This window comes from Acinetobacter sp. ANC 4178, from assembly GCF_004331175.1.
Taxonomy (GTDB): domain Bacteria; phylum Pseudomonadota; class Gammaproteobacteria; order Pseudomonadales; family Moraxellaceae; genus Acinetobacter.
The window spans coordinates 115344-173014 of sequence record NZ_SJOD01000004.1 but is presented as its reverse complement, the minus strand read 5'-3'; the positions used below and the strand labels follow the sequence as shown (position 1 = coordinate 173014).

Here is a 57671-nt window from a genome sequence, read left to right as displayed (position 1 = left end):
GGATTACAAGCTGGTGAACGCATCGTCGTGAATGGTTTACAGCGCATTCGACCTGGGGATCCTGTTACACCGCATCAAGTCATCATGCCAAATAGTCAAGTTTCAACTGCGCAACAACCTCAGCCAACTGAAAACACAGCTAATTCGGCAGCGGGTTAATCTCATATGAACATCTCTAAATTTTTTATTGATCGGCCGATCTTTGCAGGTGTGTTATCAATCCTGATTGTATTGGCGGGGATATTGTCAGTTTTTAAACTGCCTATTTCTGAATATCCAGAAGTTGTTCCACCTTCTGTGGTTGTGCGTGCACAGTATCCAGGTGCAAACCCGAAAGTGATTGCTGAAACCGTGGCTTCTCCGCTTGAAGAATCAATCAACGGCGTTGAAGACATGTTGTATATGCAATCTCAAGCCAATAGTGATGGTAATTTAACCGTTACTGTGAACTTTAAACTTGGGGTTGATCCAGATAAAGCACAACAACTGGTACAAAATCGCGTATCACAGGCTTTGCCACGGTTACCCGAAGATGTACAGCGTTTAGGGGTCACTACCCTTAAAAGCTCTTCCAACTTAACCATGGTGGTGCATTTAACTTCGCCAGATAATCGTTACGACATGACCTACTTACGCAACTATGCGGTGCTGAATGTCAAAGACCGTTTAGCACGTTTACAAGGTGTGGGTGAAGTAGGTTTATTTGGTTCTGGTGATTATTCTATGCGGATCTGGCTCGATCCACAGAAAATCTCTGCGCGTAATTTAACGGCAAGTGAAATTGTCAGTGCCATTCGTGAGCAAAATATTCAGGTCGCCGCAGGAACTATTGGTGCATCTCCAAGTAATGCTCCGCTTCAGCTTTCGGTAAATGCACAAGGTCGTTTAAGTACAGAACAAGAATTCTCCGATATCATTTTAAAAACAGATCCAGACGGTGCGGTAACTCGTTTGGGCGATGTTGCCCGTGTAGAGCTTGCAGCATCACAATACGGTTTGCGTTCTTTACTTGACAATAAACAAGCGGTTGCCATTCCAATTTTCCAAGCACCAGGTGCGAATGCACTGCAAGTGTCTGAGCAAGTCCGTGACACCATGCAGGAATTGTCGAAAGATTTTCCTTCATCGGTGAAGTATGAAATTGTTTACGATCCAACTCAGTTCGTTCGCGCAAGTATTAAAGCGGTTGTCAGTACGCTGCTAGAAGCAATTGCACTGGTTGTCGTGGTGGTAATTTTATTCCTACAAACATGGCGTGCTTCGATTATTCCTCTGCTGGCAGTGCCCGTGTCTATTATTGGTACATTTGCATTGATGCTAGCTTTTGGCTATTCCATTAATGCACTTTCGCTGTTCGGGATGGTCCTTGCGATTGGTATTGTGGTCGATGATGCGATTGTGGTGGTGGAAAATGTCGAGCGGAATATTGAAGCTGGACTCAGTCCAAGGGATGCAACCTATCGTGCCATGCGTGAAGTCAGTGGACCGATTATTGCCATTGCATTAACACTGTGTGCAGTATTTGTCCCGCTGGCCTTTATGACAGGTTTAACAGGTCAATTTTATAAACAGTTTGCCATGACCATTGCGATTTCAACCGTCATTTCGGCATTTAACTCACTTACATTGTCCCCTGCTTTAGCTGCAATCTTGCTGAAAGGTCATGATGCCAAGCCTGATGCTTTAACACGTGGCATGAACCGAGTCTTTGGACGATTTTTTAAGGCATTTAACCGCCTATTCTCACGTGCGTCAGATCAATATGGTCGTGGTGTAAGTCGGGTGATTTCGCATAAAACCTCAGCGATGGGTGTCTATGCCATTCTACTGGGTTTAACCATTGGTATTTCCTATATTGTGCCCGGCGGATTCGTTCCTGCTCAGGACAAACAGTATCTGATTAGTTTTGCACAATTACCGAACGGTGCCTCTTTAGACCGTACTGAAGCCGTCATTCGAAAAATGAGTGATGCTGCGTTAAAACAACCTGGTGTCGAAAGTGCAATTGCCTTTCCCGGCTTATCGATCAATGGTTTTACCAACAGTTCCAGTGCAGGCATTGTTTTTGTCACACTAAAACCTTTTGAAGAGCGTAAAAGCAAAGATCTTTCAGCCAATGCGATTGCGGGTGCCTTAAACCAAAAATATTCCGCCATACAAGAAGCCTATATTGCTGTTTTTCCACCGCCACCAGTAATGGGACTGGGCACAGTGGGTGGTTTCAAAATGCAGCTTGAAGACCGCGGTGCATTGGGTTATTCCGCATTAAATGATGCTGCGCAGAACTTTATGAAAGCTGCACAAGCTGCACCTGAACTCGGTCCAATGTTTTCAAGTTATCAAATTAATGTACCGCAGTTAAACGTAGACCTCGATCGTGTTAAAGCCAAGCAACAAGGTGTTGCTGTTACAGATGTATTTAACACCATGCAAATTTATCTGGGCTCACAATATGTGAATGACTTTAACCGTTTTGGACGTGTTTATCAGGTGCGTGCACAAGCTGATGCACCATTTCGTGCAAATCCAGAGAATATTTTGCAATTAAAAACCCGCAACAGTGCTGGGCAGATGGTGCCTTTATCTTCTCTGGTGAATGTTACGCAAACTTATGGTCCAGAAATGGCCGTACGTTATAACGGATATACTGCTGCGGATATTAATGGTGGCCCTGCTGCTGGTTATTCATCTAGTCAGGCAGAAGCTGCCGCAGAACGGATTGCTGCACAAACCTTACCGCGTGGAATTAAATTCGAATGGACAGATTTAACCTACCAGAAAATTCTGGCAGGCAACGCTGGGCTATGGGTCTTCCCAATCAGTGTGCTGTTGGTATTTTTAGTTTTGGCGGCACAGTATGAAAGTTTAACTTTGCCATTGGCTGTGATTTTGATTGTACCAATGGGGATTTTAGCTGCGCTTACAGGGGTGTGGCTGACCAATGGCGATAACAATATCTTCACGCAAATCGGCTTAATGGTACTGGTGGGACTGGCCTGCAAAAACGCGATTTTGATTGTGGAATTTGCCCGAGAACTTGAAATGCAAGGCATGACCGCATTTAAAGCAGCAGTTGAAGCAAGCCGTTTACGTTTACGCCCAATTTTAATGACTTCAATTGCGTTCATTATGGGTGTTGTTCCTCTTGTGACTTCTACAGGTGCGGGTGCAGAAATGCGTCATGCAATGGGCGTTGCTGTATTCTCAGGCATGATCGGGGTTACTTTCTTTGGCTTGTTCCTGACCCCTGCCTTCTATGTACTCATTCGGACTTTAAACCGTGGACATAAGCTGCATTCAGCCAGTCCGCATGAAGCTCCAATCAATCCAAATCACTCATAAGGACGATATGATCATGCCTAAAAAACAGATCTGGTTATTGTCCTCGCTCATGGGAAGCCTGCTGCTTGCAGGCTGCTCACTGGCACCACAATATGAACCAGAAAGGGTTGTCATTCCATTGCAATTTAAAGAAGCCAACCCCCTGCAAGAAAATGAAAACTGGAAGATAGCACAACCGAGTGATGCAGCTTCCAGAGGTGAATGGTGGCTTATTTTTCAAGATGCTCAACTCAATGCACTTGAGCAACAAGCCATTTGGGAAAACCAAAACTTAAAAGCGATTGCCGCAAATGTTCAGGCATCACGTGCTTTGAAATCCGCGGCAAAGGCTGAACAATTGCCGAGTATAGGTGTGGGCTTTGGTCCAACCCGACAGAAACTCTCACCTGCGTCTCAGGGGCTTGATGCGAATGCGGATACCTCCGCCCAGACGTTATGGCGTGCCCAGACAAATGTGTCTTATGAGTTAGACCTATTTGGTCGTATTGCAAGTAGTGTCAATGCGGCAACAGCAGACGCACAGCAACAAGAAGCCTTATATCACTCTGCACTTTTAGCTTTACAAGCCGATGTCGCGCAAAATTATTTTCAGATCCGCCAGCTCGATACGGAACAAATCATTTATACGCGAATGATTAAATTGCTGACTGAATCACGCGATTTAATGCAAGCTCGTTTTAAAAATGGAGCCGTCAGTGAAATGGATGTATTTCGTGCACAAACGGAATTGTCTACAGCACAGACTGGTTTATTGAGTCTTATGCGTCAACGAGCAAATACAGAACATGCGCTTGCCGTGCTATTAGGCAAAACGCCTGCTGAGTTTAATTTGGCGCAGCAAAGCTTAACGATCAATACCATTCAAGTACCTGCAGGTTTACCTTCTAGTCTTCTTGAAAGACGTCCTGATGTTGCCGCTGCTGAACGTGCTATGGCGGCGGATAATGCTCGAATTGGTATTGCACGTGCTGCTTTTTTCCCGCGACTTAGTCTTACAGGAGCACTGGGCTATGAGTCTTCAACGCTTGGAGATTTAGCCCAATGGTCGAGTCGCACTTTCTTGCTGGGACCTATCGCAGGGACAATTTTATCCTTACCTTTGTTTGATGGTGGTCAACGTAAAGTAGGTGTAGCACAGGCCAGAGCTGCCTATGAAGAAAGCGTTGCCAATTATCGACAAACTGTACTGAATGCATTTCGTGAGGTTGAAAATGGGCTGACGGATCAGCGTATTCTGGATCAACAAATGAATACTCAAACTCAAGCCCTGATTGCTTCACGTAATGCCAATAAACTTTTACATCTGCGTTATCGTGAAGGTATGGTGAGTTATTTAGACGTTATAGATTCTGACCGCACTATTCTTCAGCAAGAGCAATTGGCTATACAACTCAAAGGTAGCAGAATGATTGCAAGTGTGGACTTAATTCGAGCATTAGGAGGCGGTTTGGCAACTCAGGATCAGACCTAAGTTTTACCGCAACCGATCAGACTTACGGGTATGAATGGGTAATATGCTCATTCATACCTAAGCTATTCAAATTGCACTAGCATAATTTTGATATATAAGCGCAAATCCATTTTATCGCACTGCTGCAAAACAAAATCTTGGTCTGGAACCGTGTTTAATATTTTTCTTAATAACCTTAATGGCAAGTTTAGATTATAAAAAAAAGTCTGTATCACTCTGAATTTTTGGAGAAATATGCTGCTCAACCCACGTTAACCATGCTCTTGTTTTAGCATCAATAAAATGACGCGATGGTATTAAGGTATAAACGCCAATATCAGGCGATCTCCAATCTGATAAAACACGGCGTAATCGTCCAGTACGGACAGCTTCAATTACAGTAAAAGTTGGAAGTAATGCGATCCCCATGTCTTGCTGTACCATGTCCAGTAACAGTTCTGGTGTATCTGCAATCAAAGGTCCCGTAATATCAATTTGATACGAGCAACTTTTTTCACTGATAAGATGCCATTGCGGTGTAATAGATGGATTTACCAATCTTAAACATGCATGTTTTTGTAAATCATCTAAGGATTTTGGCTCACCATATTTTTCTAAATAGGTTGGTGATGCACAAAGTAATGAAAATATTGTCCCAATTTGACGAGCAACAAAGCGTGAATCAGCCAAAGATTCCGCGAGATATAAACTAACGTCAATTCCTTTACCTAAAAGGTCTGGTACATTCTGTGAAGTACGATATTCCACGGTCAGTTCTGGATAGGTTTGACAGAACTCCGCCATCGTCGGAGATACATAATGATGCCCAAAACTGGCCATACTCAACACACGTAACCGTCCCTGTGGTTTAGTTGCCCTTCCCATTGCTTGAGTTTCGGCTTCTTCCACCATTGCGAGTACATGACGACATTGCTCTGCATAAGTTGCACCAATATCGGTCAACGCGTGCTGCCTCGTGGTTCGTTGTAGTAATTTTGTTCCTAAACGCCCTTCTAACTCGCTAATGAGTCGCGACACTTGCGCTGTTGTCAGTTCCATCTGCTCTGCGGCGGCAGTAAAGCTTCCACTATCAATGACTTTCAGGAAAGCTTGCATTGCATGGAGTAATCCACCATCAAGATTTTTGCGCATAACGTAAATATCTTTTGCTTAATTACGCATTGTTGCACCAGTCTGGATCAATCACAATGACATTAATGTACATACATTGAGCAGTTTTTCGTGTTTTGAATAAACTGTTCAATCTTTTTCTTAGTATGTCATTTACTCCAAATATTCAACGGGATGTTGAGAAAATAAAGTAGCTCGAACTACAAAATTCCAAGGAGAAATAAATGAATATAGCGACAAAATTTACTCCAAATAAGATTCCTACAAAGGATGTATCACTTGATGATAAATATCTAAGTGATGACGGTACTGCTTACATGACAGGTATTCAGGCAATGGTGCGTTTACCACTTGTGCAAACACGGCGGGATACTTTAAACGGTTATCATACTGCTGGTTTTATTTCAGGTTATCGTGGTTCCCCCGTCGGAAATTATGATAATTTTCTCTGGCAAATTGAAGGCATACTCAAAGACCATCATGTGGTTTTTCAACCTGGCGTAAATGAAGATCTCGCTGCTACTGCAATTTGGGGTACCCAACAAGCCAATCTCGCAGGTCAAGGTAAATACGATGGTGTGACTTCTTGGTGGTATGGTAAAGGTCCTGGTGTAGATCGTTCTGGAGATGTGCTCCGTCATGCTAATCTTGCAGGAACCTCGGCGTTAGGTGGCGTGGTTGCCTTCTTCGGTGATGACCACTCTTGTAAATCTTCGAGTATTCCACATCAGTCAGAACACGTCATGATCGGTTGTGGCATTCCAATTTTTTACCCGACTTCAATCCAACAAATTCTTGATTTAGGTGTACATGCGGTCGCCATGTCACGCTTCGCTGGGGTATGGACCTCGATGAAGTTGGTCAGTGAAATTGTCGAAACCTCGGCTTCTGTTCATGTGGATTTAGATCGCGTTACTCCCGTATTACCCCAAAATGTTCAAATGCCTGAAGATGGTGTCAACATTCGTTGGCCTGATCACGGCATTCCACAAGAAGAACGTCTTTATCAATATCGCTTACCCGCTGTATTGGCTTATGCACGTGAAAATGAGCTGAATCAGGTGACATGGCATTGTGCCGATGCGCGTATTGGTATTGCAGCAAGTGGTAAAGGTTATTTAGATACGATTGAAGCGTTGCGTATTCTCGGAATTGAAGGTGAAACAGCCGAGCAACTTGGCCTTCGAGTGTATCAAGTTGCTTTAATTTGGCCCTTAGAACCACAAGGTTTGCGTGAATTTGCCGAAGGTTTAGAAGAACTGATTGTTGTAGAGGAAAAACGCCCGATTCTGGAAGCACAAATTAAAGATGAACTCTATGCACTTCCAGATGGCAAACGCCCTCGTATTATCGGCAAAGCCTGTGATGGTAAAGGTGAATGGAGTACATCGATTGATGAAGCCCCTTTGATTGGTCACTATGAGTTCCAACCTGAACCTATTGCAAAAATGTTGGCCGCTCGGTTCTTAAAATTAGACATTCCAGAAAGTTTAAAAACGCAAATTCAGAGTAAACTTGAGCTGTTACAAAAAGCAGAGCAAGCATCCCAACATGCGCTTGATATCGCAGAACGCAAACCTTTCTTTTGTAGTGGCTGCCCTCACAACTCATCAACTAAGTTACCCGAAGGCAGTCGTGCACTGGGCGGGATCGGTTGTCATTATATTGCTGTGTTACAAAATCATGGCACAGAAACGTTCACACAAATGGGCGGCGAAGGTGTAAGTTGGGCTGGCGCTTCCCATTTCACCAATGAAAAGCATATTTTTGCCAATCTAGGCGATGGAACCTATTTCCATTCAGGTTATCTGGCCATCCGCCAAGCGATCGCTGCAAAACTCAATATAACCTACAAAATTCTGTATAACGACGCAGTTGCAATGACGGGTGGACAGCATGTCGATGGTCATCTGAGCGTGGCACAGTTAACACGACAATTGGATGCAGAAGGCATCACAAAACAAGTGATTGTCACGGATGAACCTGAGTTGATTCATGCTGAAGAAGGTATTGCGCCTCATGTCGAGATTTACCATAGAAATGAACTCGATGATGTTCAGCGCAAATTACGCGAAATTTCTGGTGTTACAGCATTAATTTATGTTCAAACCTGTGCCAGTGAAAAACGCCGTCGTCGTAAACGCAATGCTTATCCAGATGTTGCAGAGCGAGTTTTTATTAATAGTGAGATTTGTGAAGGTTGCGGTGACTGTTCTAAAAAATCGAACTGTTTATCAATTGAACCCGTTGAAACAGCGTTAGGAACTAAACGTCAAATCAATCAAAGCAGTTGTAACAAAGACTTCTCATGTGTCGAAGGTTTCTGTCCAAGTTTTGTGACCGTACATACCCGCGACATAAAACGCCCAGAAATATTTGAAGGTATAGACACTGGCTGGCCAGAAAAGCCTATTCTTCCTGAACTAGATCAACAACCCATCCGCATCATGGTGGGGGGTGTTGGCGGTACAGGTGTAGTGACAGCGGGCGCTTTACTTGGAATGGCTGCTCATTTGGAGGGTAAAGCTGCACGTATTATGGATATGGCGGGACTGGCTCAAAAAGGTGGTACAGTTTATTCCTACATACAACTTGCGACAGAAGATGATCAACTCTCTGCAACCAAAATCCCTGCGGGTCAATGTGATGTTTTAATTGGTGCAGATGCGATTGTTGCAGGCAGTAATGCAGCACTTTCACGTTTAAAAGCTGATGCTGTTGTCATCGTGAATGAAGATAGCTCCCCTACTTCTGCTTTCCTTGAGTCGCGTGACTGGTATGCACCAATTACGGGTTTAATTCAGCGACTTCGTGGTCGAACCACACAAGGCAAACTCATCTCTTTACCTGTAACACGCATTGCCACACAAGTACTGGGTGATGCGATCTTTGCAAATCAGATTTTACTTGGTATGGCTTGGCAAGCAGGTCAGATTCCGTTGAAACGTGAAAGTATCGAGAAAGCAATCCATCTGAATGGTACGGCTGCTGAAAAAAACCTTGAAGCTTTCCGTATCGGGTGTCATTTGATTAGCACTCCTGACTTAGCCAAACGCATTATTGCAACGATACCAACGACGCGTAAACCAACCACATTGGCCGAACTCATTGACGATCGTTCTGCGCGTCTGGTTGAATATTGGAATCAAGATTATGCAGCTCAGTATCGAACTCTTGTGGAAAAAGCTGCCAAAGTATTGCCTGAAGAACTCGCGGGAACCATTGCGACACAGCTCTATAGAGTCATGGCGTATAAAGATGAATATGAAGTTGCACGTTTACTCACAGGAAAAAGCTTTAAACAATCAATCGAAGCGCAGTTTGGTCAAGGGCTACGTTTAACCTATCACTTAGCCCCTCCTGCTTTGGGTGCTCATGGTGCCATACGCAAACGTGCTTTCGGCTATTGGATGCGTATTCCGATGATGATTCTTGGTCGACTACAATGGCTTAGAGAAACTTTCCTTGATCCATTTGCTTTACAGCAAGAACGTCAAAAAGAACATGCATGGCGTGATCGATATATCGCATTTGTCAAAGCCATCAGTTCTGCACCTGAAAATTATGACTTATCTATAGCTCAGCAAATCGCTCAATTACCCGCAGATGTACGAGGTTTTGGTCATGTCAAAATGCAAGCGATGGAAACCGCAATACAACATTGGGATGAGCTTAGCTTGAGTCTTGGTAAAGAACATGAATAAAGGGAAAAAGTTGATTTGAATAAGTAGCTGATACAGGGTCAAACTTAGCGTATATTCATACGAAGCTTATATTGATCAGGTTCAGCTACTTTATCTTTATGATCTAACTGCGAGCATAAATACAATGTAGAGAATCTCAAAATAATCACTATTTAGCTGTGAGTAAATTTTAGAAATCTTCTCAATTACATTCGTCAGGTTAATAAGCCATGACGATTTTAAACAAATAATTTACATGAATAAAGTATTGTAAATTATAGATAAATTTAAAAATTATTTATGAGCTAGCCCTTCAGTGAGCATAAGTTAAATACCCTAAATGAAGCTCTAGCTTACATAACTCAAATAAATATAAATGCGCTAAAGAAAAAAATTCCCCTAGTGACCTGTTGACCACTTTTATTATTATCTACATCTTTTCCATAGCGAACATTTGTATTTTTTGATCTGTATAAACATTGGCTATGGTTTTCGTATTCGCTGATGTACTAGTTCAGATGAAAACTCAGGGTTTGTCCATCATCAGGAATATAGACACGATCTTTTTCCCCAATTTCGGCAACAAGATTTTGAATATCAGCTCTCTTTACTGGGCAGTGATTTAACGCCTCAAAATGATTCGCAATCACATGCTTTGGGGAAAGTTGGATAAATGTTCTAACTTCACTTTCAGTCATTAAGATGGGTTTTCCAACATCCATTTGTGCTTCGCCTGCTGCCACAACGGTAATATCTGGATTAAACTGAAAAATCGCAGTTTGTACATCCTCAGTAAGCACGGTATCACCGCTGATATAAATTGATGGTTCATTCGGTAGATCCAGAAAAAAGCCACAACCATTCGCCATAAATTTACTGATCCAACCATGCCCATGCTTCGCAGGGACAGCAACGAGGCGACCACCCAAAAACTGGATTTCTTTCCAATGATCAATTCCTGCCTGAACATTTAGCCCCAGATTTTTCAGGTAAAGTGCATCATGACTAAACGTATATACAGGAATTTGTTTATCCGCTAAAAACTTCTCTCCAGTACGATCTAAATGATCGGTATGCTGGAATGCTCTGATATTGAAGGTTTGGCTGTGCGTAATAAAACAATGCGTGACTTTCTCTAAAAGTTCCGCTGCATTGTCGGGAAGTTCAACCAACGGATTTTTCTCAGCCTTAAATTTCAAATAGGAAAATGCAGGGAGAGAACCTTTTTTACCTAACATTGGGTCAATAAGAATGAAATTATTCCCAGTTTCAATGATAAAAGTCGCACTACGTAAATGATGAATGTTCATTGTAAAGTCTGTCAGTTTTATTGCTATAAAGTAGAGATATGACCTTACAATGAGTTTATCAAATGGTGCAATAACGCTTTTGGGTTATATTGAGTGAAATTAAATATAACCGACTTTGTCTATGTGAAGTGAACTCATGTCAAAGATGCTTATCCTGAAGAACGATCATTGTTGGAACATAAAATTAAAGTTAAAGCCTTTTTGATGGATCAGATAGAAGTGACTAATGCTCAATTTGCTACTTTTGTTGAAGCAACACATTAGTGACAGATGCTGAAAAACAAGGTGGTGGAGCTGTTTTTATTCAACCTCATCATCATGTGGAGATGATGCAATGGTAGTATTTTATTCAAGGTGCAAACTGGAAACAGCCTTGGGGTAACGGTTAACCGTGCAGCTTCTCGTCAACCTCAGGAAATAGATTTGGCTACAAGTCATGTTGGTTTTAGAACTGTAAAAAGACTCTCGCAGTAAAGTTAATTTTACGCTACTGATCAGCAGTCAAAGCGAGTTGAATACAGCCCATTTTAAATGGGCTTTTTCATATTGATGCTGAACGGTTAAATTCGCTGTGCACCATTGACATGATTACCCGAAATATTAAGATAGCCGTGACCATAGCCGCTATCACTTGTTCCCCCCTACACCATTAAATTTTTCAAAAGGTGTAGGTGCTGTTTTCCGAATTAAAAGTTGCAACGGTATACTATTACCATGCTATTTCATTGCCTTGAAAATCAACAAACTGCTGTGTACGTTTGCCAATAAAGTTTTCAATGACATGCACAATGCCTCTTGTACTTTCTTTTACACTGATGGGTGCATGACTTCCACCCATTTCAGTTTGCACCCAACCGGGGTGTAAATTTAATACACCAATTTGAGCAGGAATTGCCTCATTTATTGCAAAGCCACGCGTAATACTGTTGAGCGCGGCCTTACTTGCGCGATACAACTCCATACTCCCATCATCATTTAGAGCGATACTACCCATGCGAGAGCTCATAAATGCAATCACGCTTTTTTCTTTCATCAATGGAAGGAATTTTCTCGCAATCGTCACGGGTGCAATGCTATTTACCCAAAATAGATGAGCAATTTCATTGGGTGTACAGTGTTCAACTCGTTGGTGTTCTGGCCCTAATATACCTGCAGAAACCAACAACAGATCGATTGATTTTTCATGATATTGAGAGAGCAAACTGTCAGCCGTTTGCACATGGCTTAAATCTAATTCGGTCAATTCAAGTTGGTCTGGATACTCAGAAAGCAGTTGATTCAACCCAGTAGAGACTTGGTTTATATCTCGGATCGTCGCCATGACATGCCAATGCTGATGGAGTAATTCATGAACCAGACCTAAGCCAATTCCCCTTGAAGCACCAACCACGATGGCACGTTTATTCGCATCAAACATAAAATGTTCCTAGATCAAGATAATTCAGGATGTAAAAATAGATTGAGATCAAATACTCAAAGATCGCTTTTAATAATGACTTATGCCCTTAAAACGATGCTTGATAGTAGCAATAATCCGATGTCATAAAAGATTTTTTAATTTTAAAAGCAATGGTTTTAATAATAAAAAAAGAAACTATCTTCATAGAATTATTTAAATTTAAAAAAAATGCTACTTTTAGACCCTATTATTTTAGAGTTTAGCGTGGCCCTGCTTACTCAGGGAAAATTTCTAAAGCTCAATCCATCCTAATACAAAAAATGAATATGTAATCCAGTTAAAGTTATTTTTCATCATATAGCCGTAGGATTAGCATGGCTTTAAGGAAAATGTTTTACATGAAATATCGCCATGCGTTCAAAATCCAAACCTCTTATCATCACAGCAATTGTCGTTGTAGCAATTGCTGCATTTGTTTATTTCCAAAGTAAAAGTACTCGGGTAACTGAAACGACTCAAACTATTGAACAATCATCCAAAGCTGTTGTCATTGCATATCAAACGGGTGTTGACCCGACTAAAGTTGCACAAGCAGATGGTGATTATGAAAAAAATAGTCAACAGTCTATTAATTGGAAGAAATTTGATACAGGTGCAGATGTTGTCAATGCGCTTGCTTCTGGTGATGTCGACATTGGAAATATTGGTACGAGTCCTTTGGCAGCAGCAACAAGTCGTGACTTACCCATTGAAGTTTTCTTTGTGGCTGCAAAATTAGGTGGTTCTGAAGCACTTGTGGTGAGTAATAAATCAGGCATTAAAAAACCAGAAGATTTAAAGGGCAAAACCATTGCTGTACCCTTTGTTTCAACGGCGCATTACAGTTTACTTTCTGCTTTAAAGCATTGGAATATTTCTGATGCTGATGTGAAAATTGTGAATTTACGTCCGCCAGAAATCTCTGCGGCTTGGGAGCGTGGTGATATTGATGCGACTTATGTGTGGGAACCTGCTTTAAGTAAAGCCAGTGCTACAGGTAAGATTTTGACTGATTCAAAACAAGTTGGAGAATGGGGCGCGCCAACCTTCGATGTATGGGTCGTTCGTAAAGACTTTGCAGAAAAAAATCCAGAATTCTTAAAATCATTTGTTCAGACCTCTCTGAAGCAAATTAATGAATACAACAAAGATCCTAAAGCTTTTGAAAGTAATTCAGCAAATATCAGCAAAATTGCACAGTTAACAGGCTCGAATGCTCAAGATATTCCATTGTTATTGTCTGGGAACAATTATCTGAATCAGCAGCAACAACTTGAGCTTTTAAAAACAGATTTTGCCAAAAATATTTTTGATACAGCCACTTTTTTAAAGTCACAAGGCAAAGTCGATAAAGTGAAAGCTGATTATCAAGGCAACGTCACAGCTGCATTTATTCAGCCTTAAGGATGTCAATATGAGTGTTTTAAAAGCCGAAAATATTACTTTAACGTATCCTAATCAAAGCATTCCAGTGCTTGAAAATATCAGTTTGGATGTCCCTGAGTCATCGATCACTGTGGTTTTGGGTGAGTCTGGTTGCGGTAAAACAACGTTATTGAATATTTTGGCGGGCTTTCAGCACATTAGCTCTGGTGCCGTCAAAATTGATCACGAAATATTGCATCAACCAGATGCACGACGTGCAGTGGTTTTTCAAGAACATGCTTTATTACCTTGGCAAAATGTCGCTGAAAATGTCGCTTTTTCTCTGAAACTGAAAGGCTTAAAAGCTGCTGATATTCGCACTCAAGTCGCTTCTATTTTAGACACGGTGGGTTTGTCGCATGTCGCTGAGTCTAATATCTGGGAATTATCGGGTGGTATGAAACAGCGTGTCGGCATTGCCCGTGCTTTAATTAGCCATGCCCCATTTATTTTATTAGATGAGCCCTTTGCAGCCCTTGATGCTTTTACCCGTGAAAGTATGCAAGAGTTTGTGCTGAATTTGTGGATTAAAGAGCGAAAAGGTTTTTTCTTAATCACACATGATATTGAAGAAGCCTTATTACTGAGCAATCAATTGGTATTGATGACGGCCCGTCCTGGAACAATTGTAGAAACCTTACATTTAGATTTTGCGGAGCGCTATAAAGCTGGTGAGTCAATTCGTTCCATCAAATCGGATCCAAGGTTTATTCAACTACGAGAAAGATTGTTTGAACGTTTAAAAGATCAAAAATTGCATGCGCTGGAGTCCTAAGTGAATACACAAACTCAGAAATTGGAATCAGCAGCAGATACAAAGCTTGATTTCAATGTTTCACCAAGCAAGAAAAATACCTCATATATTTCGGCATTTATAAAAAGTCACGCTAGTTTGATCTTAAGTATTGGCAGTGTGCTGAGTCTTTTGATGCTCTGGTTTGTTGCTACAACCTTAAAGCTTGTTCCAGAACTTTTTTTGCCAAGCCCATCGGCAGTCGCGGAAAAGTTTGTAGAGGTAAGTCAGCATGGTTTTATGAAAGCAACGCTCTGGCAACACCTTGCAGAAAGTATAGGGCGTGTATTCGGCGCTTTGATTGCCGCTATTGTGATTGGTGTGCCTGTCGGTTTATGGATGGGATTAAACAAATGGGTTCGAGCAGTACTTGATCCTTTGGTTGAGTTATTGCGCCCCATTCCACCATTGGCTTATTTACCATTATTGGTGATTTGGTTTGGGATTGGCGAAACGACCAAAGTACTTTTGATTTTTTTCTCTATTCTAGCGCCCATTATTATCAGTAGTGCGCATGGTGTGCTTAGCCATCAAAAAAATCGTGAGCGTGCGGCATTGTCTTTAGGTGCAACGCGTTTACAAGTTTTGAAATATGTCATTTTACCGACAGCGTTACCGCATATTTTAACAGGAATACGCATTGGGCTTGGTGTGGGTTGGTCTACATTGGTTGCAGCAGAATTGGTTGCAGCAGATCGAGGCATTGGCTTTATGGTGCAGTCTGCCGCACAGTTTTTAATTACCGATGTCGTGATTCTCGGCATTATCGTTATTGCCATTGTGGCAGTAAGTTTTGAATTATTTTTACGGTGGTTACAAAAAGAGTTAGCCCCTTGGTATGGTCAACAGTTGTAAGTGGATAAAGTTATGTCATTACAAATTCAAGAAATCAATCCAAACATTGGTGCAATTATTGAGGGTTTAGATCTCAATTTAGCCGATGAACAACTCACGAATGAAATTAAAGATGCTTTGCACAAATACCAAGTCATCTTTTTTAGACAGCAACAGTTGGCAGCACCATCCCAAGTCAAATTAGCGAAAGCCTTTGGTTCTTTACATATTCACCCGATTTACCCTTCTTTAGAAGATGCACCAGAAGTGATTGTACTAGACAGCCATAAACAAGACTTACGCGACAATGACCTTTGGCATACAGATGTAACTTTTAGTCAAACGCCGCCTTTAGGTTGTGTATTGCAAGCGATTAAAATTCCCGAGTTTGGTGGCGATACCCTATGGTCAAGTGGCACAGCCGCATTTAATCAATTGTCTGAAGACTTAAGAAATAAACTACGAGGTCTGACTGCAACACATGATATTCGTAAATCTTTTCCTTTAGAACGATTTGGTGCTACATCTGAAGATCGGGAACGTTTGGAAAATACTTTCCGTAAAAATCCTCCTGTTGTTCATCCAGTGGTGAGAACTCATCCTGAAACGGGCAAAGAGGTGCTTTTTGTCAGCGAAGGTTTTACCACGCGTATTAATGAACTTTCAGAAACCGAAAGTGAAGAGTTACTCACTTTTTTATTCGCACATGCAGTGAAAGAAGAGTTTCATATTCGCTGGAAATGGCAAGAAGGTGATGTCGCAATTTGGGACAATCGTTGCACACAGCATAAAGCGCTGTTTGATTATGGAGATGCGCATCGAATAATGCATCGTGCAACTATTAATGGATCTGTGCCCTATTATGCTCAAGCAGTTTAATGCTTGAATAAGCTAGAATATTTTTCTGCTTTATCGTGTGTAGAGTCGAAGTAACCGTACTAAAGTCCAGTGATTTTAGTACGGTACAACAATTAAAAAGTCACTGTAAGAACAAGTAAAAATAAATAGTGATTATTGTATTTGTGCTAATCGTGTCATCACAGCTTGCCCCACTTCACGAGGAGATTGAGGATTTTGTCCCGTAATAATCCGATCATCAACAATTACAAATGAGGTAAACGGAATTAAACTTTGTTTGTATATTGCCCCTTTCGCTTTGAGTTCATGTTCAAGAAAAAAAGGCACTTGTTTTTTCATCCCCGATAAAGCTTCTTCTTCATTGGAAAATCCTGTAATTTTATGCTTTGCAATTAAAGGTTGCCCCTGTTCATCTTTTAAAGCCAATAATCCAGCAACACCATGGCACACGGCTGACACGACCCCACCTTGACGATAAATTTGCTCACTTAAGCTTACAAGCTCAGCATTATTGGGGAAATCCCACATGACGCCATGACCGCCAGTGAAATAAATGGCTTTATAATCAGATGCTTTAACCTCACTTGGTTTCATTGTATGGTTTAAACGCGTCATGAAATCTGGATCAGCCAAATGTGCACGGGCTTCTTTATCCATATAGCTAGATTTTTGGCTACGTTCATCTAGCGGTATGCTTCCACCTTTGGGGCTAATGAAGTCCATTTCATAACCTGCTGCTGTGGCAACATCATAAAAATGCGTTAACTCTGTAACCCAAAGCCCTGTTGTATCTTCACGAGAAGGATATTTAGCATGATTGGTCATGACAATTAAAATTTTACCTTTGGGCTTTATTTTTGTCGGTTCAGTGCTGCTGAATTCAGTAGCTTGAGCTTGCGTAAAGGTACTTGAAAATAAAAGTGTGGTGAACAATACAATGAAGGAGAGCCAAAAGAGTTTTGCCTTAGGCTTATTCAAACTGACGCGGATATTCTGAAATTCCATCATGATCATTTCCTCAAATAACGTTCATGATAGAGTGTAAGATTAAAGTTAAGTTGAAGGTCAAGGCCGTTTTTTATGCTTTTAGACGAATTTACATATTTTTATAATTTTATAAAAAATAAAGTCAATTTGCTGTTTTTTAAGCATTATTGGTCTTCAGGGGTGCTTCAGTTTCTGAGTAATAAATATCCATCAAACGTTTCGCATTATCTTCACAGCTCATGTCTTGTGGTTTATTCTGAATTGTTTCAATTAGTTGAATTAAGTTTTTTTTATTTTCCGATAGCATTTTCTGCATTTTGGTAATTTCCTTGACTTTTTCACTCAAGGTTTCAATCAATTTCCCATGATCCCAATTTGAAATATTGGCTGGAATTAAAGATTTAATTTCTTCAAGGGTGAAACCCACTTGCTGAGCTTGTTTAATCAGGTTGAGTTGTCTTAGGTCATCTTCAGAATATTTACGATAACCGTTTGCCAGTCGTTTTGCCTTTGGCAACAGCTTAATTTGCTCATAATATCGAATAGTCGGTGTATTCAATCCACTTAATTTAGATAATTCACTAATATTCATTTTAAAGTTCCGCTTGACCTTAAAGTTAACTTTAGACCTATCATACAGAAAACTCAAATACATTTTGCAATGCAACAGGTAGCATTGAAATGTTGAAAACAATTAAAAAAACAACTGGAGAATAAAATGACGAAGCGAATATTGCATGTCGTGACGAATGTTTCGAAATATGAAGGTATAGACCGCCCTACGGGTTTGTGGTTAGGCGAGCTCACACATGCGTATGATGAATTTGCAAAAAAAGGTTATGTGCAAGATATTGTGAGTCCAAACGGAGGTTTGTCTCCCTTAGAACCTAAATCATTGGGTAAATTTGTGGCAGATCCTTCCGTTCTTGCCCATAAAAACGACCCCGCTTTTATGCAACTGCTCGAACAGACATTGCAACCTTCTCAAGTGAATTGGCAAGATTATGACGCCATTTATTACACTGGTGGTCACGGCGTGATGTTTGATTTTCTAGATGATCCAGCGTTGCAACAAATCACCCGAAATATTTACGAAGATGGCGGGATTGTTTCGGCAGTGTGTCATGGTTACTGTGGTTTGCTCAACGTCAAACTGTCCAATGGAAAATACCTGATTGATGGTCGGAAAATGACAGGGTTCACTTGGACAGAGGAAATACTGGCAGGTGTTGCCAAAAAAGTTCCATACAATGCCGAACAACGAGCAAAACAGCATGGAGCAGATTTTTCTAAATGTCTAATTCCATTTGCCCCTCACGTGGTTGAAGACGGTACTTTAATTACAGGACAGAATCCATTTTCAGCCAAAAATACGGCACTCGCTGTAATAAAGGCCTTAGAGAATATGTAATAAATAAAGTGCAATAAAGATCATTTATTACTCTGAATTGAATGCTCTTAACCTAGATCATTTAAAAAATCAGTAAGATCAAATTATTAGATAAGTTAAATACCTTTTATGCTGTTGGAGGAAAATTTAAACCAAGAAAATGAATAAAAGGGATTGACCTTAAAGTTAACTTTAAACTTAGCATGAGATGAATGATGATACAGAGGCTAATCTCATGGCATACGATCCTAAATTTAAACACGCAATATCTACCCTAGTCTTAGGTTGCACACTAACGTCATCTGTCCTTGCACAGACAGAGGTGAGCGCAACATCCAATCTGGAGAATAAAACCGTGACGATTGTTAAAGCTGATCAACCGCAGACACAGTATCCATGGGCTAAAGAATTCACTAATGTTGAATTTGGGCCTTATAAAGTCCAAGTCCCTAAAGATGGTTACTATGACCGTTATAAAATGCATCCAGATTTAAATGAAGTTGCCAAAGATCCGAAAGTCGGCAATGTTGATTTCTTTAGAAAAATTCCAAAACAGCAAGTTGAAACGCGTGTAGGTAAAGTCTGGTCGCCAAATTATTATTATCGTACCAGCAATGTACAATTACTCATGCTGGCACCACTAGATAAGCTAAAAGCAAAGTTACCTGCTCAAATTGAACCGCTGCGTGTATTACCTGGTTATGGCTTAGTCTCTTTGACGTTCTTTGCTTATGATGTATGTGACAATGATCCTTATGATGAAGTCTCTGTTGCAGTGGTCGTACGTCGACCCGATGCAAAAGGCTCACAGTTAAAAGAATTGATCAATTCTATCCGTAACCGTGACTATTATGGTCATGTACTTGCCCTTCCTGTCGATACTGAAATTGCGCGAGTCCGTGGTGTATATGGTTATAGCTTACCAAAATGGTTAACCGCAATCGATTTGAAGATAGATGACCGTATTCAAGCCGACTTATATGATACACATGGGAACATAGATGTAAGTCTGCGTGCACCTACGCCAAAACTAAAAACTGTCAAAAATGAGTCTCATCTAGAGAAGAAAACTATGCTGAATCAAGTGGATGGTGTTTGGTATAGTTCTTATGTACAAGCGAATAATCTTACATTTAATCAAGACTTCTTCCCAAGTGATGTCGAGTTAACACGTGCTGGCGGGCCAGTAAGTCAATTGCTTGATCAGTTAGGAGCACATAAAATCTTACGTTTTGATGTGGTTAAAGATGCTCAATTAGCCTTGCATATGCCAAAACCTATAGATGCGTGGAATACACAAACTTCTGAATAGCTCAAACAACTCCTAAGCTTTTATAGGAAAAGCGTGATAGTTTCGATTATCACGCTTTTTTGTTGTCAAGTTCTACAGCACATAACAATAGATAAAAGTAAGTGGCTAAGAATAATAAATTGTTTGCAATATAATGATGTGATCTAACCGAATTATGATCTATCGTCATCCAGACTAGCTAATCCAGTATTTGTACCTATATCACTGCTATTGTGCTCACTCCAATATCCAATTTATACAGAAATTTCAACGCTATTGGTTGACTACTGAAAATCTTTCATCTGCTTAAACCTGACCTAAGTTGTGCAAATCTATCTTACTAAGAGATAAATAATGAATATTAAAATCTGTTCAAATGGGTTCTCTCTAAGTGTAATCATCGATTTGGATTTATAACTTTACTTGCTTTAAGAATCTGGGAGAAAAAAGTAACATCCATAGCCAATGACTAGGTTGGTGTACAGGATTTATTCTCGATAAGAGTAGAATTTTTGAATATTTTGAGATTTCCTACAAAACCAAATACGGGCATGGTTTTCATAATTAACGTTCAGCTTTCGTCGCACTCTAATCTTGACCAAGCAAAGCTATTGATAGAGTTGGATAGATTATTTTTGAATACTTAGAGGCATAAAAAAAGTGCTGATTAGGCACTCTTTTTAACATCAACCAGTTTTAATAAAGTCTTACATTTCGTATGTCTGTCTATGCCGCTTTAGATCTGCGCTGCATACGATTTCGGTATAATTTGGTCCGCTTTGCCATCGCAAGTTGTTGTAACACCAAAGCAAAAAATGGAGAGACTTTAGGGTTAGTAGGTTTGCCTTGACTTAACTTACGTAATTGGTATTTGACGGTCGACATATTTGCGACAGAAGCGAGTGCTTTGTTGTCCCATTGAATGGGTTTTAGCTCAGGTGCAACAAGTTGACCTGCTTTCCACGCATTCGGTAAATTTGGTTCAATTGCAAGTGCTGTTGCAATACCTACCATGTCCACGCCACTTTGCACAACCTGTTCAGCTACTGGCTGACGGCGAATTCCTCCTGTCACCATAATGGGCATTTTGGCGATTTTACGAATTTCTGTTGCAAACTCTAAGAAATAAGCCTCTCGTGCTAGTGTTTTACCATCACGAGCCTGACCTTGCATTGCAGGTGCTTCATAGCTCCCACCTGATAGTTCAACCAAATCTACAGGCAGTTCATTGAGCATTTCTACCACTTGTTTGGCATCTTCAGCACTAAATCCGCCACGTTGAAAGTCTGCCGAATTTAGTTTTACCGCTACGGTGAAGTTGTCAGATACTAAAGCACGAACAGCTGTCACAATTTCAATTAAAATGCGTGCACGATTTTCGAGTGACCCACCCCATTGATCTTTTCGTTGATTGCTTAGTGGGGATAAAAACTGGCTAAGTAAGTAACCATGTGCAGCATGTATTTCGACACCAGTAAATCCTGCAAGTTCGGCAAGTTTAGCTGTGTGCGCAAAACGATGAATGACTTCTTCAATCATCGTCTGCGTCATTTCAATCGGTGTTGCAAATTTATCTGACATTTTACCCAGATCTAACGCAACCGCAGAAGGTGCCCAAGTCTCTTGTCCCATATTCGATTGCATCTGACGACCTGGATGGTTGATCTGTAACCAGAACTGTGCCCCATTTGCACGCCCAATTTTCGCCCATTGTTTAAATAATTCAAGGTGTTCATCATCTTCAAGCACTACACCACCAGGCCCTGTCATTGCCCGACTATCGACCATGACATTGCCCGAAATAATTAGCCCTACTCCACCTTTAGACCAAGACTGATAAAGATTGAATAAATCTGTTGACGGTGCTTGCTCACAATCCGCCATATTTTCTTCCATAGCGGCTTTGGCAAGACGGTTTGGAATAGTGGTGCCATTGGGTAATGTTAATGTTTCGAAAATATTCATTTTGATCACCTCTTTTGATCTTAGGTCTACTTTAAGATTAAAGTAAACTTTAAGGTCAAGTGATTTTTAATTATACAATCAAAAAAAGACAGAAAAAATTAAGCCACTTATGATAAGCGGCTTAATGAGGTCATTAATGAATACATATTTACTTATTAACTCTGAATAAAAGCCAATAAATCTGGATTAAGGATGTCAGCATTGACTGTGAGCATACCATGTGAAAAACCAGGATAAACTTTTAAAGTCCCATTAGGTAACAGTTCAGCTGATAATTTCCCTGAAATTTCAATCGGTACGACTTGGTCATCATCACCATGCATCACCAAGACAGGCACAGTAATTTTTTTCAAATCTTGAGTAAAGTCGGTTTGTGAAAATGCCACAATGCCATCGTAATGTGCTTTGGCACCACCCATCATACCCTGACGCCACCAATTTTGAATAACAGCTTCTGATACTTTGGCATTGGGTCGATTAAACCCATAGAACGGCCCTTCTGGAATGGCACGATAAAATTCAGCACGGTTATTGAATAGTTGATTTTGAAAATCGTCAAAAAGTTCTTTGGGTAGTCCATTAGGATTATTCTCAGTTTTTACCATCAATGGTGGTACAGCACCAACCAATACAGCTTTGGCTACATGTGTTTGACCATGTCGTGCAATATAGTGAGCGACTTCGCCACCACCCGTTGAATGACCGATATGAACAGCTTTACTAATACCTAGATGTTTAACCACAGCAGCAACATCATCGGCATAATGATCCATGTCATGTCCATCCCAAACTTGGCTAGAACGCCCATGTCCACGGCGGTCATGTGCGACTACACGATAGCCTTTATTTAAGAAATACAATAACTGTGCGTCCCAATCATCTGAACTGAGTGGCCAGCCATGATGGAAAAAAAGGACTTCGGCATCGCGTGGCCCCCAATCTTTATAAAATATTTCTACACCATCGGTTGTTGTAACGTAGCCCATTTTTATAACTCCATGATTAATTTTATTATATGAATCAAATTCAATTTAGGCTTAGAACAAAGCATAAATTACTTGTTCATGAATTCATCCTATCGTTAAAGGGCACATGAACGTCAACCCAGTCATGAAATGATAATGTTGGTTTTTGTAAGGAAACGCTGCAATGTGTTGAAGTGTAAATTTAAGAAAAATAGGTTCTAGTTTTCATCATACTCAGGCAAATTGACTCAATATATATAACAACTTGACATTAAAGCTTACTTTAATCTTATAGTGTCGATATCCATCATGTGTTCTACAGACTAGAAGCATCATAAACAAAAGGAAAAAAGAATGGGCGGTACAGAAAACAGAAAGTTCGATTTGATAGTATTCGGTGCAACAAGCTTTGTTGGACAAATTTTAACGACATATCTTGCCAATTATTTGAGTGAACAAGCGTCATCAAATGAACAAATTCAATGGGCGATTGCAGGTCGGTCGCAAAGTAAATTAGATGCACTTAAACAGACTTTAGGAGATAAATTTCAGGATTTAGCCACTATTGTTGCCGATGTGAATGATGCCAATACTATCAAAGCACTGTGTGAACAGACTCAGGTCGTTGTATCTACAGTGGGCCCCTATGCTCTTTATGGTGAACCGATGATTAAAGCCTGCGTCGAAACAGGCACAGATTATTGCGATCTTACTGGAGAAACCCAGTGGATTAAAAAAATGATCGATCAATATCAAAGTCAGGCAGAACAAACAGGCGCACGCATTGTACATTGTTGTGGCTTTGATTCTGTACCTTCGGATATGGGCGTGTATTTTTTACAGCAACAAGCCCAACAGTTGTGGAATGCACCAGCGACCCAAGTCAAAATGCGCGTTAAAGTACTGAAAGGTGGTGCATCAGGTGGTACGGTTGCCAGTTTAATCAATATTCTTCAAGAAGCTGCGGCAGATCCTGTGCTACGGAAACAGCTCATCAATCCGTATTTACTTGCACCACAAAACCATCAACTGAAAGTTAAACAACATTACGTTAAATCAGCCGAGTTTGATCAAGATTTTAATGCTTGGATTGCCCCATTTGTGATGTCAGCAATTAATGAGCGTGTGGTTCATCGCTCGAATGCACTCGCCAACTACGCGTATGGTGAAAATTTCACCTATAATGAAGCGATGTTAACGGGGCAAGGTTGGCGTGGTCGTGTCAAGGCATATACATTGGTGGCTGGTTTAAGCGCATTCATGCTTGGTGCAGTCAGTAAACCCATAAGCCAAGTAATGGAGCGCTATATGCTTCCAAAACCAGGTGAAGGACCAACACCCGAACAACAGCATTCAGGATTCTTTGATATTCGTTTTATAGGGCAATCAAAAACTGGGCAAGTTATTCAGGTTAAAGTGACAGGTGATCGTGATCCGGGTTATGGCTCAACAGGAAAAATGTTGGGTCAGGCGGCGTTGAGTTTAGTGTTAGACCATCATCAACAGGGTCTCAAAACTGGACGTGTGGGTGGTTTTTGGACACCAGCCACTATGTTTGATCAGCGTTTTATTAAGCGGTTACAACAATATTCAGGTATTAGATTTGAGGTGATTTAAATGGCGGCGGGTTTGCTTCTATACAGGATAGATCAGCCATGCCATCACAAACCGATAACACCATGAGAGTCTGTCTTGCTTCAGTTAAACCTTTTTGAAAAAGCAGTACTCTCATAGCAATTGTCTTATATCCCTTAAGCGTGATGCATAGTCCCCCTAGCCCTATTAGTTTTATAGGTTTCAAGCAGGGCTGGCGGGGCAATACATTAAAACGATTGTATTTTTTCTTGGTGGTGTTGATTGTTCGATTTTGGTGCTCTTGCTTATATTCAGTTATATCGGCGAAGTATTTATTCCGCATGAGGTTCTGCAATATATGACTTTAATTGGATTACGAATAATCCAATTAAGATTCGACAACTTAGACATTGAGATGTCTGCGGATTATCAGCATAAATATTTGATTCAATATATGGTAGTACATTGAGCAAAATCAAATATTTATTTCTTAGAGAGATGCTTTGTTGCTATATACCTGAACGTCGCATTGGCTGCATAAGTTAAGCTATTCTATTTAGGCTCGAGACATCCTTTTGCAAGCAAGTCTGGATGTATTCTGCATAAACCGATAGCTTTTCATAGATATGTTCTGCATAAAACATGTCTTCAATCAGTCGAGCCGCCTGTTCCAAACTATAACTTCCATTTGCACAAAGTAATTGCGCATTTAATTTTGAAAATTTTTCACATATTTCAATATAAGTTTGATCTTTATGTTTAAACAATAATTTACGCATATCGAGTTCAGCACAATGTGTGATCTGGTCGGATGGGTCAGTTTGAATAATATGAATCTGAATTTTTAAAAATTTCTCAAGTTCCTCTATTTTTTGTCTATTCAGTTTTAAGTCAGTAATGAGATAAATATGCGAAACATCTGTTCTTGAGAAGGCTTTAAGTAAAGAATAATAAAAGAAATCGACAGCATTCAATTCTAGGTGACTCAAATCTAAATACAGATTGAGTGCCTCAAGCGCAGCATCCACTTTAAAATTTTGGCTTTTCCCTGCCTGATAATATGGATTTAAAATATCCAAAACAGCATCAGTTGCTGGACTGTGATAGATGACCTTTTGGTTCAGGTTTGCAAGAATAAAGGGAGAAAATAAATACGCCACATTGTACTGATGTGCTTGAATTGCAGATTGAACAATATATTGAACTTTAGATTTTGAGAGCTCGCGTAAAACTTTAGCCCGAAGTAATGTTGCCTCTAAATTAACATAGTGTTGGGAAAGATTTTTTTGCAGCGCTTCGGAAAAATTTTCATTTTCAACAATTTCAGGAATACTGTTTAAACTCTGGGTGATAAACATTTCATTAACGACCAAATTTATTCATATTGATCTATTCTTATCTCATTTCATCCTTATAAATAGCTACAAGAATATATAAATAAAAATATAACAGAAATTTAAAAGATACTCGGTTCTGTTATATTTTTATTATTGGCATTTTGTACCTACAGCTTGAGTTTATTGTCCTGCAAAATCTGAGGAATTATTCAAAGTAGGTAGTTTTTATGAAACGATCTATAGTTTGTCATTACACGGCACTACGCTGTGTTTCTCTCCACCATCTTCGCTATCATGTGCAGTGGAGGTTCTTATGAGCCTTGGGTTTACTGCACTAGAACTGGCTAGAATTCAATTTGCTTTCACAGTTTCTTTTCACATTATATTCCCCGCCACCTCGATTGGTTTAGCCTGCTTTCTAGCCCTGCTTGAATGGAAATGGTTACGTACTCAAAATCCGATTTATAAAGATCTCTTCAAGTATTGGATCAAGATTTTTGCTGTGGCTTTTGCCATGGGTGTTGTTTCAGGCATCGTCATGGCGTATCAATTTGGTACCAACTGGAGTGAGTTTTCACGAATCGCTGGTTCGGTCACTGGTCCTTTACTCACCTATGAAGTTCTCAGTGCATTTTTTCTTGAAGCCGGTTTTTTAGGCATCATGTTGTTCGGCTGGGGACGTGTGCGTCCTAAAGCGCATTTCTTCGCCACTTTAATGGTCGCCATTGGAACTTGTATTTCCATGTTTTGGATTTTGTCATCCAATAGTTGGATGCAGACACCACAAGGCTTTGCCATAGAAAATGGCATTATTGTGCCCATGGACTGGTGGGCAATTGTGTTTAACCCCTCTTTTCCGTATCGATTTGCACATATGGCAACCGCGGCGTTCCTTGTGTCCTCATTATTGGTGGTGGGCACTGCTGCATGGCATTTACTCAAAGGGCGCCGTGATGAATTGGTGAAAAAATCCTTTTCGATGGGACTATGGATGGTTCTGGTAACTTCCTGCCTACAAGTGGTTATTGGAGATCAACACGGTCTCAATACTTTAGAACACCAACCGACTAAATTGGCTGCCATAGAAGGTCATTGGGAAACCAACCATGATCATGGTATGCCTTTACTGTTATTTGCTGTACCTGATATGGAAAATGAACGAAATACGATGGAAATCGGTGTACCGAATTTAGGTAGTCTAATTCTCACCCATTCTGTAGATGGCAAAGTGACAGGTTTAAAAGATTTCGCCCCTGAAGATCGACCGAATGTTCCAATTGTGTTCTGGAGTTTTCGAGTCATGGTTGGATTAGGCATGCTCATGGTTCTAATGTCGCTCACCGCATTATGGCTACGTAAAACTGGTCGCTTATATGAAAGCAGTTGGTTCCATCGTTTTGCCACGATTATGGGACCAACGGGTTATATCGCCTTACTTGCGGGTTGGGTCACAACTGAAGTTGGGCGTCAGCCTTGGGTGGTCTACGGTGTTTTGCGCACCAAAGATGGTTTGTCTATGACGGTCACGGCTAATCAAGTGGGTATCAGTCTGATCATTTTTGTATTGGTCTATACCGTTGTATTTGGTGCAGGAATTTACTACATGTTGCGTTTGATCAAAGCTGGGCCAACAGCGATAGATAGTCTTGAAAATTTAACTGCGGGTGTGGGGCATTTTAAAACACCAATGCGACCTTTAAGTGCGGTTGATGAAGCTATTGATACAACGCAAGCTTCATTAAACGAGAATAACCTTGATCACAAGGAGAATCGCCATGATTGATTTTGCTTTAGTTTGGGTCGGTATTATTGGGTTGGGTGTATTGATTTATGTGGTCATGGATGGCTTTGACCTTGGCATAGGTATTCTTTTCCCCTTCATTCAAGGGCAACCAGAACGCGATGTCATGATGAATACGGTTGCCCCAGTGTGGGATGGCAATGAAACTTGGATGGTTTTAGGTGGAGCAGGATTATTTGCAGCCTTCCCTTTGGTTTATTCAACTGTATTATCTGCGCTGTATATGCCGATTATTCTGATGGTCGTGGCTTTGATTTTTAGAGGCGTAGCTTTTGAGTTTCGTTTCAAAGCACATCGCACCAAACACTTGTGGGATTTGGCTTTTATAGGAGGTTCTTTTTTCTCAAGTTTTTTTCAAGGCATTATTTTGGGTGCTTATATTCAAGGAATTGAAACACAGAATGGCATTTATAGTGGCGGTACACTCGATTGGTTAACGCCGTTCTCTCTGTTTGTCGGGTTTGGCGTTGTCATTATGTATGCGGCCTTAGGTTGTGCATGGTTAATTATGAAAACTGAGGCAGATCTGCAACATAAAATGTATAGTTTGATGCCCAAGTTGATTATGGTTTTATTAATTGTCTTTGGTGCTGTAAGTATCTATACGCCGCTGAATCATCCTGAAATTGCACAACGCTGGTTTACATTACCCAATCTTGTCTATTTTAGTCCTGTTCCAGTGTTTGTTCTGATTTTATCGGGATTAATTTTTAAAGCATGTACTCAACAAAAAGACGTTCAACCGTTTGTTTTTACACTAGGTTTAGTCTTCCTCGCATTTACAGGCTTTGTCATTAGTTTATGGCCAAACATTATTCCTCCCTCTGTTTCCATCTGGCAGGCGGCTGCACCAGAATCGAGTATGAAGTTTGCATTGGTGGGCGCGGTCATTCTAATTCCAATTATTTTGATCTACACCTTTTTATCTTATTGGGTGTTTCGCGACAAAGTTCGAATTGGTGATGAAGGCTATCATTAATGGAGATAACGACGATGCAAAATCCGATGCAAAAATGGCAAAATCGATTGAGCCCAACTGCTTGGTTCATTTTGTTATGGTGTTTAGGTTTCTTATCCCTTAGCTTAATTGCTGGATTCTTTAGACTTTTGTTAAGCTTTGCATATTAATAATAAACCTCCTACTTTAAACTGTGGATAGCTGTGTGAATGCAGTTATCCATTTCTTATATGAGCATGACGCCTTATGTATAAATCAGAACAACTTGCACTAAGTCTAAAACATCTGATTGAAACAGGGACTTGGAAAGCGCATGAAAAGCTTCCCTCTTTACGCCAACAAGCGGAAGCATCAGGATTTAGTCTGATTACTGTTATGAACGCATATCAAGAACTTGAAGCACAAGGGCTTATCTACTCAAAAGAAAAATTAGGCTATTTTGTTGCTGAAAATCCATTGCAAGTCGCATTAGCAAAAAAAGTTGTTGTGAATGAAAAAATAGAAATTAACTCTTTGGTTTTTAGATATTTAAAATCGATTCAATCTGAAAAAATTGTACCTTTAGGGAGTGCATTCCCGAATAGTCAATTACTCTATTCCCCTAAGCTGATGCAAACATTGGCACAACAGGCGAAGCACCGTATTAGTTATGAGCAAACGCCGAGCCTACCACCTGGTAACTATGAATTAAGAAAACAGATTGCTCAACGCTATTGCATGCAAGGTATTCCTACAGATCCTTCAGACATTGTCATTACTTCTGGCGGCTTAGATGCTTTAAATCTTTCCCTCAAAGCCATGACTCAAGCAGGCGATTATATTCTTTTGCAAGAAACAATTTTTTATGGTGCATGGCAAGCTGCAGAAAATTTGGGTTTAAAAGTTATTACCATTCCAGAGCACCCAGAACATGGCTTAGATTTGGAAGCCTTTAAAAAAGCAATTACAACCTACCCGATTAAAGTCTGTTTACTTATGCTCAATAGCCATAATCCAATTGGGTTTACGGTCAATGAAGACATAAAATTTGAGCTGGCAAAACTCTTACATGAACATGAAATTTATTTAATTGAAGATGATGTGTATGAGGAACTTTATTACGATCAGAAAAAACCACTTTCAATGAAATATTATGATCAACAAAATTTAGTGCTGCATTGCTCTTCTTTTTCTAAAACTTTGGGTGCAGGTTTTCGTGTAGGTTGGGTCTATGCGGGAAAATTTTCCGAACATATACAGCATGTGCAACTCATGAGCACCATTTCAGTGAACTCTTTTATTCAAAATGCGCTGGCAGATTATTTGACCCATCGCCATTATGAAAAACATTTAAAAAGTTTGCGAAATACGCTTAAAAGATTAAAAAATCAATATTATCAATATCTAATAAAAGCTTTGCCCGAAGATTGTCAGGTCAGTTATTATCCATCGGGCTATTTCCTCTGGATTACCCTACCAGAACAAATCGATAGCAGTCGTATCTATGAAAAAATGATTCTGAATGATATTGGTGTTGCACCCAGTATCCTTTTCTATCGAAAAAATAAAAAGCAAAACCATATCCGCATCAACTGTTCTTTCGAGATAAATGATGAAATGATCAAAAAATTAGATCTTTTGATTGCTCAGATTTCAGAACGATAGCAAATTTTTTATCAAATACATCAATATTTACTTCACTCGCTTCGAGCAAAATAAATATTTAAAGTGTTGATCTATTTAGATCGTGCGCCCTACCTAGCAAGCAAAAGGCAGTTTTAGTTTAAAAAATATTCCCAGATAACAAAGCCGATGAAAAAACCGAGAAATGAATATAAGGTAATGATAAAGAATACAAACCATGCTTTATTTTTTTTAAGTAAAAAATTCATTGTGAATACCCTGCTGTCTTAACGCTGTTGTTATTTTACTATCCATAAAATTTAACAGTAGGTACAATTCACGCCGAAAACTATATAACAGATAAGGCATGTATATCATTCAAAACATTAGTTTTTAGTTTGTTGTTCAATCGAGAAAAGCGTCTACAGAATGCTTGATATTTCTTGAACAGAAATATCAGTGATTTGATCAGAATCTTGATAATGGGATTTCAAAAGGAGCACTAAATCTTTCGCTCTTTTTTCCGTGTAGTGGCAGTCACCATCACTTAAGCTAGCCAACCACTCGGGAAGCGAACCCAATATGGTTTGCTTTGCATGGCGAGTGCCGTAATACACTTCTATACCTGCTTGCTTAGCAATAATGATAAAATTCGACATAAGGAATATCCTAAGTCACGGAATACATTTTGAGGGATTATTTTGTATAACATCCTGAGTTTTTTGTCTTCATCACGTGGAATTATTCATGGTTAATTTTATTGACGTGGTTCTCTCTTTTTAAATAATTGTGTGATAGGACCGACTATATTAATTTAGCAATTTTACGCACATAAAAGAAGCCTATGTTGAATGTTAATCCTGCTTAAGCGTGTTACGAGCACGGCGTGCTTTTGAATAGATGATGATGATTAAGTTTTAATACTGCAAAAAAAGCTTTGTAGTCATAGGAATAAGAGTACAGTTGTAATTACGCTAATTTTGGTAATTTCAAATTAAACAGAAAAAATTCTTATGTAACATAAGATTTACTTTATAAATTGCGAATAGATTGATACAAATTTAAGAAAGTAACCCTCAATTACGCAGAAGAATTGACCACTATCGGACATAAGGGCCCGTGTTATACATGTTGTATAGCAATTTGGCAGACAGTCTTTTTTTTATTTTAATTAAATTAATAGCTTATGGGTATGATGGAGATAAAAAGTGAAAATTAAATTAACTGACAATAATCAACCTGCGATAATGTGTCCCAACCAAACATGTAATCAAAAATTTCGTGTGTCTCTACAAGATTTTTTATATAAGAAATCTATTCAATGCCCTTACTGTTTATTAGAGTTGACTTTAGACAGAGATCAATCTTGCGAAAGCATTAAGGCTACACAGCAAATAAACACTGATAAGACTTAAAACTGAATTCTTAAAACAAAAGCGGTCTAAGTCTTTAAGCCTATGTTAAAATTAGAGTAAATCTATGCCAAATAGGTCAAGCTATGGAAACAATTATTATTACATTCATCATGGCTATCATTCTGGTACTGCTTATCTTTTTCTATAATAAGAAAAAGTGAAACTTGAGTATGAACCCTTTGTTCTTATGCTAAAGCATTGTTTTTATCAAAATAAAAATGAAAAAACACCGCCTGAGCGATGTATTTTCCATTATACGGTTATCTTTAATCAGTTAGGATAACTTCTGCTCATTTGGAATGAGTGGTTGTACCAAAATGGTTTCGCTTTCTTCAACCTTATTGCCTTCAGTTTTAGCAATTACGGCAGTTGCAACACTGTTACCAATAATGTTGGTTGCAGTACGTCCCATATCTAAGAAGTGGTCAACTGCAAGAATAAGCAAAATACCCGCTTCTGGTAGTTTAAACATTGCCAATGTCGCAGCAATAACCACCAATGATGCACGAGATACACCAGCAATACCTTTACTGGTAATCATCAAGGTTAAAAGCATTAAGATTTGCTGAGATAGGCTGAGTTCAATGTTATAGGCTTGCGCAATGAATAACACTGCAAAAGACATGTAAATCATTGAGCCATCTAAATTAAATGAATAACCTAATGGTAGTACAAAACTGGTAATACGCTTAGGTACACCAAATTTTTCTAAAGCAACCATAAGCTTTGGATAAGCTGATTCGCTACTTGCAGTGGCAAAACCTAAAACGGCTGGTTCACGTACTGTTTTAAGTAAACGGAAAACATCCTTTTTAAGAAAGATATAGCCTACACCAATAATAATTGCCCAAAGAATGAATAAACTTGCATAAAACTCGCCAATAAAAACACTATAGTCGAGAATAATTTTTGGACCTTTTAAGGTAATTGCTGATGCAATTGCTGCAAATACAGCGATTGGTGAAAACGTCATGACATAATCCGTAATACGGAACATAACACGGCACAATTCATCAATAATTTTTGCAATCACTGTGCCTTCATCTTGCTGATGATGGACGTATGCTAATGCAGAACCAAAGAAAATAGAGAATACCAGAATCTGTAGAATCTCATTATTTGCCATGGCTTCAGCGAAGCTTTTTGGGAAAATATGGGTAATGAAACCTTGTAAGCTTAGATTTGTTGCTGTTACACCTACATCAACTGGCGCAGTCGGTATTGGGAGATTCATACCTGCACCAGGTTGGAATAAATTGGCTAAACCCATACCTAAAAGTAGGGAAATAAGAGAAGCGCCAATAAACCAACTCATTGCTTTAAGTGTAATTGAACCTAAAGATGATGACTTACCCATTGAAATGAGACCAGAGACGATCGTCGCAAATACCAATGGTGCAATAATCATTTTAATTAATCTTAAGAATACATCTGTAAGAATCTTAAAATATGAAGCGATGTTTTCAGCCTGAGTAATACTCAAATTACTATGAAAAAGCCAACCAATTAATATTCCAGAGACCATGGCAACTAGAATAAACTTTAATAGTTTCTTCTGATTCATATAAAATTTCCTTTTAATACCCTAAAATCGATAAAAACATCCTATTGTTTTATAAGATGTTATGATTTCCTTCCTACTATGCCAAATATCCATTTGGCATAGGGGTGCTTGGCAGAATCTAAACAATATCAATTCAAATTAACAATGCAAAAAAGTATTTTACTATGCAAAAAATGCATAGAGATTGTTAAGTATTTATACAAAATGCCAATGACTGTTTGAATTAAACGAACTTAAATATGGAGAATGTTTGATGAATTAAACATTACATTTAGTGGACTTGAAAGAACTAGGATTTGGTTAATGATAAGTAAAACTCTCCAATCATGCGGCTTGGCACTCACCCTTCTTGCGTCATCTATGTCGCTTTATGCAAAAAACAATGTTGTTGTTGTTGCGACTGGTGGCACTATTGCTGGCGCAGGTGCAAGTTCAACGAACAGTGCGACTTATAGCGCGGCAAAAGTTCCTGTTGATGCTTTAATTAAAGCCGTTCCGCAAGTAAATGATTTGGCAAATGTCACGGGCATTCAGGCACTTCAAGTCGCATCTGAAAGTATTACAGACAAGGAATTGTTGGCTTTAGCCCGTCAAGTGAATGATCTAGTCAAGAAACCATCAGTGAATGGCGTAGTGATTACTCATGGTACGGATACTATGGAAGAAACTGCTTTCTTCCTTAACTTAGTTATTCATACTGACAAGCCAATCGTATTAGTCGGTTCTATGCGTCCATCTACTGCTCTATCGGCAGATGGTCCTTTAAATCTGTATAGTGCAGTCGCGCTTGCTTCATCTAATGAAGCAAAAAACAAAGGCGTAATGGTGCTAATGAATGATTCGATTTTTGCTGCGCGTGATGTCACAAAAGGAATCAACATTCATACCAATGCTTTTGTAAGCCAATGGGGAGCTTTAGGAACTTTGGTTGAAGGTAAGCCTTACTGGTTCAGAAGTTCTGTAAAAAAACATACCAATAATTCTGAATTTAATATCGAAAAAATTCAGGGTGATGCATTACCAAGCGTACAGATTGTATATGGTTCGGACAATATGTTGCCTGATGCATACCAAGCTTTTGCTAAAGCTGGCGTGAAAGCGATTATTCATGCAGGTACAGGTAATGGTTCAATGGCGAATTATCTAGTTCCTGAAGTAAGAAAATTACATGATGAACAAGGTATTCAAATTGTACGTTCGTCACGTGTTGCTCAAGGCTTTGTGCTTCGTAATGCCGAACAACCTGATGATAAATATGGTTGGATTGCAGCACACGATTTGAATCCACAAAAAGCACGTCTTTTAATGGCTTTAGCGTTAACTAAAACCAACGATGCAAAAGAAATTCAAAACATGTTCTGGAACTACTAAGCGTTAAATTAACCTTATTGATCTAAAACATCAAAGGCAGATTCAGCAAGAAATAGATGAATCTGCCTTTTGTTTTTTAATTATCATACTTTCAATCAATTTACTCTTTTCTAAAAAATCTTTTTTGTGATGCTTTTTTGTTATTTTCTTGATCCTTTTTAGTGGCTAAAAAATACATTTAAAAAAAGTTTGGAACATTTTGCCAATCATAATTCTGCATAAAGTAATTTAAATATGAACCATACATCCTGTATTTAGGTTAAAAATCCAACTCTCACGTTACTGTAGTTTTATGGAAATCACTGACAATCAGAAGAATTGACCCTATTAACGGCATTAATACGTCCATTGTATGAGACTGTGGCTATACAACTATAGTTACTGGCATTCCACCAATAATTGGTCTTAGAACTATAATCTGCCGAACGACTGCTTAACAGATAGTTGTATCTGCGAAAGACAGAGTTTGCCGCATTGGCTTTTGTTTCTTCTAAGTTTTTTATTTCGGGGGGCATTTGCATGCTTTCATTTTTTTTATTACTGGCGCGTTCATACTGAGCTAAAGCAGAAAAGGATGCGATGGATAAGGCTGCATTCGAAAATGTGGCGGTGTCTGTTGCATACTGATCTATTGATGGGTTCGATTCATTTTCTCCAGAGCTAGCAGTAATACTTGCCAAATCAGAATGTTCAGATAGGGTTTCTGCTTGAGCTATAGAAAAAAATGGACCAATGAAACATAAAGCATAAATTATTTTTTGGGTATTATTCATTTTATGACTCCCATCCGTGTGAGGATTATTGTTATAAGAGATACTCTAAGCTTTTTTTTAAAAAAAAAGAAGAGCTGAAATAATTTTAAATAAAACAAACCTTATTGAATTTTATCCTTTTTTAGATGACTCTATTCATATCAGCATCTTATCTAAATTTTTGCGTTCATTCATTTAAAAAAAATAGCCAGAGCATCTTGCTCTAGCTATTTATTCAAATTGATTTCACAGCGGTGTTTTAAACGTAGTCCACTTTACTTTGATCTAATAGGTTAAGTTTTAATATCTTTTTCTTTTTATAGCGGTAACCAATAAAGAGACCCACAAACCAGATTGGAGAAAGTACAAGAGCAATTAAAGTATCATGATCGAATGCTAAAATGACAATCGTGAAAACCAAGAACAACATGGTAAACCATGCCATAAAGAGTCCACCTGGCATTTTGAAATTCGATTGAAGGTGTAATTCAGGGTCTTTTTTACGGTATGCAATATAAGAAAGTACAATCAACATAAATGTAAAAATACATAAAATTGAAGTTAATGCAGAAATAATCGTAAATGCAGTCATGACATTCGGAACGATAAATAGAATTGAAGTTCCGAGTGTTACGCACAGCATAGAGAAAACTAAGCCACGAATTGGAACCTTGCTTTTTGATAACTTACTGAAGCTTTTCGGCGCATCATTTTCTAAAGATAAACCGTATAACATACGACTGGTCGCAAAAATACCGCTGTTTGCAGAAGAAAGTGCTGATGTTGCAACAACAAAGTTAATTAAGCCTGCCGCAATAGGTAAGCCAACATGGGTAAACATTTCTACATATGGGCTTTTTTCTGGTGAAACTTGTGACCAAGATGTCACTGCAATAATACAAACCAATGAACCCACATAAAACAACAAAATTCGTAAGGGAATAGAGTTAATGGCTTTAGGTAAAGATTTGTGCGGGTCTTTGGTTTCAGCAGCAGTGGTTCCGACCAATTCAATACCGACAAAGGCAAAAATAGCAATTTGGAAACCTGCCAAGAAACCAGTTAAACCATATGGGAACATTGAGCCACTTTCAAGTAAATGCGAGAAAGATGCTGTGACACCATTAGGAGAAACATAGTGAGTACTAATTAAATACAGCCCAGCGACAATAAATAAGATAATCGCAACAATTTTAATCAGGGAGAACCAAAATTCTAATTCACCAAACATCCTCACTGCAACAAAATTTAATATCGTTAAAATAGCGAGTGAAGCAAAGGCAGGTATCCATACGGGCATATCTGGATACCAAAATTGCATATACCCCCCTATTACAATAACATCAGCAATCGCGGTAATAATCCAGTTACACCAATACGACCAACCTAGAAAAAAACCTGCCCATGGACCTAAATATGCAGTTGCAAAATCGGCAAAGGTTTTAAAATTTGTATTGGCCAGCAATAGTTCTCCCATTGCACGCATAACAAAGAAAAAGAAAAAGCCAATAATTAAATAAGTTAGAATAATCGAGGTTCCTGAAATACTCAGTGTTTTACCAGAACCCATAAATAATCCTGTACCGATGGCGCCACCAATGGCAATCATCTGGATATGACGATTTGTCAATGAGCGTTGCAATTTTTCTTCATCTTGTTCAGTCATGTGCTGACTTCCAAGAAGATCTCCTTCTAGAAATTGCTTTCCCTTGTTCTTACTCATGTAATGTTTACTCCAATTTATAACAACCGTTACAAATCCTTTAATAACGACCTAACTCGAATAATAGATAACCTTATTTATTTAAATTCAACATGAAATTAATTTAAATAATTGAGAATAAAATCCATTTATTCTAATTTCTTAAGCCTTACTGGATCGCTTATAATTAAATGGATTACTTAAATATGTTTTATTTAGAACCCAATAATCGCTCCACAAATTTAAAATAAATATTTAACCCATAATGAGGCTAGTTTAGTTCGGTATTTAACCTAATAAAATTTCTGGTGGATCATACAGCACACTTTAGACTTTTTTGTTTAGTTACTCTTTATTTTTGCTTAATTTAAAACCACTTGTTTAGTTTAAAATGTACGTTTAGTTGAAAAATATGCGAGTAAATAGTTGCAATTATCCATTAGTCTAGTGCACTTTAATTTAAGAATTGATGGTTTAAAATAAAAACCATCAATTCAATTATGGATTTTCTGAGTATTTAAAAACACTGATATTTATAAGCAAATACCAGGTGAAAGTTTCTCGGGTAAAATAACTTTGTCACTTTCTAATGAAGCCATAGGCCACGCGCAATAATCAGCCGCATAAAATGCACTGGCACGATGATTTCCTGAAGCCCCTACACCTCCAAATGGTGCAGCACTGGATGCGCCTGTTAATGGTTTATTCCAGTTTACGATTCCTGCTCGTGCTTCAATAATTAAGTGATCGAACAAGTCCCGATTTGGTGAAACTAAACCTACAGACAACCCAAAGCGGGTTTTGTTTGCAAGACTTAAGGCTTCATCAAAGTCTTTATAGCGACAGATGGTGGTTAAAGGCCCGAAGTATTCTTCGTCTGGGACTTCAACCTTTGTCACCTCAAGAATCCCCGCTGTAAGTAATGAACTTTCAGCATTAGGACGAGTCATCTCTAGCAGTGCAGTCGCGCCTAGAGCTAATAATTGTTGCTGTGCTTTCAGCATCAGATCAGCAGCTTGAGATGAAATCACCCCTCCCATAAATGGCTGTGGTTGTTGATTCCAGTGACCTACTACTAATTTCTGTGTAGCCTCAACAAAGCGCTGAACAAAGGCATCGCCATTGGCACCTTCTTTCACCAAAATACGACGTGCACAAGTACAGCGTTGTCCCGCTGAAACAAAAGCAGACTGAATTGCCAAATGAACCACAGCATCTACATCAACAGCTTCATCAATAATGAGCGCGTTATTGCCACCCATTTCTAAAGCGAGAATTTTCTCTGGACTGCCAGCCATTTGCTTGTGTAAGTGATAACCTGTATTGGCACTGCCCGTAAAAAGTAAACCATCTATCTGTGTTGAAGCTGCTAAAGCTTCACCTGTTTGGCGTCCACCTTGTATCAGATTTAAAACACCATCAGGCAAACCAGCTTGTTGCCAGAGTTTTACCGTTTCTTCAGCAGTCCACGGCGTGAGTTCGCTGGGTTTGAATACAATGGTATTTCCTGCAATTAAAGCGGGAACAATATGTCCATTGGGCAAATGACCTGGAAAATTGTAAGGTCCAAATACAGCCAATACTCCATGCGGACGATGACGCAATGATGCAACACCATCTGCCATGACAGTTTCACTAGAGCCCGTTCTCTCATGGTAAGCACGTACAGAAATGACCATTTTAGCAATCATGGACTGAACTTCGGTCAGTGTTTCCCAAAGGGGTTTACTAGTTTCCTGACTAATGACTTCCGCTAGGCGATTTTGATTCTGCTCCAATAATGCTGCAAAACGTTCAATGATCTCGATACGTTGTTCTAATGAGTATTTCGCCCATGTAGAAAAGGCTTTACGTGCAGCAAGGGTAGCTTTTTCAACATCTTCTTGATTGGCTGCTTGAGCAGCCCAAAGAGCTTGATTGCTGACTGGATTTGTTTTAATCCATTCTGCACCATGCCCATTCAGCCACTGCCCTTGTATAAATTGTTTGCCCTGAATCATGCTTTGTGTTCCTTCGGATTTAAGGACAGCACACGAACCACATCACCCTGAGCTACTTGAAGTTGCTCAGCCTGCGCTTGAGTTAACTGTATAGTTTTTTGTTCAGGATCATGCTGAACTAAAATGCCACGGTAGTCTTGGTAATGGTCATTTGAAATTAAGTAAGGTTCTGCTTCATTCAACGTTGTTGTTTCAATAATTTCAACTTGAAGAACTGTACTTTCTTTAATTGAACGTAAGTTCTCTACATCCGCTTCTAAAGTCGCACCACCATCGAAAATATCGACATAACCTTGGAAACGTAGACCTTCACCCAACAGTAACTTATATGCCGGCAAAGTATTTGGATGCACTTTACCAATCACTTCTTGAGCCGCCGCAGGCAACATATCGACATATAAAGGATAGCGTGGCATCAGTTCTGCAATAAAAGATTTCTGCCCTGTACCACTGAGATAATCTGCCTTTCTAAATTCCATATCGAAGAACTTATGTCCGACTGCATCCCAGAACGGAGAGTTCCCGACTTCGTCTGAATATCCGCGCATTTCTGCAACGATGCGTTTTTCAAAAATATTTCTGAATGCTGCAATAAACAAGAAACGGATTTTTGAAAGAAATTTTCCGTTCATTTCTTTACGATAATCAGGATCGAGGAACAACGTACATAATTCACTGCACGTAGTGTGGTCATTGCTTAAAAACAAGGTTTGATGTGACTTATACACATTCAGTGTTTTTGAAGAATGTACTTGAGTGCCAACATGGAAGTTGTACCAAGGTTCACTTAAGCCCAGCGCAACTTCAATCCCACAGAGTCCAACCACCTTGTTAATGCTGGTATCTTCTAAAACAAAGAAATAACCTTGATCTGCTTTGCTCAGTTTGCCGCGCACAGTGTCGCAAGCACGTTTCAGTTTTGCCGCCAAAATTTCCAAGTTAGGCTGTAATGAAGTAAGCCCATAGCCTGCTTTTTCAGCAAGTTGATAGATGTCATTGATATCATCTTCTCGGATATAACGAATAATCATCATTTATGCACACTCCTTCAATTCGTGGGAAAATTTTTCTAAAGCTTGCTCAAAACGGCTAAGCCCTTCGTCGATATCTTCAAATGGGATAATGAGTGAAGGTGTAAAACGAACAACATTTGGACCTGCAACCAGCGCCAGTAAGCCTTGCTCAGCTGCCAAATTGACGATATTTTTCGCTTGACCCGCATGTTCTGCTTTTAGGGCACATCCGATGAGTAAACCCTGACCACGAATTTGCTCAAAAACATTGAATTTCGCATTAATCTTATTTAGACCAGTGACAAAATAATCAAATCGTTGCTGAACGCCCTCTAAAACTTCTGGCGTGTTGATAAATTCGAATACCGCATTTGCCACTGCACAAGCCAATGGGTTGCCACCATAAGTTGTGCCATGATCGCCTACTGCATACATATTTGCGTATTCATTTGTGGTAATCATCGCACCGATTGGGAAGCCACCACCCAAAGCTTTGGCAGTGGTTAGAATGTCAGGAGTAACACCTGTATTCATATAAGCATAGAGTGAGCCAGTACGCCCAACACCTGTTTGAACTTCATCAAAAATCAGGACAGCACCATGTTCATCACAGAGTTGGCGCAAGCCTTGTAAAAACTCAAGATCAGCAGGAAGTACGCCGCCTTCGCCTTGAATAGGTTCAACAATAACGGCACAAGTATTTTCATTGATAACGGCTTTTGCCTGCTCTAAATCATTAAATGCAGTATGTTGAATACCTTCTGGTAGTGGTGCGAAATCTTGAGAATATTTCGGTTGACCACCTGCGGTTACAGTAAATAATGTGCGACCGTGAAATGCATTCTTAAATGCAACGATTTGATTTTTATTTGCATGACCACTGAGCAAACCGACTTTACGAGCAAGTTTTAAAGCGGCTTCATTTGCTTCTGCACCCGAATTACAGAAAAATACTTTGTCTGCAAAGGTATTTTCGACGAGCTGTTTTGCTAAACGAAGAACAGGCTCATTGGTATAACCATTGCCAATATGCCAAAGTTGAGTCGCTTGTTCCGTCAAGGCCTGAACTGCCACTGGATGTGCATGACCTAAAGCATTTACTGCAATACCACCTGCAAAATCAATATATTGCTTGTCATCTTGATCCCAAACCTGAGAACCCTGACCACGCACTAAGATGAAATTTGCTGGAGCAAAAACTGGAACCATCCAATCATTAAAGTTTTTACGCGTCACCGCCAAGTTATTCATTCTGCTACCTCTCCAATATCTTCTAAATTCATTTTTTGGTTATTCACCAAAATCGCTCAAGCTGCTTCCTCATGTTCCTGTGCGATGGACTTAAATTTTGTGTAGCTTTTCGTTATAGAAAACAAAAACTGACAAAGATGGTTTTAGACCATGTGAAATCAAGGATTGAGGAAAAGTGCCTGCAATCGCCTTACGAGTATGATTTTCTAAGTTTGTAGTCATCTATTTTTCCTTAACGACTGAAGCTTCCATCTGCGCTTAAAAACCCTTGGAGATACATGTTGATCAACACGATGTTGATTCGATCTCGAGCTGAATTTAAGTTTGAAATGAAACTGAATCTTCAGCAGGCTTAGCGCATTTGTATATTATTCAAAATCAAAATGACTTAAAAAATTTGTACTTTTTTCTAAAATGAATTATTTTTTTCCAAATTGACAATTGCAGGATGCAAAATGAGCGAAGTAGATCAAATAATTCTCGGTTTGCTAAAAGAAAATGCCCGAATGTCTGTCACAGATTTAGCGGAAAAAACGGGGGTATCTCGTCCGACTATTAGGAGTCGAATCGACTACATGGAAACTTCTGGCATGATTACGGGATATACCGTGCGCTACCGCCCAGATGTAGAAAAAAATATTATTCGTGCCTGGATGAGCATTATGGTGGAAGGCACTAAAGCCCGATCGGTTATTAGCGAATTACGTTTGGATTCGGCTGTTGAACGCTTACATAAAACCAATGGAAAATGGGACATTTTGGTTGAAATTCGAGCAGATTCGCTAGAAAACTTTGATAAAGTACTGGAAAGGATTCGGTGTATTGCTGGTATTTATAATAGTGAAACCAGTATTTTACTCTCAACTTTTAAAACCTAATCTTAATAAAAATTCAACTTAGGTATTATCTTATCGTGGTGAAAATGCTTAAGAACCTTTGATATAGATGAATTTTAGGTCTTCACTCATTTTGGAGCACTAAAATTCCTCCACTTTCAGGGTTTTTAAAGTATTTTAATCAATAAAAGGATGTTATTCATTGCAGCTTATTCATCATTAAACAATGTGATGTATTTAATGATTCATATGTCATTTAAACTACTGTAAAAATGAATTTTATAGGATCTAAATTTAAGACTCTGCATGTATAACATTAAGCGCGAAAAAATATGAAAATTAATGTTAGGATGTAAGCGAAATAATATTACAAATTATAGGGAAATATATACATGACAATATCACAATTAGAATTCTATCAAGCCAAGTTAAATTATGAAATGGACTCTTGGGACTTGTTTGAGGCCTTAAGTCAGGGGCAAAAAATTATTGTGGTTGATGGACGTAATGCTATTGCCTATCAGCATGAGCACATTCCCCATGCAATAAATATCCCGCATCGCAGTATTACACAGCAAACTTTAGCCCATTTGGATCAAACTGTTTTGTATGTCACTTATTGTGATGGTATTGGCTGTAATGCCTCGACCAAAACGGCGCTCAAAATGTCGACTTTAGGCTTTCAGGTGAAAGAACTGATTGGCGGTCTAGATTGGTGGAAACGGGATGGCTACCAAACAATGGGTGACAATGCTCGAGCAGGAACCAGTATTGATTGTGGTTGTGCAGGTTAGGACATTGAGAAGAAACTGTTCTAATGTCAAGCATCCAGTTTCTTTCATTTTTCTAGTAGTTATTGGATTCAATTGCCTGTTTTTCCAAGATTAAATATCGACAGTATCAATATCTATCATAGGTAGTTTAATGGCGGTACTGATATGCTTTATGAAGAAAATTAAATTTTAAAATAAAAAAATACCTATAAAATGAATAAGGCAATAGAAGTTTTATTTACATAAAACAGAATTGTATTGCTCTAAAAAAATTATTTATACGCACAAGCTAAGGATAGCGAGTATGGATTTTAAGTCGCACGGTAAACCCCATCACTTCTTTTCTTCACATGCAATTCTCATTATCACTTTTGCTCAGCTTTTTGGTACATCGTTATGGTTTAGTGCAAATAGTGCAGCAGCCAATTTAATTCAAGAATGGCACATTACTGTTGCGGATATTGGTTGGCTAACCAATGCTGTACAGGCAGGTTTTATTCTTGGAACCTTCTTTATTGCCTTTACGGGTTTTGCAGATCGTTTTAAAGCGAGTTCTATTTTTACTGGTGCAGCACTGTTGGGTGCATTGTTTAATTTATGTTTTGCATGGTTAGCGCAGGGTTTAATCGATGGCATGATCTACCGCTTTTGCGTGGGTATTTGCTTGGCTGGCATCTACCCGATTGGGATGAAGTTGGTTGTGCAATGGGCCCCTCATCGAGCTGGAGCAGTTTTATCAATTTTGGTTGCCATGCTCACATTAGGTACAGCATTGCCCCATGCCCTGAATGGTCTATCAGCCAATTTAAACTGGCATTATGTCATTACGTTTTCATCCATTTTGGCATCAGTTGCCGCGTTGCTTATTTTTATGTTGGGTGATGATCAATCTGCACAGCTCACCAAAAAAAGAATAGCCACTGGAAATGCATTTCAGGTCTTTAAAATTAGAAAATTTAAAGCTTCCGCACTTGGATATTTTGGTCATATGTGGGAGTTATATGCCTTTTGGACCATCTTGCCTCTTTTTATTGCTCATTCAGGTGTTTTAAAAGCCTTCGGCTTATCGAATGTGCCATTGGCTACATTTTTAATTATGGCATGTGGTGCTGTTGGCTGTCTTTTAGGTGGATATTGGTCAAAGACATATGGCAGTGATCGCGTTGCTATGGGGGCTTTATTCCTTTCTGGTCTATGTTGTCTGATTTTTGCATTGGCTTGGCGTTATTTACCTGCGTGGTCACTACTGATCGTTCTTGTAGTATGGAGTGCATCTGTCATTGCAGATTCACCACAATTTTCCGCACTCGCCTCTGCTGCATGTCCACCAGAAAAACTGGGTGCAGCGCTCTCTATTCAGAATTCTATTGGCTTTGCGATAACAATTGTCTCCATTGCATCTACAACCTATGCCTTTGATCATATAGGTTTAGATTCTGCTTGGATTCTTTTGCTTGGTCCTGTTTTGGGTATCTTGGGTTTTTATAGGACAATGTCAAAAACCGAATGAAGTTTTATTCTCAGCAAATTGGGTTTGGACTGATTTAGCGATTTCTAAAAAGTTAATTTATAACTTTAATTGGTGTGTGATAGCTTATTCATATTCAAAATAAATAAGCTATCTTCTTAAAAGACTAGAAGAAAATCGTATTAAAATTTAAAGCTATAATCCACATTAATACGTGTTTCATTTGCTGAATGGAAGGTCATATTGGTTGGCATATCATTGCGATAATGAGAAAAACGCGTTCTAAGCCCTAGACCTTTTAAATTCCCTTCAGGTATACGATAGCCGAGCTCAAACTCTAAAGACTCTTCTTCAAAACGTCGGTCGCCGTATGTTAATAAATCAATGTCATCACCTTTGGCATAGCGCGTCATAAAGCGTAAACCATTGAGTGAAGTTTCACCTAGGCGGACATTTTTAAAATCATAGTCATAACGCAAAGAAATCACTTTTTCATCTTTGTTTGAGTAATCCGAACTCATAAAATCAAGCACAACTGGGCTTTCAGCACCCGATAAAAATGGCAGACCTGTATCACCAAAAGATTGCATATAGCCAATCGAGAGCGTATGCCCCTGTGTATTTAAGCCAAACAATCCGCCTAAGTGACGATTATCCATAGCACCTATTTTTTCACTTCCCGTATGATTGCTGTTAAAAAAGCGAATATCCGTTAAGAAATTGTACTGATCTGAAATGGGTTGTTTACCAATAATACCCAGAAATTGTTGCTGATAAATATCCTGTAATTCAGCATGATACATACGAATACGATAAGCATCACTGAGTTGGTAAACTCCCCCAAGCGTATAAAAATGATCCGTGGTTGCAGCCCGATCAAAGCGATGGTTGATATTATCAATGCCGACGTCAGTGTAGTGAATAGAATCTCTTTGACGGACTTTATCGACATAAAACCCTTCCAATTGCAGCTTAGGAATTTCTGTAGAAACCAATCTTACACCACGATAAGTTTGCGGAAATAATCTTGCTGGTGAAGAAAAAATTGTCGGAAGTTGCGGAACCAGATCTCCCACAAAAAGTTCATTTTTACTCAATCGTACTTTGCCAGTTACGCCAATTTTTCCATAGTAATCATCTCTTGAATTGTCCGAATTGACAGCCAATAAACCCGTCCGTGCGTAATCATCTGCTTGACTTCCTAATAAATTAAAACTAGCCATTGCAAGAACATCTACACCAAATCCTACAGTTCCATCGGTATAACCCGATTGTCCCTTAAAGATAAGACCCTGTGCCCAATCTCGAGCAGCGGTATAAGGATAAGGATCTTTTTTATAATCCCGATCAAAATAGAAATTTCGCAATGTAATTTCAGCCTGACTATCTGCAATGAACTGCGCATGTGCCATGTTGGCAAAAAATGGGCACAAGCAGATCCCCATCCATAAAGATGTCTTTTTCATTTTTATCTCAACTTTTAATTTTTAAACAGATAATTAGATCGATGTATTGAGTGAATAATTTTGAGTTTTTTGATGTCGATGCACCGCTTTACCCAAAATTAAAATCAAGAAAATGGCTAAGATAAATACAATGCCGTAGTAAGCATAAAGATGCTGTGGTGCCATGCCTTGATCTAAAAATAGACCCGCTATGGTTGGAGATAAAATGGCACCAATACGCCCAAATCCAATTGCATACCCCACACCGCGGCTTCGAATATCTGCTTCATAAATAGTTGGTGAAATTGAATACAGTCCTGCAACACAGCCGTTAATGAGTGTGCCTAGTAATAAACCGACCGATAGTGCAATGCTGACTTGTGATGAAACTGCAACAAATAAGAAAATACAGAGTGCTGTTGAGCCTAAAAATAAGCTAAGTGCATAGAAAATTTTAATACGTGAAGCTAAAAGCCCAATAATCGCTGCACCAAAAATCCCCCAATACTGATTAGAATTCCAGTACTAACGCCTTGATCTCTCGACATACCCATTGCAATTAAAATTTTAGGTGTCCAGCTCATCACGAAGTAGAAACCAAACATCACCAAGAAAAATGCAAACCATAAACACAAGGTTTGAAACCCTTGCTGACCACGAAATAGTTTCGCAACATCGCTGCCCTTTTGTTGTTCAGCTTGCACAGACTCTGGCAGCATTTGTAAAGGCGTCAACTGCATACGTTGCAGAATCATATTGGTATTTTCCAATGCACGTACAGGCTTTTTTGCCAACAAATAATCAAGTGATTCAGGTAACAACCACACAGCAAAGGCAAACATGATCAGCGTTGTGATACCGCCCGCTAAAAAGACTGAACGCCAGCCCAAATGTTCAATTAAAACAAAGGTAAGTACACCTCCTAAAGTTGCGCCAATACCATATCCTGTAGACATCAAACTTACTGCTAGGCTTCTCCAGCGTGCATTTGCGTATTCACTTGCCAGTACGTTACTACTCGCCAAGATCCCACCAACGCCAACACCAGTGATGAACCGTAATGCAGCCAACATGCTATGATTTTGCACAAGCCCACATGCAGACATGCTCAATCCTGCAATAATCAAACAAATTAAAATTAAGAAACGTCGACCAATTTTATCTGCTAACGGTGCCAAGAAAATGGAACCTGCCGCCATGCCAAATAAACCTGCGCTAAGGAGTATCCCGATTTGTGCACCAGACAAAGCCCATTCTGCAGATACTGAAGGTGCTGTAAATGCCATCACCATGACATCAAAGCCATCAATCACATTTAGAAATAGACAAATCAGGATCACGAACCATTGATAACGGCTCATTTTAGTATTGTTAATTTCGTCTAAAACATTTCTTTGCATTGTGTAACTCCCAATTAGGAACGGAAATACACACGACCATGTGGGAACACAACATTGGGTGATTATGCATATCCATATCCATAATTGCCTAGAAGGGATAATTAAGAATGAGAGTGATCCTATATACATAGAGATCATTTTTACGAAGCATCCTGCTCTTTTTCTATACTGTATAATTGGATCCATAAAATCAACCAATTTATTTGATTTTTTATCTCATTGTTAAAAAATGATATAAATCAAATTGATAAATTGGAGTAATTATTAACATAAAGGCGAAAATGATTTTAAAATTTTCAGAATTACGATATATGGATCCATTTATCAGAAATCAAGAATCCAAATTTAACAGAAAAATGGATCCATAAAATGAACTTCATAAAATATTAAATTTGCTAAAATCAATAAAATACAAACTAAAAATCATATAAAATGCCAGATTACATTTGACAAGACCATTAAATAGACATAAATTGGATCCAATAATTGACAAGGAGTCATCATAATGTTCATCAAAAATGCATGGTATGTCGCATGCCGCCCTGAAGATCTTCAAAATAAGCCATTAGGTCGTACTATTTGCGGTGAAAAAATTGTTTTCTATCGTGGCAAAGAAAACAAAGTTGCTGCTGTCGAAGACTTCTGCCCACATCGTGGCGCACCACTTTCTCTCGGCTATGTTGAAGATGGAAATTTAGTTTGTGGCTATCATGGATTGGTTATGGGCTGCGACGGTAAAACAATTGCTATGCCAGCACAACGTGTACAGGGATTTCCTTGTAATAAAGCTTATGCAGTGGTCGAAAAATTTGGTTTTGTCTGGGTGTGGCCGGGTGATAAAGATCAAGCAGATGAATCCAAACTTCCTGAACTAAGATGGGCCGATCATCATGAATGGAGTTATGGCGGAGGCTTATTCCATATTCAATGCGATTATCGCCTGATGATTGATAACCTCATGGACTTAACCCATGAAACCTATGTGCATTCTAGTAGTATTGGTCAAAAAGAGATTGATGAATCACTGCCAATCACAAAAGTTGAGGGTGATCATGTCATCACCGAACGCTATATGGACAATGTGATTGCTCCTCCTTTTTGGCAAATGGCGCTTCGAGGTAATCATCTCGCAGATGATGTACCAGTAGACCGCTGGCAGCGTTGTCATTTCTTCGCCCCAAGTAATGTACATATTGAAGTGGGGGTTGCACATGCAGGTCATGGTGGCTATGACGCACCAAAGGACAAGAAAGTATCTTCGATCGTGGTGGATTTTATTACGCCTGAAACAGAGACTTAGCATTGGTATTTTTGGGGAATGGCACGCAACTTCCAGCCTGAAAATACAGAACTCACCGATCAAATTCGTGAAGGACAAGGTAAAATCTTTACTGAAGATTTGGAAATGTTAGAGCAACAACAACAAAACATTCTCAATAATCCGCAGCGCAAACTACTGATGTTGAACATTGATGCTGGCGGAGTTCAATCACGCAAAATTATTGACCGCTTATTGAATGAAGAAAGACAGGCTGCAGTAAAACCTGAAGTGGCTAAATTTCCAAATATTCATGTGATTTAAGGATAAAAAATGGACGTTATTATTGATAAGATTCATCAGCTTACGCCCTCTATTCGCGCCTTTGAACTTATTTCCACATCAGGTTCGGCCCTGCCGCCATTTGAGGCTGGGTCGCATATTGATGTCCATCTCAAAAATGGACTTACTCGGCAATATTCTCTCTCGAACTGTTCGAGTGAAAACAACCGTTATGTCATTGGCGTACTGCATGATGAAAACTCACGGGGCGGTTCACGTTGCATCCATAATGACTATCATGAAGGTGATGTATTAAGTATTGGTCAGCCACGTAATTTATTTGCATTGCATGACAATACAAAAAAAGCTGTATTGTTTGCAGGAGGTATTGGGATTACCCCGATTCTTTCAATGGCTTATCGTTTAAAAGCACAGGACATTCCATTTGAATTGCATTATTTTGTACGTAGCCATGAAATGCTCGCCTTTTATGGCAATTTAACCCAACACTTTCCAGAGCAGATTCATTTTCACATTCAAAATCAGGTTGATACTCAATGTGATATGGCAAAAGTATTGCAACAACCCGATGCGAGCAAACACCTATATGTATGTGGGCCAACGGGCTTTATGCAATTTGTAATGCAGTCCGCTGAAACAGCGGGTTGGCAATTTGAACAACTGCATCAAGAGCATTTTGTGGCACAGCAAAGCAAGCAGGAAAATGATGAAGCATTTACTTTGGAAATTGCTGGCACAGGACAGCGAATCGAAATTCATCCAGAACAGACTGTAACTCAAGCCCTATTAGCGCATGGTTTTGATGTGCCTGTATCTTGCGAACAAGGTATTTGCGGTACTTGTATTACCCGTGTTGTTTCAGGGGTTCCAGATCATCGGGATGTATTTATGACGGATGAAGAGCGTGCCTTGAATGATCAATTTACGCCCTGCTGCTCTCGCTCTAAATCCAAACATTTGGTGATTGAACTATAGAAATTTGGTTTACTCCCGCTCAAACCCATTGAGTGGGAGTCTCTTCTTACACCCCAGTCAATATATTTTTGACCGTCTCCCCCAACAACGCAACACTACTATGCTCCCGCATTAAGGTTTCAGCACGGCCCGACTGACGCTGAACTAAAGCTTCATAAATAGAACAATGCTGCAAATGTGCGTAGTGTAAGCGACGGTATTCAGACAAAGCTCGTGATTCGTCATAAGTAATGGCTTGAACGGAAGCCATAGGCAATTGATTGTTTTTTGCCAAGGCTTGAATAAGGGCAATATTTTGTGCGCCTTGAATAATCGTGTCATGGAAAATCACGTTAAATTCATGATAACGTTCTAATTCTTCATCACCAAATTCAGTATGCTCTGCAAAGAGTTGCTCTATTTGTTCGATACAGTTTTTTAAAGTTTGCTGTTGCTGTTCCGATAAACCTTGTTCGGCTAAGGTTTTCGCTGCCAAGCCTTCCAATACTCCGCGAACCTCTAAGGCATCATTGACCAATTGATTTGAAATTTCACGAACCGTATACCCTCGGGTTGGATTCTTGATCAACAATCCTTCTTGTTCCAGCAAACGAAAGGCCATGCGAATGGGCTGACGAGATACCCCAAGTAGCTCTGCTGTTGGGATTTCAGCAATGCGACTGCCGCCTTCAAGTTCACCCGCGATAATCATTTTTCTTAATTTAATTAAAACTTGTTGCCCTGAAGACATCCCTAGCCACACTTGTTAAAAGATTTCAAAGTCATGCTAGCAAGATCAATCATCAAGTGACAATACATTTCTAACAGAGCAAAGATTTACATCTATGCATGAGTATATTAAAGCCTCATCTTGACTCACTCTGAAGCTGCTTCAACTTTAGATTGTTTTAAGTTATTGACCATAATGTCTAAATTATTGCGAATTAAATAAGCCAAGTTCATATCGACGCCTTGCAGCATTTTAGTTTCCAGCGCCTCTACCAAGGCATTGCATTCGGCTAGTTTAGCTAAACCACTTGCTGTAACAGTTAGCAAAATACGGCGACCATGGGTTGGATCTGGTGTTTTCTCAATCCATTGATGTTGCAATAAATCTTGCAAAATTTTATTGGCTGACTGTGGCTTTATAAATGAACGCTCTGCGAGCTTGGCATTCGACAAATTATTTTTGGAGGCCAAAACAGATAATGCGGTGAACTGAGGTAAAGTTATGTCTAAATCTTTTAAATGTTCTATTAAATATTTACTAATTACCCGATCTATACGTGCGATGGTATAGCTTAAACGTGGGCCATCTTCTGTTTTTTTATCAACGGTATTTGAACGCATCATAATTTTTCATCATAAAAGCTAAAACTAAAAAAGAAGTATGAGAGTGGGCTCTCATACTTCTTTGTATTTAACGAGCTGTCGTACTTTGCATTAACTGTACAGGCTGTTTAGGCTTTCTGACAAGCATCAAAGCAGAAATCGCTGCAATCAGAATCACTGGAATACTTGAACCAATCACAATCGTAGCACTTTGCCCCAATGACAGTAAAAAACCAGCAAGCAATGGACCAGCAAAAGATCCAATACGACCCACAGCAACTGCCGCACCTACACCTGTACCTCGCATTTCTGCTGGGTAATAAATGGCAGCAAGTCCATATAATGCAGACTGCCCACCTACAATAAATAACCCACAACCCACCGCAGAAAGTGCCAATACCGCCACAGTTGGAGAAAAAGACAGACAACACAAAGACACTAAAATGCCGAGATAAATAAATTTAATTACGAAACTCATGCGTATTTTGTCTAGCATCGTGCCCATTAGAATGGAGCCAAAAATGCCGCCAACGTTATAACCCATTTGCACATAATTGGCTTGCAGCTTGGTCAGACCTTGTGCACCCATCAATAGTGGTAGCCAATTCAGTAAGAAATACAGCACCACCAACGTACAGAAGAAACTGATCCAAATTTGAATCGTCGACATTCTTCGTTCTTTAGCAAAGAGTACTTCTAAAAAAGGCGTTGCCGATTGGGTTTTATGGTTTAGGTAATCTGTTGATTCAGGTAAAAATTTCATCAATAGTGGAATTAATAAAATTGGGGCAATCCCTCCCACATAAAAGATATGACGCCACTCTGCATCGCCAGCCAAAAGCATCGCAACGACAGAAGTGAGTAAGCCACCGCAGGGAATACCACTGTACATAATACTCACCGCTGTGCCTTTACGGTCAGAGGATACTGCCTCCGATGCCAAGGTAATCATCATCGGTAAAGCACCGCCCATACCCAGTCCAGTCAAAAAGCGAATGACTAACAGGAGTTCATAATTTGCGGCGAAGGCGGTTACTAATGACATTGCCCCAAAAATTAAGATACTGAAAATCAATACTTTTTTACGGCCAATAATATCGGCAAGCCGTCCACCAATAATCGCACCGGGTAAAGTTCCGATAATGGCTGCACTAAAGGCCCAAGCCATGTGAGCATTATCCAACATAAATTCTGCACGCATACGTGGGGCGGCAACCCCCATAGATTGAAGATCGAAACCTTCAAAAATTGCGATTGCAAAACATAACAGCAAAGTGAGTTTGGCCCTTCCCGAGGGATGATGCACTTTATCCATAACTAAATCCTTCTTTTGATATTTCCATGACATCTTGTTGTTTTGTGCTGTTCATCGAACACTCGTAAAATATCAGTTAGACTGACTTAAAAATCAATACAAAAATTTAATTATTTTTTATAAAAAAAATTTTATTTATATTTTTCAGTGGTATAAAAAATTTAAATAAAATTCTTTAAAAAACACTTGAATGTAAGTTTAACTGATATTAAGTTAAGTGAAGAACAAACAAACTGTCATTCAAGGAGCAAGCACATGACATATGAAAACCGTTGGGAAACTGTTGATGTAAAAATTGAAAATGGTATTGCATGGGTTATTTTTAACCGCCCAGAAAAGAAAAATGCCATGAGTCCAACATTGAACCGCGAAATGATCGATGTCCTCGAAACTCTAGAACTTGATCAAGATGCTCGCGTGTTGGTATTAACAGGATCTGGAGACTCTTGGACAGCAGGCATGGATTTGAAAGAATATTTCCGTGAAGTAGATAGCCAACCCGAAATTGTACAAGAACGTATCCGTCGTGATTCTTGCCGCTGGCAGTGGCAATTATTACGTATGTATTCAAAACCAACCATTGCTATGGTCAATGGATGGTGTTTCGGTGGCGGCTTCTCTCCTTTAGTGGCGTGTGATCTTGCTATTGCAGCGGATGAAGCAACCTTTGGTTTATCTGAAATTAACTGGGGAATTCCACCAGGCAACTTGGTCAGTAAAGCAATGGCAGATACTGTTGGACACCGTACCTCGCTGTATTACATTATGACGGGCAAGACTTTTAGTGGAAAAGAAGCTGAAAATATGGGCTTGGTCAATAAAAGTGTGCCTTTGGCTCAACTCAAATCAGAAGTCACTGAACTTGCCAATATTTTGCTAGAGAAAAACCCCGTGGTATTGCGTACTGCCAAAAATGGTTTTAAACGCTGTCGTGAACTCACTTGGGATCAAAATGAAGACTATTTATATGCCAAGTTAGATCAATGTAACCATCGTGACACCGAAGGTGGACGCCAAGAAGGTCTGAAACAATTCCTAGATGAAAAATCTATTAAACCAGGTTTACAAAGCTACAAGCGTACTGGCTAATTTCTGGTTTTTTAAAATGGTTAAGTAAGGATACAACCCATGCACAATGTACAGTTAAAACAAGATGAATCTATAGACACATCAAACCTTCATAAGGTGCAATTGCTGATTCACGGGCAATCTGTCGATGCATCGAATAAAGCAACGTTTGAACGAATCAGCCCGATTGATGGTCAAGTCGCCAGTATTGCAGCGGCGGCAACTTTGGCAGATGTCGATTTAGCTATAGAGTCTGCGGCAAAGGCTTTTCCTGTTTGGTCGAAACTTTCCCCGACTGAACGCCGTTTACGTTTACTCAAAGCAGCGGACTTGATGGATGCGAGAACGGATCAATTTATTCAAATTGGGATGCGTGAAACAGGTTCAACTGCGACATGGTATGGGTTCAATGTCCACCTTGCTGCCAACATGTTACGTGAAGCAGCAGCCATGACTACACAAATTGATGGCAGCCTGATTCCATCCGATGTGCCCGGAAATATGGCGATGGGAATTCGTGTTCCGTGTGGGGTTGTGGTTGGTATAGCCCCGTGGAATGCACCAGTGATTTTACCCACCCGTGCGTTGGCGATGCCACTAGCCTGCGGTAATACAGTGGTACTCAAAGCATCCGAAGCTTGCCCTGCAACACAACGACTGATTGGTCAAGTGTTGCATGAAGCAGGTCTTGGCGATGGTGTGGTAAATGTCATTACCCATGCTGCTGAAGATGCACCGCAAATTGTGGAACGCTTAATCTCGCACCCTGCGGTCAAACGAATTAACTTTACTGGCTCTACCAAAGTCGGGAAAATTATTGCAGAAACCGCGGCCAAATACTTAAAACCTGTTCTACTCGAACTTGGTGGTAAAGCCCCTGTTGTCGTTCTTAATGAAGCTGATGTCGATGAAGCTGTTAATGCGGTTGCATTTGGAGCGTTTTTCAATCAAGGACAAATCTGTATGTCTACCGAACGAGTGCTCGTACAAGATGGGATTACGGATCAATTTATTGAAAAACTGATTGAAAAGACCCGTACCATTCATGCAGGAAATCCAACCTTTAAAGGGAATGCTCTTGGTGTATTGGAAAGCCAACGTGCAGCAAATCGCATTCGACACTTACTAGAGGATGCGCAAAGCAAAGGTGCAAATTTACCGCTTGGCATTCATATACAAGACACTGTCATGCAACCAACTTTGGTTTTAAATATTCATCCAGACATGCTGCTGTATCGAGAAGAATCGTTTGGCCCAGTTTGCACAGTACAACGTTTTGGCAGTGTTGAAGAAGGCATTAAACTTGCCAATGACAGTGAGTTTGGTTTATCTGCTGCCGTGTTTAGTCAAAATATTGCACAAGCACTGGATGTTGCAAAACAAATTGACTCGGGTATTTGCCATATTAATGGGGCAACCGTACACGATGAAGCACAAATGCCTTTTGGTGGAACCAAAGCCAGTGGATATGGGCGCTTTGGCAGTAAGGCTTCGATAGCTGAATTTACAGAATTGCGTTGGATTACCATACAAACACAACCACGTCATTATCCAATTTAGCGATTGGATTTGACCTTAATATTCAATAAAAATGCATGAAGCAAAAAAATAAAGCGCAGTGATGCGCTTTCCATGGAGTGAAACCAATGCAAATGAATGCCACTCAATCACAAGATCGCGAACGATTCGTAAAACTGGGGAGCCATGATGTCGATTATGTTTATCGAGATCAGGTCTTGTATCTTCATCCCAAAGAACAACTTAAAAATTACCCACAAAAATTGACTGATCGTCTGATTCATTTTGCACAAACTAAACCAGAGCATATTTTTGCGGCAAAACGAAATAATCAAGGTGAGTGGGTCAAACTGAGTTATGCCGACACTTTACAACGCGCATGGCATATTGCCCAAGCTTTACATAATCGTGATTTGAGCGAGCAACGTCCCTTACTTATTTTATCGGGCAATGATCTTGAGCATTTAACGCTGTCGATGGCTGCGATGTTGGCGGGTGTGCCATTTTCTGCCATATCCCCTGCTTATTCATTGATTTCTCAAGATTTTGGCAAACTCAAACATATTTTCGATGTGCTTACTCCATGTATGGTCTACGCCAATGATGGTCAAGCCTTTGCCAAAGCCATTCAGAGTTGCGCCCAAACGGAGATCGAAGTTGTCACCAATAAAGGGATTCTAGGCGAACATAGCTGCACTTCATTTCAATCACTTTTAGATACGCCTGTTACCAATGTTCAGGAGCATTATCAAAGTTTAGACGAACATCAAATTGCTAAGTTTTTGTTTACTTCTGGTTCGACCAAACTACCAAAAGCGGTCCCAACAACGCATTTGATGTTAAGTGTTAATCAGCAAATGTTATTACAAACCTTCCCTGAGTTTGAAGAAACACCACCCGTATTACTCGATTGGTTATCTTGGCATCATACTTTTGGTGGTAGCCACAATGTCGGGATCGCCTTATATAACGGTGGAACCATCTATATTGATGATGGTAAACCTGTTGCAGGCAAGTTCGATGAAACGATTCGAAACTTAAAAGAAATTTCACCCACAGTTTATTTAAATGTACCCAAAGGTTGGGAAGAACTCACCGATGCACTGGAAAAAGATGCTGAATTGCGTGATCGCTTCTTTGCAAAAGTAAAAATTCTATTTTTTGCGGGCGCTGCTTTATCCGAAGCGGGTTGGAATCGTCTAGACCGAATTGCACAACAACATTGTGGTGAAAAAATTCGCATTATGAGTGGGCTTGGCATGACCGAGACAGCACCTTCTTGTGCCTTTACCACAGGCCCACGTGTTATGGCAGGCTTTATTGGCTACCCAGCACCGGGCTGCGAAATTAAACTGGTTCCTTATGGCGACAAACTTGAATTCTGTGTCCGTGGCAAACACGTCATGAAAGGTTATTGGCGCCTAAATGAAGATCAGCAAAGCACAGTCTTTGATGAAGAAGGCTTTTTTCATACTGGCGATGCGGTACGTTTGGTCGATGAACAAGATCCAACTCAAGGCTTAATGTACGATGGACGTATTGCAGAAGACTTTAAACTCAATACAGGTACGTTTGTAAATGTCGGGACGATACGCAATAAGGTTTTAATTCAAGGCAATCTACTGATTCAAGATGTCTGTGTTACGGGTTCAAATCTAAATGCGATTGGCTTTTTGATTTTTCCTAAATTAGAGGCCTGTGCCGAATATGCTGCACTCGCGCTGACTGAAAACTCAGCAGAACAGATCTTGAAACATCCGAAAGTGCAACACTGGTTCCGCCAATTTCTAATGACTTTCAATAAAGATGCAACGGGCAGTTCAAATCGTGCCTCGATGCTTTATCTGATGACTGAACCACCGCAGCTCGATGCAGGTGAAGTCACCGATAAAGGCAATCTCAATCAAGGCAATATTATTAAGCGTCGTGCCGAGAAAATTGAAGAGTTGTATCAAAAACAAAGTGATAATTCACTGATTATTCGAGTTCCAACTTTAAACAACTAAACTACTGAAATAACAGTAAAAAAGCTCAATTTCTTTTGGGCTTTACCCTTACTTTTGCCAAAAAAAGGTTAAGTATGCAACAAGATACTGAATTTGAACTGTTTCGAGATAATTATCGACGCTTTCTAAAAGAATATGTCGCTCCACATTATGAACAGTGGGAAGAAGACGGTCTGATCCCAAGACAATTATGGAACCAGCTAGGTGAAAACGGCTTTTTATGTGTTGATGTGCCTGAAGAATATGGCGGTTATGGTGCTCCTGTACACTATTCACTAATGCTAGTACAGGAAACTGCCCAAGCAGGTTTTACCTCCTTAGCTGTTGCAATCGGTGGACAAAATGAATTGGTTTCTCCATATATCCAAAACTTAGGTAGTGAAGAACAAAAGCAATATTGGCTTCCTAAAATGGTCACGGGTGAAGTCGTGACAGCGATTGCGATGACCGAAGCCAATGCAGGATCGGACTTACAAGCCATTCGTACCCAAGCTATTTTGAACCAAGAACATTATTTGGTGGATGGTTCAAAAACCTTTATTTCCAATGGGATACATGCTGACTTGATTGTATTGGTGGCAAAGACCAATCCTGAAGCTCGAGCAAAAGGCATATCTTTGTTACTGGTTGATGCCAGTTTAAATGGCGTTGAAAAAGGCAGATCTTTGAAAAAAATTGGACTCCATGCCCAAGACACTGCTGAGTTATTTTTTGATCAGGTCAAAGTCCCTAAGAACCAAAGACTAGGCGAAGAAGGTCAAGGTTTTGCCTACCTCATGCAGGAGTTGCCCC

At 39.6% G+C, this 57671-nt stretch carries 46 protein-coding genes and 2 pseudogenes (2 of these 48 cut by a window edge); 25 read left to right on the top strand and 23 right to left on the bottom strand.

The window, feature by feature from the left end; translation table 11 throughout:
- The 3 genes in view from E0H87_RS10045 to E0H87_RS10035 are tightly spaced (at most 13 nt apart) and all read left to right on the top strand, a layout consistent with a single transcriptional unit that may run on beyond the window.
- Positions 1-159: the 3' end of an efflux RND transporter periplasmic adaptor subunit gene (locus E0H87_RS10045; RefSeq protein ID WP_131323471.1), read on the top strand. The gene continues 1056 nt to the left of window position 1, outside the view; 159 of the gene's 1215 nt are visible here — the last part of the coding sequence; the start codon falls outside the window, past its left edge; its stop codon occupies positions 157-159.
- Positions 160-165: 6 nt separating this feature from the next.
- The gene (locus E0H87_RS10040; RefSeq protein ID WP_131323470.1) at positions 166-3342 is read left to right on the top strand and encodes an efflux RND transporter permease subunit; all 3177 of its coding nucleotides are present in this window, start codon (positions 166-168) and stop codon (positions 3340-3342) included.
- A gap of 13 nt (positions 3343-3355) precedes the next feature.
- Positions 3356-4813 carry an efflux transporter outer membrane subunit gene (locus tag E0H87_RS10035; RefSeq protein WP_413773122.1) on the top strand — a complete coding sequence of 486 codons (1458 nt, stop codon included), beginning with the start codon at positions 3356-3358 and terminating at the stop codon, positions 4811-4813.
- A gap of 192 nt (positions 4814-5005) precedes the next feature.
- Here the strand turns inward: E0H87_RS10035 and E0H87_RS10030 are convergent, their stop codons facing one another.
- Positions 5006-5944 (bottom strand): LysR family transcriptional regulator, encoded by a 939-nt coding sequence (locus E0H87_RS10030; RefSeq protein ID WP_016167960.1) that lies wholly within the window; start codon positions 5942-5944, stop codon positions 5006-5008.
- A 203-nt stretch (positions 5945-6147) separates the two neighbouring features.
- Between E0H87_RS10030 and E0H87_RS10025 the strand changes: the two genes are divergently transcribed.
- Complete coding sequence (locus tag E0H87_RS10025; RefSeq protein WP_131323468.1) at positions 6148-9627, top strand: indolepyruvate ferredoxin oxidoreductase family protein; 3480 nt, start codon at positions 6148-6150, stop codon at positions 9625-9627.
- 488 nt (positions 9628-10115) lie between these two features.
- Here the strand turns inward: E0H87_RS10025 and E0H87_RS10020 are convergent, their stop codons facing one another.
- A complete protein-coding gene (locus E0H87_RS10020; protein ID WP_131323467.1) occupies positions 10116-10916 on the bottom strand; it encodes an MBL fold metallo-hydrolase in 801 nt (266 codons plus the stop codon).
- 168 nt (positions 10917-11084) lie between these two features.
- Here E0H87_RS10020 and E0H87_RS16355 point away from each other — a divergent pair, with 168 nt between their 5' ends.
- On the top strand, positions 11085-11180 hold the full coding sequence (locus E0H87_RS16355) for an SUMF1/EgtB/PvdO family nonheme iron enzyme (RefSeq protein WP_413773121.1): 96 nt from the start codon (positions 11085-11087) through the stop codon (positions 11178-11180).
- 445 nt (positions 11181-11625) lie between these two features.
- On the opposite strand, the gene E0H87_RS10010 is transcribed toward E0H87_RS16355, so the two are convergent.
- The gene (locus E0H87_RS10010; protein ID WP_131323466.1) at positions 11626-12333 is read right to left on the bottom strand and encodes an SDR family oxidoreductase; all 708 of its coding nucleotides are present in this window, start codon (positions 12331-12333) and stop codon (positions 11626-11628) included.
- A gap of 393 nt (positions 12334-12726) precedes the next feature.
- On the opposite strand from E0H87_RS10010, the gene tauA reads away from it, so the two are divergent.
- The 4 genes from tauA to tauD all read left to right on the top strand — a co-directional run bounded on the left by tauA (position 12727) and on the right by tauD (position 16285).
- Entirely contained in the window at positions 12727-13758 is a 1032-nt protein-coding gene (gene tauA / locus E0H87_RS10005; RefSeq protein ID WP_131323465.1) for a taurine ABC transporter substrate-binding protein, read from the top strand.
- 10 nt (positions 13759-13768) lie between these two features.
- Positions 13769-14554, top strand: a complete 786-nt coding sequence (locus tag E0H87_RS10000; RefSeq protein ID WP_131323464.1) for a taurine ABC transporter ATP-binding protein — start codon at positions 13769-13771, stop codon at positions 14552-14554.
- An 87-nt stretch (positions 14555-14641) separates the two neighbouring features.
- On the top strand, positions 14642-15427 hold the full coding sequence (gene tauC, locus E0H87_RS09995; RefSeq protein ID WP_413773124.1) for a taurine ABC transporter permease TauC: 786 nt from the start codon (positions 14642-14644) through the stop codon (positions 15425-15427).
- Between the two features lie 12 nt (positions 15428-15439).
- Positions 15440-16285, top strand: a complete 846-nt coding sequence (gene tauD, locus E0H87_RS09990) for a taurine dioxygenase (protein WP_205677750.1) — start codon at positions 15440-15442, stop codon at positions 16283-16285.
- Between the two features lie 132 nt (positions 16286-16417).
- On the opposite strand, the gene E0H87_RS09985 is transcribed toward tauD, so the two are convergent.
- Both E0H87_RS09985 and E0H87_RS09980 read right to left on the bottom strand, forming a co-directional pair.
- Positions 16418-17272 carry a type 1 glutamine amidotransferase domain-containing protein gene (locus tag E0H87_RS09985; RefSeq protein ID WP_227547349.1) on the bottom strand — a complete coding sequence of 285 codons (855 nt, stop codon included), beginning with the start codon at positions 17270-17272 and terminating at the stop codon, positions 16418-16420.
- A 136-nt stretch (positions 17273-17408) separates the two neighbouring features.
- A complete protein-coding gene (locus E0H87_RS09980; RefSeq protein ID WP_131323462.1) occupies positions 17409-17843 on the bottom strand; it encodes a MerR family transcriptional regulator in 435 nt (144 codons plus the stop codon).
- A 126-nt stretch (positions 17844-17969) separates the two neighbouring features.
- On the opposite strand from E0H87_RS09980, the gene E0H87_RS09975 reads away from it, so the two are divergent.
- Together E0H87_RS09975 and E0H87_RS09970 are read left to right on the top strand one after the other, a co-directional pair.
- Positions 17970-18662: a type 1 glutamine amidotransferase domain-containing protein gene (locus tag E0H87_RS09975; RefSeq protein WP_131323461.1), complete on the top strand. Its 693-nt coding sequence runs from the start codon at positions 17970-17972 to the stop codon at positions 18660-18662.
- Positions 18663-18876: 214 nt separating this feature from the next.
- Positions 18877-19953 (top strand): acetoacetate decarboxylase, encoded by a 1077-nt coding sequence (locus tag E0H87_RS09970; RefSeq protein WP_131323460.1) that lies wholly within the window; start codon positions 18877-18879, stop codon positions 19951-19953.
- A gap of 705 nt (positions 19954-20658) precedes the next feature.
- Here E0H87_RS09970 and E0H87_RS09965 read toward each other — a convergent pair.
- Together E0H87_RS09965 and E0H87_RS09960 are read right to left on the bottom strand one after the other, a co-directional pair.
- Positions 20659-21897: an NADH:flavin oxidoreductase/NADH oxidase family protein gene (locus E0H87_RS09965; protein WP_131323459.1), complete on the bottom strand. Its 1239-nt coding sequence runs from the start codon at positions 21895-21897 to the stop codon at positions 20659-20661.
- Between the two features lie 155 nt (positions 21898-22052).
- Positions 22053-22883 carry an alpha/beta fold hydrolase gene (locus tag E0H87_RS09960; RefSeq protein ID WP_131323458.1) on the bottom strand — a complete coding sequence of 277 codons (831 nt, stop codon included), beginning with the start codon at positions 22881-22883 and terminating at the stop codon, positions 22053-22055.
- A gap of 333 nt (positions 22884-23216) precedes the next feature.
- On the opposite strand from E0H87_RS09960, the gene E0H87_RS09955 reads away from it, so the two are divergent.
- Positions 23217-24479, top strand: a complete 1263-nt coding sequence (locus E0H87_RS09955) for a saccharopine dehydrogenase family protein (protein ID WP_131323457.1) — start codon at positions 23217-23219, stop codon at positions 24477-24479.
- Here E0H87_RS09955 and E0H87_RS09950 read toward each other — a convergent pair.
- Positions 24460-24780 carry a hypothetical protein gene (locus E0H87_RS09950; RefSeq protein WP_131323456.1) on the bottom strand — a complete coding sequence of 107 codons (321 nt, stop codon included), beginning with the start codon at positions 24778-24780 and terminating at the stop codon, positions 24460-24462. The two genes, E0H87_RS09955 and E0H87_RS09950, sit on opposite strands and share 20 nt — an antisense overlap.
- Before the next feature lie 199 nt (positions 24781-24979).
- Positions 24980-25795: a hypothetical protein gene (locus E0H87_RS09945; protein ID WP_131323455.1), complete on the bottom strand. Its 816-nt coding sequence runs from the start codon at positions 25793-25795 to the stop codon at positions 24980-24982.
- Positions 25796-26087: 292 nt separating this feature from the next.
- Between E0H87_RS09945 and E0H87_RS09940 the strand changes: the two genes are divergently transcribed.
- From E0H87_RS09940 to E0H87_RS09925, 3 genes are all read left to right on the top strand, one after another.
- Positions 26088-27557 carry a cytochrome ubiquinol oxidase subunit I gene (locus tag E0H87_RS09940; RefSeq protein ID WP_131323454.1) on the top strand — a complete coding sequence of 490 codons (1470 nt, stop codon included), beginning with the start codon at positions 26088-26090 and terminating at the stop codon, positions 27555-27557.
- A complete protein-coding gene (gene cydB / locus E0H87_RS09935; RefSeq protein ID WP_131323453.1) occupies positions 27550-28554 on the top strand; it encodes a cytochrome d ubiquinol oxidase subunit II in 1005 nt (334 codons plus the stop codon). Before E0H87_RS09940 ends, cydB begins: the two co-directional genes overlap by 8 nt.
- Before the next feature lie 225 nt (positions 28555-28779).
- Positions 28780-30177, top strand: a complete 1398-nt coding sequence (locus E0H87_RS09925; protein WP_131323452.1) for a PLP-dependent aminotransferase family protein — start codon at positions 28780-28782, stop codon at positions 30175-30177.
- 113 nt (positions 30178-30290) lie between these two features.
- On the opposite strand, the gene E0H87_RS09920 is transcribed toward E0H87_RS09925, so the two are convergent.
- The 3 genes from E0H87_RS09920 to E0H87_RS09910 all read right to left on the bottom strand — a co-directional run bounded on the left by E0H87_RS09920 (position 30291) and on the right by E0H87_RS09910 (position 33114).
- The gene (locus E0H87_RS09920; protein ID WP_131323451.1) at positions 30291-30404 is read right to left on the bottom strand and encodes a hypothetical protein; all 114 of its coding nucleotides are present in this window, start codon (positions 30402-30404) and stop codon (positions 30291-30293) included.
- A 153-nt stretch (positions 30405-30557) separates the two neighbouring features.
- Positions 30558-30794 (bottom strand): hypothetical protein, encoded by a 237-nt coding sequence (locus E0H87_RS09915; RefSeq protein ID WP_131323450.1) that lies wholly within the window; start codon positions 30792-30794, stop codon positions 30558-30560.
- Positions 30795-31824: 1030 nt separating this feature from the next.
- Positions 31825-33114, bottom strand: a complete 1290-nt coding sequence (locus tag E0H87_RS09910) for a dicarboxylate/amino acid:cation symporter (RefSeq protein WP_131323449.1) — start codon at positions 33112-33114, stop codon at positions 31825-31827.
- A 303-nt stretch (positions 33115-33417) separates the two neighbouring features.
- Here E0H87_RS09910 and E0H87_RS09905 point away from each other — a divergent pair, with 303 nt between their 5' ends.
- Positions 33418-34485 carry an asparaginase gene (locus E0H87_RS09905; protein WP_131323448.1) on the top strand — a complete coding sequence of 356 codons (1068 nt, stop codon included), beginning with the start codon at positions 33418-33420 and terminating at the stop codon, positions 34483-34485.
- Positions 34486-34784: 299 nt separating this feature from the next.
- Here E0H87_RS09905 and E0H87_RS09900 read toward each other — a convergent pair whose 3' ends face one another.
- The 6 genes from E0H87_RS09900 to E0H87_RS16240 form a co-directional block, all read right to left on the bottom strand.
- Positions 34785-35258 (bottom strand): hypothetical protein, encoded by a 474-nt coding sequence (locus E0H87_RS09900; RefSeq protein ID WP_131323447.1) that lies wholly within the window; start codon positions 35256-35258, stop codon positions 34785-34787.
- 238 nt (positions 35259-35496) lie between these two features.
- Positions 35497-36960 (bottom strand): amino acid permease, encoded by a 1464-nt coding sequence (locus E0H87_RS09895; protein WP_131323446.1) that lies wholly within the window; start codon positions 36958-36960, stop codon positions 35497-35499.
- A 512-nt stretch (positions 36961-37472) separates the two neighbouring features.
- Complete coding sequence (gene astD, locus E0H87_RS09890; protein WP_131323445.1) at positions 37473-38939, bottom strand: succinylglutamate-semialdehyde dehydrogenase; 1467 nt, start codon at positions 38937-38939, stop codon at positions 37473-37475.
- Entirely contained in the window at positions 38936-39973 is a 1038-nt protein-coding gene (gene astA / locus E0H87_RS09885; RefSeq protein ID WP_131323444.1) for an arginine N-succinyltransferase, read from the bottom strand. Before astA ends, astD begins: the two co-directional genes overlap by 4 nt.
- Entirely contained in the window at positions 39974-41203 is a 1230-nt protein-coding gene (locus tag E0H87_RS09880; protein WP_131323443.1) for an aspartate aminotransferase family protein, read from the bottom strand.
- 90 nt (positions 41204-41293) lie between these two features.
- Positions 41294-41425 (bottom strand): hypothetical protein, encoded by a 132-nt coding sequence (locus tag E0H87_RS16240; RefSeq protein WP_264757385.1) that lies wholly within the window; start codon positions 41423-41425, stop codon positions 41294-41296.
- A gap of 233 nt (positions 41426-41658) precedes the next feature.
- Here E0H87_RS16240 and E0H87_RS09875 point away from each other — a divergent pair, with 233 nt between their 5' ends.
- From E0H87_RS09875 to E0H87_RS09865, 3 genes are all read left to right on the top strand, one after another.
- Complete coding sequence (locus tag E0H87_RS09875) at positions 41659-42081, top strand: Lrp/AsnC family transcriptional regulator (RefSeq protein ID WP_131323442.1); 423 nt, start codon at positions 41659-41661, stop codon at positions 42079-42081.
- Between the two features lie 350 nt (positions 42082-42431).
- Positions 42432-42833, top strand: a complete 402-nt coding sequence (locus E0H87_RS09870; RefSeq protein ID WP_131323441.1) for a rhodanese-like domain-containing protein — start codon at positions 42432-42434, stop codon at positions 42831-42833.
- Positions 42834-43116: 283 nt separating this feature from the next.
- Positions 43117-44322: an MFS transporter gene (locus tag E0H87_RS09865; RefSeq protein ID WP_131323440.1), complete on the top strand. Its 1206-nt coding sequence runs from the start codon at positions 43117-43119 to the stop codon at positions 44320-44322.
- 140 nt (positions 44323-44462) lie between these two features.
- On the opposite strand, the gene E0H87_RS09860 is transcribed toward E0H87_RS09865, so the two are convergent.
- Together E0H87_RS09860 and E0H87_RS09855 are read right to left on the bottom strand one after the other, a co-directional pair.
- The gene (locus tag E0H87_RS09860; RefSeq protein WP_131323439.1) at positions 44463-45746 is read right to left on the bottom strand and encodes an OprD family outer membrane porin; all 1284 of its coding nucleotides are present in this window, start codon (positions 45744-45746) and stop codon (positions 44463-44465) included.
- A gap of 33 nt (positions 45747-45779) precedes the next feature.
- Positions 45780-47125: pseudogene (locus tag E0H87_RS09855) on the bottom strand (MFS transporter).
- Positions 47126-47630: 505 nt separating this feature from the next.
- Between E0H87_RS09855 and E0H87_RS09850 the strand changes: the two are divergent.
- Together E0H87_RS09850 and E0H87_RS09845 are read left to right on the top strand one after the other, a co-directional pair.
- Positions 47631-48707 (top strand): annotated as a pseudogene (locus E0H87_RS09850) (Rieske 2Fe-2S domain-containing protein).
- Positions 48708-48716: 9 nt separating this feature from the next.
- Complete coding sequence (locus E0H87_RS09845; protein ID WP_131323438.1) at positions 48717-49661, top strand: PDR/VanB family oxidoreductase; 945 nt, start codon at positions 48717-48719, stop codon at positions 49659-49661.
- Between the two features lie 46 nt (positions 49662-49707).
- Here E0H87_RS09845 and E0H87_RS09840 read toward each other — a convergent pair whose 3' ends face one another.
- From E0H87_RS09840 to mhpT, 3 genes are all read right to left on the bottom strand, one after another.
- Complete coding sequence (locus E0H87_RS09840) at positions 49708-50403, bottom strand: GntR family transcriptional regulator (protein WP_131323437.1); 696 nt, start codon at positions 50401-50403, stop codon at positions 49708-49710.
- A 113-nt stretch (positions 50404-50516) separates the two neighbouring features.
- Complete coding sequence (locus E0H87_RS09835; RefSeq protein ID WP_131323436.1) at positions 50517-50993, bottom strand: MarR family winged helix-turn-helix transcriptional regulator; 477 nt, start codon at positions 50991-50993, stop codon at positions 50517-50519.
- Positions 50994-51060: 67 nt separating this feature from the next.
- Positions 51061-52287, bottom strand: coding sequence for a 3-(3-hydroxy-phenyl)propionate transporter MhpT (mhpT, locus tag E0H87_RS09830; protein WP_131323435.1), 1227 nt, complete (start codon positions 52285-52287; stop codon positions 51061-51063).
- Positions 52288-52542: 255 nt separating this feature from the next.
- On the opposite strand from mhpT, the gene E0H87_RS09825 reads away from it, so the two are divergent.
- The 4 genes from E0H87_RS09825 to E0H87_RS09810 form a co-directional block, all read left to right on the top strand.
- Positions 52543-53376, top strand: a complete 834-nt coding sequence (locus E0H87_RS09825) for a p-hydroxycinnamoyl CoA hydratase/lyase (protein WP_131323434.1) — start codon at positions 52543-52545, stop codon at positions 53374-53376.
- A 39-nt stretch (positions 53377-53415) separates the two neighbouring features.
- Positions 53416-54915, top strand: a complete 1500-nt coding sequence (locus E0H87_RS09820) for an aldehyde dehydrogenase (protein ID WP_131323433.1) — start codon at positions 53416-53418, stop codon at positions 54913-54915.
- Positions 54916-54992: 77 nt separating this feature from the next.
- A complete protein-coding gene (locus tag E0H87_RS09815; RefSeq protein WP_171458369.1) occupies positions 54993-56879 on the top strand; it encodes a feruloyl-CoA synthase in 1887 nt (628 codons plus the stop codon).
- Positions 56880-56953: 74 nt separating this feature from the next.
- Positions 56954-57671 carry the 5' portion of an acyl-CoA dehydrogenase family protein gene (locus E0H87_RS09810; protein WP_131323431.1) on the top strand. The gene runs 422 nt beyond the window's last position, so only the first 718 of its 1140 coding nucleotides appear in the window; its start codon is at positions 56954-56956; its stop codon lies beyond the right edge, outside the window.

Coding starts and splice junctions, on each gene's coding strand:
- E0H87_RS16240 (WP_264757385.1), bottom strand. CDS start 41,425: ATGACTACAAACTTAGAAAATCATACTCGTAAGGCGATTGCAGGCACT.
- E0H87_RS10040 (WP_131323470.1), top strand. CDS start 166: ATGAACATCTCTAAATTTTTTATTGATCGGCCGATCTTTGCAGGTGTG.
- E0H87_RS09975 (WP_131323461.1), top strand. CDS start 17,970: ATGACGAAGCGAATATTGCATGTCGTGACGAATGTTTCGAAATATGAA.
- E0H87_RS09870 (WP_131323441.1), top strand. CDS start 42,432: ATGACAATATCACAATTAGAATTCTATCAAGCCAAGTTAAATTATGAA.
- E0H87_RS09920 (WP_131323451.1), bottom strand. CDS start 30,404: ATGAATTTTTTACTTAAAAAAAATAAAGCATGGTTTGTATTCTTTATC.
- E0H87_RS09910 (WP_131323449.1), bottom strand. CDS start 33,114: ATGAATCAGAAGAAACTATTAAAGTTTATTCTAGTTGCCATGGTCTCT.
- E0H87_RS09960 (WP_131323458.1), bottom strand. CDS start 22,883: ATGGGCTACGTTACAACAACCGATGGTGTAGAAATATTTTATAAAGAT.
- E0H87_RS09900 (WP_131323447.1), bottom strand. CDS start 35,258: ATGAATAATACCCAAAAAATAATTTATGCTTTATGTTTCATTGGTCCA.
- E0H87_RS10010 (WP_131323466.1), bottom strand. CDS start 12,333: ATGTTTGATGCGAATAAACGTGCCATCGTGGTTGGTGCTTCAAGGGGA.
- E0H87_RS09950 (WP_131323456.1), bottom strand. CDS start 24,780: ATGCGGAATAAATACTTCGCCGATATAACTGAATATAAGCAAGAGCAC.
- E0H87_RS09925 (WP_131323452.1), top strand. CDS start 28,780: ATGTATAAATCAGAACAACTTGCACTAAGTCTAAAACATCTGATTGAA.
- E0H87_RS09880 (WP_131323443.1), bottom strand. CDS start 41,203: ATGAATAACTTGGCGGTGACGCGTAAAAACTTTAATGATTGGATGGTT.
- E0H87_RS10030 (WP_016167960.1), bottom strand. CDS start 5,944: ATGCGCAAAAATCTTGATGGTGGATTACTCCATGCAATGCAAGCTTTC.
- tauA (WP_131323465.1), top strand. CDS start 12,727: ATGCGTTCAAAATCCAAACCTCTTATCATCACAGCAATTGTCGTTGTA.
- cydB (WP_131323453.1), top strand. CDS start 27,550: ATGATTGATTTTGCTTTAGTTTGGGTCGGTATTATTGGGTTGGGTGTA.
- tauD (WP_205677750.1), top strand. CDS start 15,440: ATGTCATTACAAATTCAAGAAATCAATCCAAACATTGGTGCAATTATT.
- E0H87_RS09825 (WP_131323434.1), top strand. CDS start 52,543: ATGACATATGAAAACCGTTGGGAAACTGTTGATGTAAAAATTGAAAAT.
- E0H87_RS09895 (WP_131323446.1), bottom strand. CDS start 36,960: ATGAGTAAGAACAAGGGAAAGCAATTTCTAGAAGGAGATCTTCTTGGA.
- E0H87_RS10000 (WP_131323464.1), top strand. CDS start 13,769: ATGAGTGTTTTAAAAGCCGAAAATATTACTTTAACGTATCCTAATCAA.
- E0H87_RS10025 (WP_131323468.1), top strand. CDS start 6,148: ATGAATATAGCGACAAAATTTACTCCAAATAAGATTCCTACAAAGGAT.
- E0H87_RS09875 (WP_131323442.1), top strand. CDS start 41,659: ATGAGCGAAGTAGATCAAATAATTCTCGGTTTGCTAAAAGAAAATGCC.
- E0H87_RS09965 (WP_131323459.1), bottom strand. CDS start 21,897: ATGAATATTTTCGAAACATTAACATTACCCAATGGCACCACTATTCCA.
- E0H87_RS10035 (WP_413773122.1), top strand. CDS start 3,356: ATGCCTAAAAAACAGATCTGGTTATTGTCCTCGCTCATGGGAAGCCTG.
- E0H87_RS09860 (WP_131323439.1), bottom strand. CDS start 45,746: ATGAAAAAGACATCTTTATGGATGGGGATCTGCTTGTGCCCATTTTTT.
- E0H87_RS09955 (WP_131323457.1), top strand. CDS start 23,217: ATGGGCGGTACAGAAAACAGAAAGTTCGATTTGATAGTATTCGGTGCA.
- E0H87_RS09845 (WP_131323438.1), top strand. CDS start 48,717: ATGGACGTTATTATTGATAAGATTCATCAGCTTACGCCCTCTATTCGC.
- E0H87_RS09970 (WP_131323460.1), top strand. CDS start 18,877: ATGGCATACGATCCTAAATTTAAACACGCAATATCTACCCTAGTCTTA.
- E0H87_RS09985 (WP_227547349.1), bottom strand. CDS start 17,272: ATGATGGAATTTCAGAATATCCGCGTCAGTTTGAATAAGCCTAAGGCA.
- E0H87_RS09940 (WP_131323454.1), top strand. CDS start 26,088: ATGAGCCTTGGGTTTACTGCACTAGAACTGGCTAGAATTCAATTTGCT.
- mhpT (WP_131323435.1), bottom strand. CDS start 52,287: ATGGATAAAGTGCATCATCCCTCGGGAAGGGCCAAACTCACTTTGCTG.
- E0H87_RS09905 (WP_131323448.1), top strand. CDS start 33,418: ATGATAAGTAAAACTCTCCAATCATGCGGCTTGGCACTCACCCTTCTT.
- astA (WP_131323444.1), bottom strand. CDS start 39,973: ATGATGATTATTCGTTATATCCGAGAAGATGATATCAATGACATCTAT.
- E0H87_RS09820 (WP_131323433.1), top strand. CDS start 53,416: ATGCACAATGTACAGTTAAAACAAGATGAATCTATAGACACATCAAAC.
- E0H87_RS09835 (WP_131323436.1), bottom strand. CDS start 50,993: ATGATGCGTTCAAATACCGTTGATAAAAAAACAGAAGATGGCCCACGT.
- E0H87_RS09945 (WP_131323455.1), bottom strand. CDS start 25,795: ATGTTTATCACCCAGAGTTTAAACAGTATTCCTGAAATTGTTGAAAAT.
- E0H87_RS09980 (WP_131323462.1), bottom strand. CDS start 17,843: ATGAATATTAGTGAATTATCTAAATTAAGTGGATTGAATACACCGACT.
- E0H87_RS09915 (WP_131323450.1), bottom strand. CDS start 30,794: ATGTCGAATTTTATCATTATTGCTAAGCAAGCAGGTATAGAAGTGTAT.
- E0H87_RS09865 (WP_131323440.1), top strand. CDS start 43,117: ATGGATTTTAAGTCGCACGGTAAACCCCATCACTTCTTTTCTTCACAT.
- astD (WP_131323445.1), bottom strand. CDS start 38,939: ATGATTCAGGGCAAACAATTTATACAAGGGCAGTGGCTGAATGGGCAT.
- E0H87_RS10020 (WP_131323467.1), bottom strand. CDS start 10,916: ATGAACATTCATCATTTACGTAGTGCGACTTTTATCATTGAAACTGGG.